The following is a 57,671-nucleotide window of genomic DNA, read 5'->3' as shown; positions in this document are numbered from 1 at the left end:
GGCGGCGCTAATGAATACGGCCAAACCGCTGGCAAAGGAACCAGGACAGCCAAGCGCCACAAGCCCAGCAGAAACAACCCGGAAACCAATCAAAATTGATCCCATCGGCGGCATCAACAAAGGTAAAACCCAACTTACCCCCGGACCCTACTACCGCACATACGAGCAGGGGGCCGGCCGCATCCAGGTCGATGATGCGATCCAGACGGAATCGCTGGTCATGCCGGGGAGTATTCGGTTCGGAAAGTTTAGCAGCCTGAAAAATGTTCATAAAGCCCAATTAAAAATTGAAAATATCAGCGACAGTCCAAAACGATACACGTTTGACATCCCGCAGCACATCGACGGCTTGGAGTGGCGTTTCCCGCTCGCGTTCACACTTGAGCCGAAAGAAACAAAAGAAATTACCGTGGAGCTCGCCGTCGACCCGCAGATTTTTAAAGGGAAAATTCACGATGGTTTTCTAACCTTGCATGCTGGGAGCCAGTCCATTCATATCCCATTTTTGTATGTTCTTGAGGAGCCGGGATACCCTCGGATTATGGGCTTTGATTTTGCAGAAGGGGATGAGCCAGGCACTTACCAGTATGAGGTCTACGTACCGGGGGGAGCGGAGGAATTTGGAATCGCCTTATTCAACCCTGACAGTTACCGCTTTGTCGGCTTTCTTGACACAAGCACCGATGTAAAGAAGGGACTGATCCGTAAAGCCTTCAAAGCTGAAGACCTTCCATACGAAGGGACTTACCGAGCCAAAGTCTTCGCCAGAAAGGCAGGCAAAGAGGATTTTATTGAAACGATGATTTCTATTTATAAAAATTAAGACACAAATTAGGGCGGCAAACGAAGTGAGTATGCCGCCCGCAAATCCGCCTAACCTTCGGGAAATTTTTTAAAAAGTCAGAAAGAAATGTTCACAAAATGGACACAAAATAGCCAAAAAAACTTCAAAAATTACAATACAATAAGAGTGTTGACTTTCACTTCCAAATCGCAAAAAAATTGGGAAATTGTTTGTGGAATAATTCACGTAAATTCATTGACAATGCATGGTGCCTATTGTATGCTAACAAAGGGTGTGCATGGTAGGGTTTTCATCAAAATTTAATTTGACAAAAGCCCGCGCATGATTTATCATAATCACCTTTTGTTTTTCATTCTCTACGCAGTGAGGATGATTTTATTATGCAAAAGAACCGCAATCCTTTTCAAGCCATGGCTTTAATGTCTGCTATTGTTTCCCAGTTGGTCGGCTCCATCCTGATTGGCATTTTTGCCGGAAGGTGGCTGGACGGAAAGTGGGGTACAGAACCAATATTCTTAATAATCGGACTGCTCCTGGGTCTTGCGGCAGGGGTTTATTCTATGCTTGTCTCAATCCGCCATTTCTATTCAGGAGATAAATAACCATGCCAGATTTCAGAGAAATGTACAACAGGCAGAGAAAATGGATGTTTTACTTGTTGTCCATCTATGTTCTTGGCTGGGGCTTCACTACATACAAAACGACTTTCCTTGGGTTGATCCTTGGGACATGCTTTAGCTTCATTATGCTTTGGATGTTAGTGAGAAAGACAGAGAAATTCGACAAAGCCGTTTCGGCAGGGAAAAAGGTCAAATCATTGGGCTCGCTGCAAAGAATGGCGATCTCGGCAATTGCGGTAATGATTGCGTTAGAGTACCCTGATTATTTTCAAATAGTTAGTGTTGTTTTGGGACTAATGACAGCCTATATTGTCATTATGATAGATTATTTTTATCATGCTCTGCATGCTCAAAAGTGAAGGGAAGCGAGGTGAGTTTATATGCATCATGGGGCTCCTGAGTTTGAATTGTTTGGTCTCTGGTTTAACGGGGCAAACGTTCTTATGATCACAATTGCAAGTGCAATTGTATTTCTTATTGCCGTATTAGCAACCCGCAAGCTGGCAATGAAACCTACGGGGATGCAAAACTTTATGGAATGGGTGATGGACTTTGTAAAAGGCATCATCAACAGCACAATGGATTGGAAAGAAGGCGGGCGATTCCACATCCTGGGGATTACATTAATCATGTATATTTTTGTATCAAATATGCTGGGTCTTCCTTTCGCAATCGTCGTTGACGATAAGCTTTGGTGGAAATCACCGACAGCTGACCCGATTATTACGTTAACCCTAGCGGTCATGATTTTGGGTCTTACCCATTATTACGGCGTCAAGCTAAAGGGCGCAAAAGGATATGGAGAAGGCTTCTTCACTCCAATGAAATTCTTATTCCCGTTAAAGATTATCGAGGAATTTGCGAACACATTGACGCTTGGTCTGCGTCTTTACGGTAACATTTACGCTGGTGAATTGCTTCTATCGCTCTTGGCAGCGGGATTAGCACACCAAGGAATCGCCGGCACAATCGCCGCCATTCCGCTTACACTTGTATGGCAAGGCTTCTCGATCTTCGTCGGATCCATCCAAGCGTACATCTTTACTATGTTAACGATGGTTTATATGGCACACAAAGTGAGTCATGACCATTAATATAATTTTTTATAAAAAATAAAACATATTTATACATTTTAAGGAGGAACAAAATAATGAATCTTATAGCAGCAGCAATTGCAATTGGTCTAGCAGCAGTAGGCGCAGGTATTGGTAACGGTCTTATCGTAGGACGTACAGTTGAAGGTATCGCTCGTCAGCCAGAAGCACGTGGTTTACTACAAACTACAATGTTCATCGGGGTTGCGTTAGTAGAAGCATTACCGATCATCGGCGTTGTTATCGCGTTCATGGTCTTAAACCGATAAAATTAAAAAACTCCAAATGGCGAAGCGGACTTTTAAGAGACAACCTTCGCCATTCTATTATGTCTGTTTTTGCATAGTGAGCAACTCTTGAAAGGAGTGAACCCAGGGTGTTAACAAGCAGTTTAGTATTAGGTGCAGCCGAGCATAGCGCCGGCCACGTTAATTATGGAGATATCTTCTTCCAACTGATCGTGTTTATTGTCCTCTTGGCATTGCTGAAAAAGTTTGCGTGGGGTCCATTAATGGGCATCATGAAACAGCGCGAAGAGCATATTGCAAGTGAAATCAACGCAGCTGAAGAAAGCCGCGGAGAAGCGAAGAAGCTTTTAGAAGAACAAAGAAATCTTTTAAAAGAAGCCCGTGCAGAAGCACAGAGCTTAATTGAAAGTGCGAAAAAGCAAGGCGATATCCAGCGTGAGGAAATCATCGCAGCGGCCCGACAAGAAGCGGAACGCCAAAAGGATTCTGCCAAACTTGAAATCGAACAACAGAAAGAAAAAGCTGTTGCCGCTATTCGCGAACAAGTGGCTTCATTGTCTGTGTTAATTGCTTCTAAAGTAATTGAAAGAGAATTATCTCAAGCGGACCAAGATGCGCTTATTAACGAATATATCAAAGAGGCAGGAGAAGGGCGATGAGCAACCAACTAGTAGCAAAACGCTACGCGTCGGCTCTTTTTCAAATTGCAAAGGAACAGCAGATTCTAAGTACAGTAGAAGAAGAACTTCGTGTAGTCAAGGAAGTTTTACAATACAATCCTGATTTAAAAGCTGTTCTCAAATCTTCGAAGCTTCCTATTGAAAAGAAAAAAGAGATTGTGAAAAACGCTTTTACATCTGTTAATCAATATGTCTTAAACACAGTATTGATCCTAATCGAACGTCATCGTGAAGGTGAAATCGTGGAAGTTGTGAATCAATTCACGGAGTTGACAAATGATGAACTCGGCATTGCCGAAGCGGAAGTGACCAGCATCCGCCCGCTTTCAGACGCGGAGCGTGAAGCTATTTCTGCCACATTTGCAGCTAAGATTGGGAAGAAATCATTACGAATTGAAAATATCGTGGATTCCGATTTGCTCGGAGGCGTTATGCTTCGCATCGGAAACCGTATATATGATGGATCATTACGCGGCAAGCTAAGCCGTTTAGAACGTAAATTGTTATCGTAGATAAGGGGTGAAACTCATGAGCATCAAAGCTGAAGAAATCAGTGCCCTGATAAAGAAGCAAATTGAAAACTATCAGGCAGAAATTCAAGTGACCGATGTTGGTACTGTTATCTCCGTTGGTGACGGTATCGCACGTGTCCATGGTCTTGACAATGTCATGGCCGGAGAACTTGTTGAATTCTCAAACGGCGTTATGGGTATGTCGCAAAACCTTGAAGAGAATAACGTCGGTATCATTATCTTAGGACCTTTCACTGACATCAAAGAAGGTGACGAGGTTCGCCGTACAGGACGCATCATGGAGGTTCCGGTTGGTGAGGAACTAATTGGACGTGTAGTTAACTCATTAGGACAACCAATCGATGGCATGGGTCCAATCAATGCAAAGAAAACCCGCCCAGTTGAGCAAGTAGCAACAGGCGTTATGGCTCGTAAATCCGTTCATGAGCCACTGCAAACTGGTATTAAAGCGATTGACGCACTAGTGCCAATCGGACGCGGACAGCGTGAGTTAATCATCGGTGACCGTCAAACAGGTAAAACATCCGTTGCAATCGATACGATCATCAACCAAAAAGGTCAAAACATGATCTGTATCTATGTTGCGATTGGACAAAAAGAATCAACAGTACGTAACGCCGTTGAATCACTTCGTAAAAATGGCGCATTAGAATACACTATCGTTGTTTCTGCATCTGCATCACAGCCTGCTCCAATGCTATTCTTAGCACCATATGCAGGGGTTGCAATGGGTGAAGAATTTATGTTCAACGGTAAGCACGTATTAATCGTATATGATGATTTAACAAAGCAGGCATCTGCATATCGTGAGCTTTCCTTGTTACTTCGCCGTCCTCCAGGCCGTGAAGCATATCCAGGGGATGTATTCTACTTACACTCACGCTTACTAGAGCGCGCTGCAAAATTAAATGATGAGCTTGGCGCTGGTTCCATCACAGCATTGCCATTTATTGAAACACAAGCAGGTGACGTTTCTGCTTATATTCCAACAAACGTTATCTCCATCACTGATGGACAGATTTTCTTACAATCCGACCTTTTCTTCTCTGGCGTACGTCCAGCGATCAACGCAGGTCTTTCCGTTTCCCGTGTAGGGGGTTCTGCGCAAATCAAGGCAATGAAGAAGGTTGCCGGTACATTGCGTCTTGACCTTGCATCCTATCGTGAATTAGAAGCATTTGCTCAGTTCGGTTCTGACCTTGATAAGGCAACTCAAGCAAAGCTTAACCGTGGTGCGCGTACAGTTGAGGTTCTAAAGCAGGATCTTAACAAGCCGCTATCTGTTGAAAAGCAAGTTATGATTCTTTATGCATTAACTCGCGGTTTCCTTGATGATATTCCAGTACAGGATATTCGCCGTTTTGAAGGAGAATTCCATAGCTGGTTAGACCACAACCGTAAAGATCTGTTAGACCACATCACGACTACGAAGGATCTTCCTAAAGACGATGATATGGCTGAAGCAATCAACGCCTTCAAAAAGACGTTTGCTTCTTCTGAACAATAAGGTCTAGCAATTTGAACGGCGGCGATGGTTTTGGACCCGGTGTCTGTAGCCATCGCCTGACATTCTTTGAATGAGGGTGGTGAGAACCTAATGGCTTCATTACGCGATATAAAAACGCGGATTAATTCGACGAAAAAGACAAGTCAAATTACAAAGGCAATGGAAATGACTTCCGCTGCGAAGTGGAATCGCGGTGTTATGAACGCGAAATCATTCGTGCCTTATATGGAAAAAATCCAGGAAGTGACTGCATCGATTGCCCTTGGTGCAGGCGGCGTGAGTCATCCGATGCTGACCCATCGTCCTGTGAAAAAGACAGGCTACATCGTGATAACATCCGACCGTGGTCTTGCTGGTGCGTTTAACAGTAACGTAATCCGCCGCGTCCATCAAACAATCAAAAGCCGTCATACATCCAATGACGAATTTGCGATTATTGCGATTGGCCGAGTGGGGCGTGACTTTTTTGTGAAGCGGGGTTACAACGTTGTCCTTGATATCGTCGGGGTTAACGATCAGCCAAGCTTCCAAGATATTAAAGACATTGCAAGCACAACTGTCGGCATGTTCTCTGATGGAACATTCGATGAATTATTTGTTTATTACAGCCACTATATCAGTGCGATTTCGCAGGAAGTAACTGAGAAGAAGCTGCTTCCGTTAACGGATATTTCTACTTCTCATAAGCTCACTTCCTATGAGTTCGAACCAAGTGCCGAAGAGATTTTAGAAGTCCTTCTTCCACAATACGCGGAAAGCTTGATTTATGGTGCACTGTTAGACAGTAAAGCAAGTGAACACGCTGCCCGGATGACCGCAATGCGTAACGCAACCGACAATGCGGGCGAACTGATCCGCGGCCTGACATTAAGCTACAACCGTGCCCGCCAAGCGGCGATCACGCAGGAAATCACGGAAATCGTCGGCGGTGCCGCAGCGTTAGAATAGTATGTATTTGGTGTTAAGCGCCAATTTGATAGTTTTTGCAAAGAGTAAGTTAGGAGGGAAAAATGATGAGCAAAGGACATGTTCTTCAGGTTATGGGTCCGGTTGTTGACGTTAAGTTCGAAAATGGTCATCTTCCTGAGATCTATAATGCGCTTAAAGTCGTGAGAAAAGCGCAAAACGCATCTGAAGTAGATATTAACCTAACCCTTGAAGTAGCCCTTCATTTAGGTGATGATACTGTTCGTACAATCGCGATGGCATCTACTGATGGTGTAACCCGCGGTTTAGAAGTAGAAGATACTGGTAAGCCAATTTCCGTACCAGTTGGGGAGCCAACACTTGGCCGCGTATTTAACGTACTAGGTGAGGCAATCGACTTAAAAGAGGAAATTCCAGCAAGTGCACGCCGTGATTCCATTCACCGCGAAGCACCAACATATGAAAATCTTTCAACTGAGGTTGAAATTCTTGAAACTGGTATTAAGGTAGTTGACCTTCTTGCTCCATATATTAAGGGTGGTAAGATCGGACTATTCGGTGGTGCCGGTGTAGGTAAAACCGTATTAATCCAGGAATTAATCAATAACATCGCGCAAGAGCACAGCGGTATTTCTGTATTCGCAGGTGTAGGTGAGCGTACTCGTGAGGGTAACGACCTTTACCACGAAATGACAGATTCCGGCGTTATCAAGCAAACAGCGATGGTATTCGGACAAATGAACGAGCCGCCAGGAGCACGTATGCGTGTTGCCTTGACTGGTTTGACAATGGCTGAATATTTCCGTGATGAGCAAGGACAAGACGTGTTATTGTTCATCGATAACATCTTCCGTTTCACACAAGCAGGTTCTGAGGTTTCCGCGCTACTTGGCCGTATGCCATCTGCCGTTGGTTACCAGCCGACACTTGCTACTGAAATGGGTAAATTGCAAGAACGTATTACTTCTACTAATAAAGGTTCTGTTACATCAATCCAAGCGATTTACGTACCAGCCGATGACTATACTGACCCGGCTCCGGCGACAACTTTCGCTCACTTAGATGCAACAACAAACCTTGAGCGTAAGCTTTCTGAAATGGGTATCTACCCTGCGGTGGACCCTCTTGCTTCTACTTCTCGTGCATTATCACCTGATATTGTTGGAGAAGAGCATTACAATGTTGCTCGTCAAGTACAGCAAACATTACAAAAATATCGTGAATTACAGGATATCATCGCGATCCTTGGTATGGACGAACTTTCTGATGATGATAAGCTAGTCGTTGCCCGTGCGCGTCGTATCCAGTTCTTCTTATCACAAAACTTCCACGTTGCTGAACAGTTCACTGGTCAGCCAGGTTCATATGTACCTGTTAAAGAAACAGTTAAAGGATTCAAAGAAATCCTTGAAGGTAAATATGACCATCTTCCAGAAGATGCATTCCGTCTTGTCGGCCGCATTGAAGAAGTGGTTGAGGCCGCAAAACGCATGGGCGTAGAGGTCTAACCTTTCAGGGAGGGGTAAAATATGAAGACGATTAAAGTCAGTGTTGTAACTCCCGATGGTCCGGTTTATGAATCAGATGTGGAAATGGTGAGTACAAAAGCAAAAAGCGGCGAGCTAGGCATTTTGCCAGGCCACATTCCATTGGTGGCACCACTAGAAATCGGTGCTGTCCGTTTGAAATTGGCTGGCGGTAAACAAGAGCAAATCGCGGTCAGCGGCGGCTTTTTAGAGGTCCGTCCTGAACAGGTAACCGTTCTTGCCCAAGCTGCTGAAAAAGCATCGGATATCGATGTGGAACGTGCACAGCGTGCAAAAGAGCGTGCTGAACAGCGTCTCCAGCAGGCGCAGCAGGAGCATGTCGACTTCAAACGTGCTGAATCGGCATTGCGCCGCGCGGTTAACCGTTTGAATGTAGCAGCTAAATAATGTTAATCCAACCCCTTTGGCCGGGCTTTGATCCCGGTTGGAGGGGTTTTTTATTTTTGTTGTGGGGTTTTGGTTGGTTTTATGGGGTTGGCGAGTAAATGTTCGATTTTGGCGAGTAATATGGGATATTTGGCGAGTAAATTTAATTTTAGGCGAGTAAATTTGAATACTCGGCGAGTAAAATCCCAATATAGACGAGTAAACCTTTTGAAGCGGCCAAATCGAGTTCCGAAATTCTTTAAAATGAATGAATTTTGATTTTTGGAATATGAATGTAGGGAGCGGGGAGTACAAACTGCGAAGCCTTGACTAATTTTTATGTGAAAAACCAATCAAACAGTAATTTTTCAAAAAGGTTTGGGCTAAAAATGACAAACCTCACTGACACGGGCAGGATTTTGGTTTTAAATAGGGGTAGTTGTCGAATTAGGAGGCATTGTGGGGCAATCGGGGGACTAAAGACCCGAAAAAATTTTGTAACAAAATACCTTTTTGAGTGGCAATTTTTCAACAGCCTTATTTTGGAAATTGAGTTTGTGAATAGATTTCCAAATTAAAGGATTGGCTTGTCGACATGGGTTTGTAACAATGCTATAATGAATTCGGTTACAATCATATTAATGAAAATTCACAACATTGGAGGGGATAGGCATGGAACTTTTGAATGTATATCAGAATAATTATCTGATAGTTTTCGTGTTCCTATGTCTCGGGGTGTTGCTGCCGGTGGTGGCATTATATTTAGGTAAGCTTTTGCGTCCGCACAAACCTAGCGAAGCAAAGTTGACCACATATGAGAGCGGTGTTGAGCCATTTCACGATTCCCGTGTACAGTTCAATGTCCGCTATTATATTTTTGCCCTAATGTTTGTTATTTTTGATGTGGAAACGGTGTTTTTATATCCATGGGCGGTTGCCTATGATAAGCTAGGCGTTTTCGCATTGATCGAAATGTTAATTTTCGTATTCTTACTATTATTAGGCCTAGTGTATGCTTGGAAAAAGAAGGTGCTACGATGGATCTAAAACTAGATGGCGTTACCGATTTGGAGATGCAGGAGTTAAAACAGAATGTGTTTATGACTTCGCTGGAGCAAGTGAAGGCCTGGGCGCGAAGCAGTTCGCTGTACCCGGTGACATTTGGTCTGGCTTGTTGTGCGATAGAAATGATGGGTGTGGGTGCGGCTCACTACGACTTGGACCGGTTTGGATCGTTTTTCCGTCCGTCGCCGCGTCAGTCTGACTGTATGATCGTTTCTGGGACAGTTACGAAAAAGATGGCGCCGATTTTACGCCGTTTGTATGACCAGATGCCGGAGCCAAAATGGGTAATCGCGATGGGTTCCTGTGCAACGGCAGGAGGACCGTACATAAAATCGTATTCCGTCGTTAAGGGTGTTGACCAGATTGTGCCGGTTGACGTGTATATCCCAGGCTGCCCGCCAAACCCAGCTGCCTTAATTTATGGAATCAATAAATTGAAGGAAAAAATTCGTTATGAAGCGAAGACTGGGAAGAAGGTGACCTGATAAATGAGCGGGGAAAAAGATCTCGAACAATTAAAGCGAGAGGCCGTGGCAAAGGCAAAGGCCGAAGCGGCAGCGAAACGAGCAGCCCGTGCAGCCGGGGAAGCTCCAGGTCAGAAGCCGGCTGAGTCAGCTGCTCCAAAGCAAGAAGCTGAGCCGAAGCCTGTTGAACCGGAAAAGGCACCTGCTGCATCAGGAGCAGGCGACGCTGACGATTTAGCGAAGAAAAAAGCTGCAGCCGCTGCGAAAGCGAAAGCAGCAGCGTTAGCGAAAAAGAAACGTGAAGGCATCGCGGATGTAGAGCCAGCAGCAGAGGCAGCAGCACCTGTAGAAGCACCAGAAGCACCGGTAGCCGCAGACGCAGGAGCAGGCGGAGACGCCGATGACCTAGCGAAGAAAAAAGCCGCAGCTGTAGCGAAAGCAAAAGCAGCCGCAGCAGCAAAACGGAAAGCGATGGAGCTAGCGGGTGGTGCAGACCAGGCAGCAGAACCTGCTGCAGCACCAGAAGCACCGGCAGCCGCAGACGCAGGAGCAGGCGGGGACGCCGATGACCTGGCGAAGAAAAAAGCCGCAGCTGTAGCGAAAGCAAAAGCGGCCGCAGCAGCGAAACGGAAAGCAATGGAGCTAGCGGGTGGCGCGGACGAAGGCGCAGAACCTGCCGCAGAAGCAGGCGGAGACGACGCCAAAGCGAAAGCAGCCGCAGCCGCCAAAGCCAAGGCCGCCGCAGCAGCGAAGGCCAAAGCAGCGGCCGCAGCCAAAGCAAAACGTGAAGGCGGTGCGGAAGACGCACCAGCAGGCGATGATGAAAAAGCAAAAGCTATCGCCGCCGCGAAAGCGAAGGCAGCCGCAGTAGCCGCAGCAAAGGCCAAAGCAGCCGCAGCAAAAGGCGGGGCAGGAGCTGCAGAACCAGCAGCTGAAGCAAAACCATCACCGAACCAGCCGTACCTAGACAAGTACGTGAAGGTAATCGAAGAAAACATGGGTTCAGATGTTTTAGAAGATTTTTATATTAATAAACTATCTAAGGATGTTCCTACCCTTGTGGTGAAGCGGGAAGCCTACTTTAAGCTTGCACAATTTTTAAAATATAATGAGCTGTTAGGCTTCGACTATTTATCAGAGCTACACGGAACTGACTTTGAAACACATATGGAAATTTATGTTCACTTATACTCATACAAAAACCGTCAATCCGTCGCCTTCAAGGTGAAGATTGACCGGAATGAGCCGATCATCGAATCGTTGCAGCCAGTATGGGCGGGCGCTGACTGGCCTGAGTGTGAAGCATACGACTTACTTGGCATCAAGTTTACCGGGCATCCAAACCTGCACCGGATTATGCTTGGCGAAGAATGGGTTGGCTATCCACTGAGAAAAGACTATGAGCCGTATGATGTGGAGGTGTAACCAGTGATCAAAACAGAAGAAATGATGCTTAACGTAGGTCCTCAGCATCCAAGTACGCACGGCGTATTCCGGCTTGTCGTTAAACTGGACGGGGAAATCATTACCGAAGCACAGCCTGTCATCGGTTACCTGCACCGCGGGACTGAGAAATTGGCTGAGAACCTGCAATATACACAAATTATTCCGTACACAGACCGGATGGACTACCTGTCTGCGATGACCAACAACTACGTGCTCTGTCACGCAGTAGAAACGATGATGGGAATCGAGATTCCGGAACGGGCGGATTTCCTGCGCGTGATTGCGATGGAATTGGGCCGGGTAGCGAGTCACCTGGTTTGGTGGGGTACATACCTGCTTGACCTTGGGGCAACATCCCCGTTCATCTATGCATTCCGAGAGCGGGAAATGATTATTAACATGCTGAACGAGCTTTCAGGCGGACGATTGACGTTTAACTACATGCGTGTCGGCGGCGTCAAGTGGGATGCGCCGGAGGGCTGGATTCAAAAAGTAAAAGAATTTGTTCCGTATATGCGCGAACAGCTTGCCGGCTACCACGACCTAGTAACCGGGAATGAGATTTTCTTAAACCGAGTAAAAGGAATTGGCAAGTATTCGAAGGAAGACGCGCTGCAATACAGCTTGAGCGGTGTTAACCTGCGCTGTACCGGCGTGAAATGGGATCTGCGCAAAGACGAGCCGTATTCCATCTACAACCGCTTCGACTTTGATGTTCCGGTTCAGGAAAGTGGAGATGCCTGGGCGCGTTACCAGTGCCGCCTGGCGGAAATCGAAGAATCGTTGAAAATTTTAGAGCAGGCTGCTGAGCAGTTCCCTGAGGAAGGCGAAATCCTCGCGAAGGTGCCGAAAATCATCAAGGCGCCAAAAGGGGAAGCTTTTGTCAGAATTGAATCGCCGCGCGGGGAAATTGGCTGCTATATTTACAGCGACGGGAAGAAAGAACCGTACCGCTTAAAATTTAGAAGACCATCTTTCTATAACTTGCAAATTCTTCCCAAGCTATTAAAGGGAGAAAACATTGCAAACATGATTGCCATTTTAGGGGCAATTGACATTGTCCTTGGAGAGGTGGATGGCTAATGATACAGGATCTGCTGCAATCAAGTCCTGGTTGGTTTAACTTTTTCTTCTTCTTTATCTTTGGAGCTGTCTTACTACTAGTTGTATTAGGGTTTGTTACGTACTCTATCCTGGCGGAACGGAAGGTTATGGGTTACATTCAGCTCCGTCACGGTCCGAACCAGCTCGGCGGACGCTTTGGACTATTGCAAACCGTTGCCGACGTTTTAAAGCTGTTATTAAAAGAAGATATCATCCCGAAACTGGCTGACCGCCCAATGTTTATTTTGGCGCCGGTCATCGCTTTCGCACCATCGTTCATGGTGCTGGCAACGATTCCGTTTACAGACCGTTTTCAGTTCGCTGACCTTGGCGTCGGGCTGCTCTACTATGTGGCCGTATCCGGATTGACGGTTTTCGGAATTCTGCTTGGGGGCTGGGCTTCCAACAACAAATACTCCCTGCTTGGGGGAGCGCGGGCAACAGCACAGATGATTTCGTATGAAATTCCCCTTGTTATGTCCGTTCTTGGCGTTATTTTATTATCGGGCAGCTTGAACTTAAATGATATCGTTCATGCCCAAAAGCATGGCTGGTTCATTTTACTGCAGCCAATCGGGTTTATCGTGTTTTTAATCGCATCGACTGCGGAGCTGTCCCGGACACCGTTTGACCTTCCGGAATCAGAGTCCGAGCTTGTTGCCGGTTATCATACCGAGTATACCGGTTTCCGCTGGGCATTCTTTATGCTGGCAGAATATGTGTATTTGTTCGCAATGACGGCCTTAATTACCGTATTATTCTTTGGCGGCTGGATGGCCCCATTCGGATTCCTTGACTTTATCCCGGGAGCCGTTTGGTTCGCGTTGAAGTTCTGCGTGATCTTGTTCCTCTATCTGTGGTTCCGAAGCACATTCCCACGGATGCGCGCCGATAAACTCATGGAATTCGCTTGGAAAATCTTAATGCCAGTGGCATTAGCAAACATTATGCTGACGGCAATCATCAAATCGTTATTTTTTTAAAAAAATAAATGGGTGTCAGGCACCGCTTATAGGCACCACAATTAATAGAAGTGAAAATTTTTAAAAGGGGTGAAAAACGTGCTTGGATTAGCTAAAGGCTTGAAGTATACCCTGAAGCAGTTGTCTCGTGAGAAGGTTACTTATGATTATCCGAATGAGCCGCTGCCGCTTCCGGACCGGTTCCGCGGGATTCAGAAGTTTTATCCTGAAAAATGTATCGTCTGTAACCAGTGTGCAAATATTTGCCCGACGGATTGCATTCAGTTAACGGGTAAGAAGCATCCGGACCCAACGAAAAAAGGGAAAATCATCGACACATATGATATTAACTTTGAAATCTGTATCCTGTGCGACCTTTGTACAGAGGTCTGCCCGACAGAGGCGATCGTTATGACGAATAACTTTGAGCTGGCAGAATATAGCCGGGACATGTTATTTAAGAACCTTGAATATTTGGATGAGAACGACGAAAACGTACGGCAGGTGAATAAAGCATGACATTAACAGGCGAGTTTTTCGCATTTATGGCCCTTGCGCTTGTGGCGATTATCGGCGGCGTGCTTTTACTGAACCTGAACAAAGTCGTACACATGGTCGTGGCCTTAATCTTCACATTCGTGGCCATTGCCGGAATCTACATTCTGCTCAATGCCGAATTCGTGGCAGCGGTGCAGATACTGATCTATTCCGGTGCGATTACGATCATCATGCTGTTCGGGATTATGTTAACGAAGCCGTACGATGATGAGGGTGATAGTGCCTCTCATGGCAGCAAGTGGAGAAAAATCTTGTTATTCCTAGGTGTTGTGGGCTTTGCCTTTGCCGTTTACGTCGGCATTTACAATTTCCCAATCGAGCAGGTTCCTTCTACACTAAATGAAAACAACACGCTGGAAGTTGGTAAAGCATTATACAGCAAATATATTATTCCATTTGAATTTGTATCTGTTTTACTATTAGCATCTCTGATCGGCGCGATTATTTTAGCTAAACGAGAGGATAAGGAGGGGGATAGCAAATGAGTTCAGTCCCCGCTTCAGCGTTCCTGGCGCTAGCACTCATTTTATTTTGCATCGGCTTGTACGGTGCGCTTACAAAAAGAAATACCGTGATCGTGTTGATTTCCATTGAATTGATGCTGAATGCTGTGAACATCAACCTCGTCACCTTCAGCAAATACGGCTTGAGCCCGTCCATCACCGGACAGGTTTTCGCGTTGTTCGCCATGGCCGTCGCTGCTGCCGAAGCAGCCGTAGGTCTGGCTATCCTAATGTCGCTTTACCGTAACAGGAAAACGGTCAATATTGACGAAATGGACCAAATGAAACACTAAAAGGTGGCAGATGGGCCCGTCAGGCGGCATTGCCACTGTAACAATAGTGCACAGCACACTAAGGGTGTCAGGCTCCGCGTGTGGACATTTGTCCGCCCACGGTAGACACGACGCCAATTTCGACTAATTCCGGGTGGGGCATTCAACCACCCAGACAAAGGATGATAATGATGGAAAATGCATGGCTTATACCGCTTTTCCCGCTATTATCGTTTTTGATCCTTCTTCTCATCGGTAAGCGGCTGAGGGAGGCGAGTGCGTATGTGGGGATTCTGCTTACGCTGGCATCGCTTGTTTTCTCAATTCTCGTGTTATTCGAGCGCTTTTCAGAGCCAACCTATATCAACAAGTTTGACTGGCTCACGATAGGAGATCTGCATCTAACAGCGGGCTTTGAAGTGAATCAATTAAATGCATTAATGCTGTTTATCGTATCGCTTGTCAGCTTTCTTGTACATACCTACTCCAAAGGGTACATGCATGGGGATGAGCGCTTTCCAGTGTTCTATGCATACTTAGGATTATTTACGTTTGCGATGCTCGGTCTCGTCATTTCGCCGAACCTGCTCCAAACTTATATCTTCTGGGAACTTGTCGGTGTCGGTTCGTTCCTATTAATCGGTTTTTATTTTTACAAAGAAGAAGCGAAGGCAGCCGCTAAGAAAGCCTTCATCATGACCCGGATCGGGGACGTTGGTCTGTTTATCGGGATGATTCTTCTTTTCTGGCAAACAAAAAGCTTTGAATACAGCGAAATTTTCCAGGCAGTGGAAGGCGGCGCTGTATCACAGACGATGATTACCTTGACAGCCATCTTAATCTTTATCGGAGCGGTTGGTAAATCTGGTCAGTTCCCGCTTCACACCTGGCTTCCGGACGCGATGGAAGGTCCGACACCAGTTTCGGCGTTAATCCACGCCGCCACAATGGTTGCCGCCGGTGTGTACTTGGTTGCTGCGCTTTTCCCGCTTTTCGAAGCGAGCCAAACAGCGCTGCTGACTGTAGCCACTATCGGTGCGTTTACGGCCATTTTTGCCGCAAGCATCGGCCTTGTGCAAACGGATATTAAACGTGTTCTCGCGTATTCAACTGTTTCACAGCTTGGCTACATGATGCTGGCGCTTGGTTCTGCCGGTTATGTGGCCGGTGTGTTCCACCTGATGACACACGCATTTTTCAAAGCATTGCTATTCTTGGCAGCCGGTTCCGTAATCCATGCGGTTCACACTCAGAACATCGAGGAAATGGGCGGCCTTTGGAAAAAGTTAAAATTTACCGGTCCGTTATTCTTAATCGGAACACTCGCAATCAGCGGGGTGCCGGGACTATCCGGTTTCTTCAGTAAAGATGAAATTCTAGTCGCAGCATGGGAAGGCGGCCATCCGGTGCTATTCCTATTAGCGTTAATCGCGGCGTTCTTTACCGCATTCTATATGTTCCGCTTGTTCTTCCTGGTGTTCACTGGCGAAGCACGCGGCGAACAAAAACATGTTCACGAGTCACCATCCGTAATGACTCTGCCAATGCTTGTCCTTGGCGTTTTGGCTATCATCGGCGGTTACGTGAACACACCATGGTTCGGTTCGTTCCTTGGCGACTGGCTTGTTGACGGCAACGAAGCACTCGGACACAGCCATATCGAAGGTCCAGCCTGGATCATGATTGCTGCCACCGTCGTTTCCTTGCTGGGAATCTTCTTGGCATGGTTAATGTACAGCAAGCGGAGTGTAGCCCGCGACTGGCTCAGCGGCGCAGGCGGCACACTGCATACCATTTTACTGAACAAATATTATGTGGACGAATTCTATCAATTAATCGTCGTTAATTTTGTTAAAGGCTTCAGCTACTTCCTGCGCTTCATTGACGTGTTCCTTGTTGAAGGCATCGTCAAAGGCGTGGCCGGGTTCGTGCAAGGGCTTGGCAGAACAGGTTCGAAAATGCAGAACGGACAGGTGCAAACCTACGGAGCAGTGGCCTTTATCGGACTCGCAGTATTAGCGGTCATCTTTGCATTAACAGGGGGGTACTTGAAATGAATTTATCTTGGGTTCTGACAACACTAGTATTCTCCCCTTTACTAGGTATTGTCGTGTTAGCTTTTATGCCTAAATCGCAGGAAAAAGCGATCAAATTCGTCGGCTTCCTGGCAACACTGCCGGCATTAGCCTTAGCGCTTGCTGCGTACGCTCATTATCTTGCCGGAAAAAAATTATCGGATTTCACATTTGGACATGAATGGATTCAATTCCGCGGTATGAGCGGCGATGCGCCAATTTTTTCAGTGTATTATGAGCTTGGCTTAAGCGGCTTTCAACTGCTGCTCGTCGTGTTAACTGCCGTTGTCGCAACACTTGCTGCCATTGCTGCAAGGTTTGTGAAAAAAGAATGGAAAGGCTACTTCATGCTGTTCCTTCTTTTAGAAGTCGGCATGCTCGGCGTGTTCACAGCGGAAAACTTAATCCTGTTCTTCATCTTTTTCGAGATTACGCTTATCCCAACTTTCTTCCTGATTGGAAAATGGGGTTATTTTGAAAAAGAAAAAGCAGCTTATAGCTTCTTAATCTATAACGGATTAGGCTCAGCGGTTTTATTAATCGTGATCATGATTCTTTTTGCCAAAACAGGCACGACCAACATCGACCTGTTGACAAAAATCATGGCCGATCCAAGTGCGCCGCTGTCAGATGACTTAAAACTAGGTTTATTGATTTCCTTATTAATTGCGTTCGGCGTGAAATTGCCGATTTTCCCGTTGCACAGCTGGATGTTGAAAGTTCACGTGCAGGCACCGCCATCCGTAGTTATGATTCACTCTGGGATTCTACTAAAAATCGGTGCATACGGTTTAATCCGCTTTGGGATGGGAATTTTTCCAAAGCAATTCGAAACGCTTGCGACTTTGATTGCGATTCTTGGCGTGATTAACCTGCTTTACGGAGCGTTCCTGGCGTTTATTCAATCTGACTTTAAAATGGTCTTAGCATATTCGTCGATTTCCCACATGGGCATTGTGCTTATTGGACTGGCGGCGATGAATGAGGCCGGCGTCCAAGGTGCGATTTTCCAAGTGGTATCGCATGGTTTGATTTCAGCTTTATTGTTCTTCTTAGTGGGAGTTTTATACGAGCGGACCGATACGTCGCTCATCGAAAACCTTGGCGGTGTGGCGAAAGGCATGCCACTTGCAGCTGGCTTCTTATTGGCTGGTGCAATGGCGTCACTTGGCTTGCCAGGCATGTCTGGGTTCGTCAGCGAATTCATGGCCTTCCTTGGCTTGTTTAAGGAACTTCCATGGGTTGCTGCTGTCGGAACAATCGGCATCATCATGACCGCAGCGTACCTGCTTCGTGCTGTACTTGGCATGACGTTTGGCAAGGCGCACCGCGAGTTCACCGGTGTGGTCGATTTGAAGGGCGTAGAATTCGTGCCGGTTGTAGTTTTACTAGCGTTAATCGTGTTAATTGGTGTTTACCCAAGTGTCCTAAGTTCACCGCTTCAAGCTACACTTGAGACTATCATGCTTGGGTTAGGAGGGTGATGAAGGATGAGTTTTGAGCAATTTCAATCGTTAAACTGGAGCATCATGACACCGGAATTCATCATCCTTGCTGTGATTGCAATTTTGGTGATTATGGATTTGTTTATGCCAAAACATATGGACCGGAAAATCCTCGGCTGGATTGGCATTGCGGCCATCCTTGCGGCGATGGTTTCGGTCTTCGGAATGGCCGGCGGTCACGTCGAGTCAATCCTGCATGACACGTTCCGCCTCGACAGCTTTGCGATCGCGTTTAAGCTGCTGATTCTGGGCGGCGGGGCGCTGGTATTGTTATTGGCTACTAGCTACAAAGCGACTGATGGCTTGGAAAGATATACGGGCGAGTTTTATTACCTATTATTATCAGCGTTATTAGGCGCCATGGTGATGACCTCAAGCGGCGATTTAATCACGCTTTATATCGGCCTTGAGCTGTTATCGATTCCTTCTTATATTTTAGCGGGGATTCAGAAGGACCGGTTAAGCTCCAACGAGTCCGCGATGAAATACGTCATCAACGGCGGTATTTCTTCCGCAATTGCGTTGTTCGGGATGAGCTATGTGTACGGATTAACTGGTTCGACGAACTTACTGGAAATTGCGGGCCAGCTGTCGATGCTAATGGACGGGCAGCAGGCGTACTTGCTTGGCTTATCGTTCTTGATGATATTGGTTGGTTTATCGTTTAAATTGGCGGCTGCTCCATACCACATGTGGGCACCAGACGTGTACCAAGGTGCGCCAACGCCGGTTACATCGTTCTTGAGCGTTGTTTCGAAGACAGCCGGTTTTGTGATTGTTGTTCGGATTTTGTTAACGGTATTTGGTTCTGCGGCCACAAACGGACCGGGTTCGATTCCAATCTTGTTGGATATGCAAAACTACCTTGCAGTGATTGCAGCGGCTACGATGATTATCGGTAACGTTGTGGCATTGCGGCAGTCTGATATTAAGCGGATGTTCGCGTATTCGAGTATCGCGCACGCTGGTTATTTATTAGTAGCCGTAACAACGTTAACATCGAATATGTTCTATTCCATCTGGTTCTATTTGCTGGCGTACTTGTTCATGAACATGGGCGCATTTGCAGTAATCCAGGTGGTGTCAGAAAAAACAGGTTCCACGAAGATTGCGGACTTTGCCGGCTTGTACCGCCGCTCACCGTGGCTGGCTGTGACAATGGGAATTTTGTTGATTTCCTTGGCTGGTTTCCCGGGTACTGCGGGCTTCATCGGTAAATTAAACATTTTTGTGGGCGCCTTTGCCGGTCAGCCGCATTACGTGCTGGCTTCGGTGATGATTGCGACCACGGTCGTATCGTACTTCTATTATTTCGGCGTCATGACGCAAATCTTCTTCCGTCCGGCTCCGGCCGCATCTGAAGGTGAGGGTGCGGGCAGCAAATTCAACATGCCGTTCGGAATTGTGGTTGTGTTGATTGTGGCAGTGGTTGGTTCAGTGTTGTTCGGTATTATGCCAAACATCGCGCTCGATTTTATGCATAATAACCTGGATATTGTTCAGGATTTCTTTAGTTAATTTTTGAGAAAGAGGCTTGGGGGTTTTTGCTCCTTGGCCTCTTTCTTTTTTTATAAGGCAAAAATAAAGGGTTGGCGAGTAAAATCAGGATTTGGGCGAGTAAAAGTCAAAAGTTGGCGAGTAAATCCTATCTTTTGACGAGTAAAATCTCATATTCAGCGAGTAAATTTTAAAAAGGTATTATTAAGATTTCATATGCTACCTGAGTCAGGCCTCGCCGCCTGGGGTGAATTCCCCCTGAAAAATAAGATTGGAAAGTAAATCAGGTATTCTGGTAAGTATTTAGCTTAAAAGTGTAAGTAAAATTATGTATGTGGAAAGTATTTCTCCTCAATTGGAAAGTAAGCTCACCAAATCGGAAAGTATATCCAAATAAATGGAAATATCCCCAAAAAGGTCAATTGAAAAGTTACCTGATTTGGATGGCTCAGTCGCTCTAGATGAGGGTTGGCCAGTAAAATCTAGATTTGGGCGAGTAAACCGCAAAAGTTGGCGAGTAAATTATAATTTTCGGCGAGTAAACCAGGTAAAGTGACGAGTAAATGGAAAAAGGTAATCTTAGAAGTAACTAATCTGAAGTAAAACAATCACTTTTTCACCATCACCACAATCCAAATCAAATTAAATCCCGTATCAAACCAAAGATACATAATACTAATCCAATCAAAGTTAAAAAAGAAAAGATAATGAGTTCTTTTATTTCTTTTTTTCTCAATAACCCTGATGTTTCCCAAATGAATATGACGAAAAAAACGAGGGCGATGATAAGGGTCCTTAGCATGTTCATGTCCCCTTTTGGAATTATTTAGTTACACCGATTCTTTTTATAATAGAATTCGTATGGATGGTGACCGCCAATCTCGGAAATTCTTGATCCCAGTTCTTTTGATAGCTGGTTTTCCATTGTTTCGGGTATTTCCGGTAGACCGCTTGCCCGAATCCTAAAATGTCCGACTGATACTCCTTTTGGACCTTATCAACCGTCATTTGAATACGTCCGTCAATTTCTTTATCCACTTTGTTTTGCAAATCCTTGATTACTTTTGTATCAAATAAATTCAACTGCGAATCATTTTCTATTAAATTCAATCTAGTGGAGACGGTTAGGTTCATTTGTAAATGACCATTTTTTAGTTTTGGTTCCAACTTTGTATCTGTTTTGAGGATTTCCATACTGATATTTCCTCCGCCTTGCTCCTTCGGTATTTTAATGGAAACAATCCCTGATTCTATTTCATTCTTGAGCCATAAAAGACCCCGGGTTTCCAATTGATCCATCCAGCCGATTAGCTTGTCCCCTTTAAACACGGCCGTTCCCTTGATGCTTTGGACGTGCACTGATTTATTTTTCGGTTTTACCTCCAATGCCTCTAATGTAAACAGTGGTGCGTATGGCTCCAATCCATCTGTAAGAAGCATATTGAGAAAATCTCGTATATAAACTTTCAGCCCAATGTTCAGCTTGTTCAGTTCTTTTATTTCTTCGGCGGAAATATTCTCAAACTTTGGCATGCTATTGATGACTTTAGATGCTTCGCCTTTTGTAAACATAATAAAACTGTTGATCCGCGTTTTATTGTATCTTGTATGGAAATTGATAACCGGGGTGACGCCCTTTTTGGCATAATCCTCGCCAATTAACAGAACCCGGCTTTGGGAAAAGAAAATCCGTCTTGGAAGCTTGCCTTGAATATTTCGGAATGCTTCAGAAATCGTGACACCGGTATCGGAAATGACCAGTGAACCTTTGCCGCTTTCTCCGCCGCTTCCTGTTGTCGATCCCAACTTCGATGGAATGGCTACTTGAAGGGAGAGATGGACCTTATCGTCTTCCACTAGGTCTATTCCAATTGCCGTCACGATGGCAATATCATTAATTTCAATACGGTTCCAGCAGCCTGTCAGAAATACGGTTATGACCAATAGGAAAAACAGCCTCATCACGTTCATTCGTATCCCTGCCTTTTTTTTAAAAAAACAAACTAGTATTTACGAGGTTTATAATTCATCCTCTTTAAATTGCTTTTTCCTGTTTCATGCGGCCGTTCATTCATTTTCCACCATGGAACGCGAATGATGATATCTTTCATATTATTAAAATGGAACGGTGCGAGCGGTGAAAGATAGGGGACACCGAACGAGCGAAGCTGCACAAGGTGAACCAAGATAAAGAAAACGCCGAGAAGAATTCCATAAAATCCAAGCGTCCCAGCCATAAAAATTAAAAAAAAGCGAAGAAGCCGGATGGCCCCTGTCAATGGATAACTAGGAAACATAAAAGATGCAATCCCGGTCGTGGCTACAACAATGACTAACGGAGCGGAAACAATTCCCGCTTCTACAGAAGCTTGGCCAATTACCAATGCACCGACAATACTGACCGTTGATCCAATGGGTCTTGGCAATCGCAGCCCGGCCTCACGCAGTGCCTCGAAGGTGATTTCCATCAATAATGCTTCTATAACCGCAGGAAATGGTACCTTATCCCTTGAGGCCGCGACACTAAACAAGAGATTGGTAGGCAGCAATTCTTGGTGAAACGTGGTCACCGCAATATAAATAGAGGGAAATAATAAGGCAATTAATAAAAATAAGTATCGTATTAGTCGAATAAACGTTGTCATGATAAACCTTCCATAATAATCCTCCGGAGAGTTCATCATTTGAAAAAAAGTGACCGGAACAATCAGCGCAAAAGGGCTATTGTCCGCAATAATGCCGATTCTTCCCTCCAACAGGTTGCCAGCAAGCCGGTCGGGCCGTTCCGTTTGCAAAACCTGGGGAAACACGGAGAACGGTTCATCCTCAATAAACTCAACAATATAACTGCTGTCCTCAATCGCATCAATCTCAATCCTGTTTAATCGGCTGCGAACCTCCTCCACAATGGAGGCATCTGCGATTCCTTCAAGATAGACGATGGCCACATTCGTTTGCGAGAGATTTCCTAACTTCATATATTCCAATTTCAATTTCGTTGTTTTTAAACGTCTGCGAATCATGCTGGTATTCGTTCGGATATTTTCAGTAAATCCTTCGCGCGGGCCCAACACAACCGCTTCAGAAACAGGTTCATCAACCGAGCGCTGCTCCCATTTCTGTTCGCTGATAACAAGCACTTTTTTAAACGTATTAATTAAGACAATGGTGCCGCCTGCCAAAAGTTGGTCCACGATTGTTTGGAACGTTTCTACCTGAAACACATGAGATGCATTCAGAACGCCCTTAAATTGGTCAAGGGCCGGCTTAGGATGCTGGAGCAGTTCTTCGTATCGGCTTATCAAAGGCTGGATGACATTCAGTTCCATTCTTTCCATATCAACCAATCCATTCAGGTATAAAACAACGGCTGAATAGTTAGAACCTATTTGCAGCTCTCGATAACTAAAATCAGCAGCCCCTTCAAAAAGCTGTTTAAACCGATGAAGGTCTTCATCGAGATTTCCTGATAATGGATTATTTTCACTTTGCTCCTGAAGAAGAGCTGGTAATTTTTTTTGTCGCTTGAAAAATCTCAAAGGCGGCACCACCTATTTGGACCCTAGTTTTTTACGAATGAAGGCAATACATAAAAACAGAATCGGCAAGATAATTTGCAAAACGGTATGGACATATGGGACATAAAACTTAAATCCAAATTCTAAATGTTCAACATAGCTTGACGCGGTTATCGACGATAAAGGGACAATGATGGTACCAAGTCCCAGCACGACAGAACGGGTTTGTTTTAATTTGAATAAATGAGAAGTGGCAATAGCAGCCGCTAATATGAAACCACCAACCTTAAAAAATACGCCAGATACCATCATTAAAATAACAAGTGCATCAAATCGCTCGAGGAAATCGGCGACGGAAACCATCTGCGTCGCAGCGAGTAGTGAAAAAAGGTCGATGTTGTAAATTTCCGGTCCCAAAATCGCAAGCAACATAATGGAATTGATCGTTAACAGGATGCCTCCTACAAGAAGGAAGGACATGCCAATCTTTCGAACCTGCCCCTTGTTGGTCAAAAGCGGGAAAAACAACAGGACGACAATGGTTTCGCCGAATGGAAAGTTGATTGCGGCAGGGACTGCTTTTTTCAAAACCGGTGTTACGCCATTTCCAAGTATGGGAGTGAGGTTTTTTAAACTAAATTGGTCGACACTAAACAAAAGAATCCAAATCAGAATGAGAGAAAATATATAAATTGGAAAGACGACTTCGGCCATTCGGCCAAACGTTTCCACTCCGCCCCGCAGACAATACACCATCAGGGCCATAAAGCTTCCGATAATCACAACCAACGGGGTTTCACTTAATATGGTGGAGTCAATCAAATCCCCTAATTCCCTGCTCCCTCTGGCAGCCGAATAGGTAAAATGGAAAATATATAACAGGATGATTGGATAGGAAAGAAACTTCCCGAGCAGCTTAGGAAGCATCTGAGCCAGTGAATCACCGGGATAATAGGCAGCCAATTGAGTATAGACGGCCATTAAAATCAGGCTGGAAGACATACCGATCAGAATAAAAATCCACGAATCCTGTTTTGCTTCATGACCAAGACCTAAAATCATCGCAGTCCCTAATACAAACCCAGTCATCAAGTAAAAAAGCTGGAGCTGACTGATTTTTTCAACTTTCATCCTTATCACCCTTAAAAGGAAAAGCCCATTTGGAAATTAATTCACGCATGTTTACTATTTTCCATTTTGTGGTTCCTTATGCATGGGGGAGATGGGCATGTGAATGGGACACGGGGACGGTTCTCGTGCATCAACAGTGAAAATGAGGCGCGGGATGGGGTACGGGGACGGTTCTCATGTCTCAACAGCGAAATGATGCACGAGAACCGTCCCTATGCTTCATGCACACAAAAAAGAGGCCTAAGCCTCTTTTTTAGGATGGTAGATGGTAGTGGGTGAATGAATCTTAAGCTTTTTTAGTTGATTGCAGCGGGTCTGGTTTAAGATGATCGTCACGGAGCTCTTCTTCTGTACGTTGTTGTTCCATTTCCTGGCCAAGCTTCTTCACTTCGGAATAGTCCTGGGCCATTGAGCTGTTGTTTGCGGTCTTAAGGGTGCTGGGGTCCTCTTTTAGTGACGTTCCACTGGGGCTCTTCCCCATGATTCCATCTTCCTTTATGCTTGAGCCGAATTCACGAGATTGATAGCTAGAATCTGGTAACGGCGGTACCTCTGAAGTAACCCCGTCTTCCTTGCGATTCCGCCCATCTACGCCCACTAATGGCGGGTGATCAAGCTCGGTATCCTCATGTAAATAGTTGCGGTCATTTCGATTATCACAGCGCTTTTCAACCAATACTATAATTTTTCCTTCTTTAACTGACTTTTCATAGGACTCCGCCTCTTCGTGGGGAATGCCCATTCCGACAAACGCTCCGGTTAAACCGCCAATACCAGCCCCGGTAATGGCTCCCATAAGCCCGGCCGCAATCGGTCCAGCCGCGACAAGCGGGCCAATTCCCGGTATAGCTAGTGCGCCAGCCCCTGCCAGTAATCCTGGTATTCCGCCAAGGACACCGCAGACAGCCGCTCCGGTCGCCGCCGTTTCTTCTATCGCAGTACCTGTGTCTACGGAAACCTGTTCAACGTTTTTTCCAATCATAGAGATTTCATTCTTGTGGTATCCTTGATCTAATAGTCGATCAATCGCATTAATCGCTTCCTGTTCCGTGTCATATACACCCACCACATTCTTCATATGCTTGTCCATTTCATTTCCTCCTCTATTTTTAATAGATTACTAGATGCCATGCTTACATTAGTCCGACAGCTTGTCCTTGACTTCTCCGTATCCTTCCTTTACTTTTCCTTTCGCCTTGTCGACCTTACCTTCTACGACCTTGGACTCGTCATCCGTTAAACGGCCCCATTGTTCTTTTAGTTCACCTTTCACCTGATCAACACTGCCTTTTATCTTTTCTTTATTCATTGTTTTTACCTCCTTTAATTTGTTTGTTACCCTATTGTGTTTACAGCGAAACCTTTTTTAGAAAAACTTTAATTTTGACTTTTTTCCTTCATTTCCTGCTCGACATCTTTCATGGCTTCTTTAATATTGTCCTTTGCCTCTTGCATGGTGCCTTTGGCGCTGGCTTTTGTATCGTTATCAATCTGATCCTTTTGTTTGCCATCGCTAAGGCCATTATCCTGGTCGACACCGTCGCCGCAGCCGGCTAACCCGCCAAATGTCAATAACGCAGCCATTCCGGCAACAGCTAAATTCTTGCGATTCAACATCATTCTATTCCCTCCCAAAAATTTTTAACGAACCAAATCAGCTTGACGCCTCCCGGTTCGTTTGCCGTGCACCATCTATATTCCCAGCGAAAAAAAGGATGAAACATTTTTTTGAAAAAACTTTTCTGCTAGAAAAAGAGGTTTCAATTTTTCCAAAAGGGGTTAAATACGTATCAGGCACGACAAACAAAAAGGAGAGATGAATATGAACGTAAACGACATGTTGGCCGAGTGGTACATATACACGGATCGGCTGCCAATCTTGATCCTCGCACTACTTCTATTAATAGTAGGCTGGCTGGTGGCCAAAAAAATGGGGAAAGTGACGGAAGCGGCCCTCAAGAAAACAAGCTTCGATGACAAGCTTTTTTCAGGCTACGGAAGTCGAAAGTATTCTTCAGAAAAAATCATTGGAAAAATTGTTTACTACCTATTACTGGTGTTTGTCTGGATTATCTTCTTTAATATGTTGAACTTAAGCTATATCGCGTCTCCGCTGGTTCATATGCTGTCGTCGATTACCGGCGCGATTCCGAACGTATTAAAAGCGGCGTTAATCCTATTGTTTGCCTGGATTGTCGCGACCGTCCTGCGCAAGGCATTTGAAAAAGGGGCGACGGCGCTGCATTTGCCAGATAGGTTAGCCAAATGGAAGCTGGCCAAAACCGAAATCGATGGCCGCGAAAAAGTGGCGAAAATCACCAAAGCGCTGTTCTATTTTGTCCTGCTGCTGTTCCTGCCAGGGGTGCTCGGCGCCCTGCAAATCGAGGGGGTATCAGAGCCGGTCGCCGGAATTCTGACAACCTTCCTATCATTTATTCCGAAGCTGTTTGCCGCGGCGTTGATTGTGTTCATCGGTTGGCTGCTGGGGAAATTGGTCCGTGATATTTTATCGAATTTTTTAAAAAGCATTGGCAGTGAAAAGCTTGGCGAGCGGTTCGGAATGAAGGGAAGCCTGGACCTTGCTGGGATCGTCGGAAATATTGCGTTAATCTTAATCTTAATTCCCACCATTATTACCGCCCTGGAAAAGTTGGACCTACAAGGAGTATCGGCTCCGGCGATTGCGATGCTGGAAAAAGTGGTGGCATTGATTCCAAATATCGCGGTCGCGGTGGTTTTGATATTGGCGGGAATCTGGCTTGGCAAGTGGGTCGAAAAGCTGGTTGCGCAAATGCTGTGGCGCTTGCGGTTTGATGGTTTGCTTCATCAATTGGGGATTGGTGGTGCTGTTGGTCCTGAGTCAGCGAAGTACAGCTTGTCCCAGCTTGTGGGTATGCTTGTGAAAATCGTGATTGTCCTGTTATTTACTGTGGAAGCACTGCAATTGGTTGGCTTGGACTTCCTAGTAACCCTTGCGTCGGCGGTGCTGGCTTACCTGCCTATGCTGTTCGCCGCTCTGGTGATTCTGGGGGTTGGCCTGTATGTTGGGAACCTGACTGAGCGCATTGTCAAAAATGTGGTTAAGAAAAGCTATGCCCGTACGCTAGCGGTCGTTGCTAAATATGCCATTTTCGCAGTTAGTGTGTTTATGGCGCTCGACCAGCTTGGCGTCGCTCATTCCATTGTCAATGCTGCGTTTATCCTCCTCTTAGGCGGCTTGGCCCTGGCGTTCGGCCTGTCATTTGGTCTTGGCGGTAAAGACTTTGCAGCGAAATATTTACGCAAGCTTGATAACAAACTGGACCAAGGAGGAAACAACCAATAATGGAAGATTACAATCCGGAATCGATACGCCAATTTCGGATTGTTATTTTTTAAAAAAAGGAGGGAAGTGTCAATGCTGATCTTTAAATTAGTGACAATCGCGGTTTTGATTATCCTGACAGGATTTTTTGTGGCGGTGGAGTTTGCAATTGTCAAGGTGCGGCTGTCGCGGCTTGACGAATTAGTGCTCGCCGGGAAGAAGGGGGCGGTGCCGGCAAAGCAGGTCGTTACTAAGCTCGATGAATACCTCTCGGCCTGTCAGCTCGGCATAACTGTTACCGCGCTCGGGCTCGGGTGGTTAGGGGAGCCGACCGTTGAAAAATTGCTGCATCCGTTGTTCGGCGTCTTGCATTTAAATGAATCTGTTTCGCATTTTCTGGCCTTTGTTCTAGCCTTCGTTTTGGTGACCTTTCTGCATGTTGTAGTCGGGGAACTGGCGCCAAAGACCGTGGCAATCCAAAAAGCGGAGGCGATTACACTGCTGTTCGCCCGGCCTATGATCTGGTTCAATAAAATCATGCATCCATTTATTGGGGCATTGAATAGCTCGGCACGTGCGCTGGTCGGTTTGTTTGGCTTTAAGCCGGCAACGGAGCAGGAACTGGCCCACTCGGAGGAAGAGTTGCGCCTGCTGCTGGCGGAAAGCTTGGAGCAGGGCGAGATTAACCAGAATGAGTACCAATATGTCAGCAATATTTTTGAATTTGATGAACGGACGGCCAAGGAAATTATGGTACCGCGGGTGGATATGAGCTGCATCTCCGTCGATGAGCCCGTTCAGGAGGTGCTCCAAAAGTTGAAGGAGGAGGGGTATACCCGCTATCCCGTTGTCGAAGGCGATAAGGACCATATAATCGGGGTGCTGAACGTAAAAAGGTTTTTAACAGCGAGATTGATGAATAAAGGTCTTTATGAAAATTGGAAAATTAAATCGTACATCCAGCCGGTGATTACGGTGATAGAGACGATCCCGATTCATGATCTGCTGGTAAAAATGCAGATGGAACGAATTCATATGGCGATTTTGCATGATGAATATGGCGGCACCTCGGGGCTGGTGACGGTAGAGGACATCATCGAGGAAATTGTCGGCGAGGTGCGGGATGAATTTGATGCCGATGAAGTCGCGGACATTCAGCAGGTAGCGGAAAACCACTATATAATAGATGCCAAAGTTCCAATCGATGTGGTCAATCACCTCCTCGACACAAGTTTAGCCGCCGAAGACGTCCACACCATTGGCGGCTGGTTCCTCACCCAACACAACGCACCCCAACTCGGAACCGGCGCCACCCTCGAAACCCAAGGCTGGCTCTTCAAAATTAATGAAGCAAACGGATCCCACATAATGTATCTGGATGTTCAAAAGTGAGGCATGGGGACGGTTCTCGTGCTTCACTTTTTAATGCTAGAGTGCTTCTAAAAGACAAATGGAGTGGAATAGAGGGAGAAATGTCTTTAAAAGGGCTTTTAAAAGACAAAACAGCCCGGATTTGAGCTGAATTGTCTTTAATCCGGGTTGCCTGCGATGGTTGCCTTTTTGGAGTAGCGGGGCACACAATGTCTAAGGTTCAGTAAACTCTAATGTTTCTCCATAATCTCCATATCAGGCTGGAATGTTTCGAACATCACCTGCTTATTGCCGTATAGCAGAATTTGATCGGCTTCATGGAGTGGACTATCATAGACCTTCTTTCGAAAGACAATGTCACCTCGCTTGATGAACACGACTTCAAGGTCGAGTGCATCGATGTCAGGAAGGACCTGCCGGATTGTACGGTTCGCAAACTGGGAATCTTGGTAAATGGTAAGAAAAAGCATCGTGTCTTGATGGTTTTTTAAAAATACTTCCCTTATCGGCAGATCAGCGAGCTCGATGTTTTGTTTCATTTTTCGATTAAAAAGATTGGATAAGTGCTTTTGAACTTGGCGTTGCCTTAGGATGCTAAAAACAATTAGGACTGACGCAGCACTAAGAAGAATCTCCTTTGTTCTCAGTCCGTTGGAAAGGAATTCGCTGATGGAAGAGATAATCACTGCAAGGGAAAAAGCGCCAAACAGAATGAGAAACGTAGCGAGCTTGCGGCGAATCGGATGCCCCGAGATTAACTCCGATTCTTTAGTGGTAAACCCCGTGCCGGTCATCATCGAAATCACCTGAAACCTCGATATCGCCACCTTTAAACCTGTCAAACGAAACAAAATCACAAATATTTCTATCACGGTTAAAATGATTACGAAATAAATGAATAGGAAAACAGCTATCATGCTCACCTCCAGTTAAGACAGAAGAATGAGACAAGGGGCGCTTCCCTTGTCTCATTTTTTAATAAGCCTCGAATTTGGTTTTAATCGGCTATTAATGAAAGTTCGATGATACTTGAGAACGATTCCGCTGTTCTTCCCCAAAAATGAGGCAGAAGAACCGTCCCCATGCATCATTGCATTTTTTCGTTGTAGAATTGGACGGCGTAGGTGGCGCCTTCGTCGACCATTTTGTTGTCTTCGATGTCATGCGGGTGGGGGTGGCCACCTTTATGGATTGGGAGTTGTTCTGCTTTTTCAAAGACTGTCGGCATCACTTTTCGCTTCATGTCTCTTAGATAGCTTTCCGCTTTGAGGCGGTTCGGTTTATTTGATAGCCACATCGCAGCCGCCGAGGCTCCAGCTCCTACTGCCACTAACGATCCTATACCTACAACCCGTTTCATATTAAAAACCTCCTTCTCGATTTTCTATATGCATACCCCAAGCTCCCTCAGATGAAACGTGTTTGGGGCGGCTAATTTTTGGGGAGAAAAAGAAAATAGGAGTTTTTGAGAAGGGAGCGAGTAGTTTGGAGACTTACTTTGGCAAACAGAATTGGAAATGGGTATCGCTGCACCAAATGGAGCTGGAGAATATCAACCCGCCGCTTCCTCAAGATCCTGCTTCGGATGCCTGGCTTGAACATGCCCGTAAAAATCAAACCAACTATGTCAAGGTCGGCAGCCTTGAAAATGGAGAAAAGGTATTGAAAGGATCATTGATTTATCAACAAAACTTTAGTGAGGAATGGGACTTTAAAATCTTTCATTTTTATTTAAAAAAGGACCTGCTGGTAACGGTTGGTCTGGAATTGCCGGGGGATGAGCAGGAAGAAATACAACAGCAGCTGGGCAGCGCGGAAAACGCCGTGGACGGCTTTTTATTTTTCCTCGGGGAAATTGTCAATGGATTGCTCGTGGAGATCGATAAATTTGAAGTGGCGCTGAAAACGTTGATTTGGGGCGTGCGAAAACGAAATGAAACGAAGATTCTCGAGCTGCTCTACACGCGCCGGCATGAATTATTAGTGGCGAAGAACGTATTAATTCCAATCAAAGAACTGCGGATGGCGATTGAAGAGATCAATCTTCATGGCAACAGCGAGGTATATAAGAGCACCTGCAGACGGATTGAGCGGGCGATGGCGCTGCTTGGCGAATATGAGCACGAGCTCGATGCGATGATCAACCTAGAGGAGGTCATTTCCTCACATCGCGGCAATGAAATTATGAAAACATTGACAGTGATGACAACAATTTTTACGCCAGTGATGGCCTTCGGGGCGTTATGGGGGATGAATTTCAAGCACATGCCGGAGCTCGAGTGGCGCTTTGGCTATATTCTATCGCTCGTGTTGATTATTGTATCGACTGCCTTATTATATGGCTATTTAAAGATGAAAGGCTGGACCGGTGACTTGTTGAAAGGGAAAAAGAGAGGATCATTTTTTAAATAAGACACGCCTTTTGAGCGTGTTTTTTTTGTGCGGATCTCCCACTATTTATCTAGGCCATCCGCTCGATTCGGGACTTTAGCATATTTTGGTATAATACTAGAAAAAATTTTTCAAAAAAATAGGTTTCAGATATAAACAACGTGGGTATATACCCTATAAATCATGTAGAGGTGAGGATGGATGAATTTAACGATAGACAAGCAGCAAAATGAGAATGAAGTGGTAGTTAAAGCGTCAGGGGAAATTGATGCGTTTACGGCACCAAAGCTTAGAGAGGAATTAGCGGCACTTGTGGATGGAAAAAATAAAGTGATTACCATCGATTTAAAGGACGTGTCGTATCTGGACAGTACCGGGCTTGGCGTGTTTGTCGGTTTGTTCAAGCAATTGAAAAATAATGGCGGCGAGCTCAGGCTGATTGAAATGTCGGAGCGACTGAAGCGGCTGTTTCAAATCACGGGATTGAGTCATGTAATGGAAATTAAAGGATAGGGGAAGAACGATATGATGGATTATATTGAAATGAAAATTCCGGCCAAGCCGGAGTATGTGGGTGTCATGCGTTTGACGTTATCGGGAATTGCCAGCCGGATGGGGTATACATACGAGGAAATTGAGGATTTAAAAATTGCCTTGAGCGAGGCGGTTACAAATGCGGTCCAGCATGCGTACACCAAGGATGAGGGCGGAGAAGTGATTGTCGGCTTTGGCATTTACGAGGACAAGCTGGAAATGGCGGTGGCCGACAGCGGCAAGAGCTTTGATTTTATTCAGGCAAAAAATGAATTGGGTCCTTACACCGAATCAAGTACTGTGGAGCAATTGACAGAGGGAGGGTTAGGACTATTTTTAATAGAAACGCTGATGGATGAAGTCCGAGTGTTGAACAATTCCGGAGTGACGGTCTTCATGGCGAAGTATCTGGGCGGGGAGCGTGAAAATCATGACACAGCCATCGCAAACCATGAAACGAACTAAGGAAGAAATTGAAGCATTAATTGCCGAATTCCAGAAAAATGAAAGTCCAAAAGCCCAGAACATCTTAGTCGAGCATTACACGGCTTTGGTCGCAAGTTTGGCACAGAAATACTCAAGGGGAAAAAGCTTTCACGAGGATATCATGCAGGTGGCGATGATTGGGCTGTTATCGGCAATCAGAAGATTCGACCCAAGCGTTGGCCGGCCATTTGAGTCGTTTTTGATTCCGACTGTAATCGGGGAAATAAAGCGATTTTTACGGGATAAAACCTGGAGTGTGCATGTGCCGCGGCGGGTCAAGGATGTTTGGCCGAAGCTCAAAACGGTGGTGGACGAGCTGACCAACCAGTATCAGCGGTCACCGAAGGTTCATGAAATTGCCGATTATCTGGAGATTTCCGAGGAGGAAGTGCTAGAGGCGATGGAAATGGGCAAGAGCTATCAGGCTACTTCAGTCGATCAATCAATTGAAGCAGGCTCAGACGGCAGCACGGTGACCGTATTGGATATTGTCGGTGCTCCCGATGAAGGCTTTGAAAAAGTTGACCAGAAGCTCCTGCTCGAAGACGCGCTCCAAGTACTGTCAGAGCGCGAAAAGCTGATCATCCAATGCACGTTTATCGAAAACAAAAGCCAACGGGAAACCGGAGAATTTCTGGGAATCTCACAAATGCACGTCTCCCGGCTGCAGAAGAAGGCGCTTGAAAAATTGCGGAGAGCACTGGGGAGTCAGGCACCTGATGAGGTGGCGCGGTGAAGAACAGGGCCTAGCCGCTTGAATAAGGTGGCGCGTGATCGGCCCCCAGGGGCAGCCTCTCCGAAAGAGTATGAGGGTAATCGCCGGGAGACAGGAAGGACCTCGATGCACTCTGATAAAAGCATCAATAGATTGGGGGGAGCAGCTATGAATATTGTAATTGTCGACGATAATCGCACAAACCTAATGATTATAGAAAAAATCCTGCAGAAGGCGGGTTACGATAAATTGGTGCTGCTGACATCAGCCCGGCAAGTATATGACTATTTGCAGCTGGAGGCGGATAGACCGCAAGACGTTCCGGTTGATTTAATTCTGATGGATTTGATGATGCCGGAAATCGACGGAATCGAGGCATGCCGGACGATTCTCGCCAACGAGCGTTTCCACGACCTGCCGATTATTTTTGTCTCGGCTATGGGCGATTCCTATAAAATGGCCGAAGCAATGGATGCCGGAGCGCTCGATTATGTCATGAAGCCCATCAATAAGGTTGAACTGCTGGCGCGAATTCGCTCCGTGCTGCGGCTAAAGCATGAGAAGAATTTGCGCAAGGAACGAGATAAGCGGATTCAATTCGAGCTGGATTTGGCCAAGCAGGTCCAGCGCAGCGTGCTTGGTAGTCCGCTTGAGAACGAAGATGTGACGATTTCCGCCGTTTATAGGCCTTCCTTTGAACTGGCCGGCGACCTGTACGCCTGGTACCAAATTAGCCCCCATCGCTATGGGGTTATTTTGCTTGATATGATGGGGCACGGAATTTCCTCGTCACTAGTCTGTATGTACATATATTCTGCATTAAAGGACGCGATTACAGGAATGGGCGACCCGGAGGCCGTGATGCAGGAGCTGAATCGACGGATGAATCAGCTGCATATGCCTGAAAGTCTGATAAACTATTATTTCACTGCGATTTATTTTGTGCTGGATACGGAAAAACAGACCATCGAGTATGTGAATGCGGGGCATCCGGCAGGGCTTGCGCTGATTGATGGGGAAGTGCAGCAGCTTGACCAAGGTTCTTCTGCAATTGGTTTTTTTGAAAAAATAGAGGTAACCAAGGGTGTGATTTCTTATAAGGAAAGTGCTCGGATCCTGCTGTTTACCGACGGGTTGTCGGAATGGCTGGAGGAGGAATACGAGGATGCATGGGAAAAGCTAATTAGCGGTTTGCAGCAGACCGATAATCCGGAGCGCTTGCTCGAGCAGCTGCTCCCGGGCGCGGAGCCGTTGAAGGAGCAGAAGGATGACTTGTGCCTGGTGATGATTGCTGCGAATTAAGATGGACGAAGGACAGGGTGCCGGCCATAAGCCGGCACCCTTGCCCAATGTGACAGTTAAAACTAGTTTTTAAGGCTGGTATTAAAGGTGGATTACCTATTTTCATTTACTCGCCAACTTTATCTTTTTACTCGCCAAAATTCTGGTTTTACTCGCCACTTTTCCCGATTTACTCGCCAAAATCTAGAATTTACTCGCCAGAATCCAGGATTTACTCGCCAACGTTGTCTATTTTTCGCCAGTCAAGGAATTGTGAGGGGATGTTCGCCCATCACGACGCCAAATACGCCCTCAGCATCCACCCATGTTTCTCCAACGAAGCTCGAATCTCCGTGAACAAGTCGGCGGTTGGTTCGTCTTCGTGCTCCTCGGCCATCGTGATGCCTTCGCTAAGCTCTCTGCAAATAGTGTTCACATCATCAACCAATGTCTGAACCATGTCGTTTGCGGATTCGTCGCCAAGTGCTTCCTCAAGCGACGAAAGCTTTAACGTTTCTTCGAGTGTGGATGCCGGTGCAGCGCCCAATGCCAGCATCCGCTCGGCGATGGTGTCGACATGCAGTGCAGCCTCGTTGTACAATTCCTCAAATTTTACATGCAGCGTGAAGAAATTCTCTCCCTTTACGTACCAGTGGTAATGATGCAATTTCATATACAGGACCGAGAAATTGGCCACCTGCTTGTTCATCGTATTGGCTAATCGTGTGCTTTTATCCTTTGCTTTCATTCTAGTATTTTCCATTCTGATAACCTCCAATTTCATGGTGATACTTAAGTATTTACCCGTCTATCAGGAGCATGAAACAATAAATGTTTAAAAGGGTCTATCGTCCCGTCTGACTCTCGGGACCTGCGACTCATTGGGCGAATGTAATAGAAACGATATGATAGTTTTAAGAAAAAAACACAGGGGGGTGACGCAATGAAAGGCGTCCATTACAGCATTCATGCAAAAATTATCACAGGCTATTTCGCAATCCTGATTTGCCTTGTGCTGTCCCTGCTCGTTGTAGTGAACCGGATGACCGCACTGCAAGATGAAATAAAATTCATTTCGCAGCACGACATTGAGGTCCATGACCTGGCAAATCAGATTCAAAAAAATGTCCTCGATATGGAGACTGGAATCCGCGGCTACGCGTTAACCGGACAGGAGGAGTATCTCGAGCCGTATCACGAAGGGAATCGCAGCTGGCTAGACAACTACAACAAGCTCCATTCCTTGCTCGACGATAACAGCAGTCAGCAGCAAACCCTCGAAGAGATCAAGCCGGTGATTGAAAAATGGATCATGAATACTGGCGAATATACCATTAATCAAAAAAAGGAAGGAAACGAAGCAGTACTGGCCAAGAATTTTAAAGAACAAACTGGGAAAAAGGTGACCGACCAAATCCGCACCCAGATGGATTCCTTTTTGGAAAAAGAAAAGGAGATGACGTCAAAACGTACAGATGAGCTCCTTCAGAACAATAACAATTTAAAAATCATCTTATATGGCATTATTATTTTTGTAACCTTCTTAACCATCCTAACGGCGCTTTTCTTGTCAAACTCGATTGTCAAAACGATAAAACAAGTCGTAAAAACAATCCAGAGCATCACCGATTCGAAGGTTGACTTGACGACACGGATCAGCGTGAAAGCGAAAGACGAGACGCGGGAGCTTGCCGAGGCCATGAACAGCCTGCTCGGCAGCCTCGAAAAACAGCAATGGGTGCAAAAAAGTCTCACAGATATTTCCACGCTGTATCAGGGAATTACCGATATTAATGAGCTGGCGCAGCGGGTCATTAACAAGCTGGCACCGCTATTTGAAGCCTGTTACGGCGTTGTCTATCTGCGCCGGGAACAGGGCGGCGAGGTCGACTTCGTTAAGGTCGCAGGCTATGCCATCGCCGATGAGGCCAGCGTTAAGGCCAGCTTCCGCTTTGGAGAAGGGCTCGTCGGCCAAGCGGCGCTGGACCAGCGAATTTTTCTAATTGATCGTTTGCCGGAAGATCACATGAAAGTGACCAGCGGCCTCGGGGCGTCGTCACCAAGAAATCTATTGGTGGCGCCGATTATATATGAGGGCCGGGTCGAAGCTGTTGTCGAGTTTGCGTCACTACAGCCGTTCCTATCGCAGCACCTGACCTTGCTCGATCTCCTGCAGGACAAGTTCGGCTCCTCGATTTCCAACGTACTCGGACGGATGGAGGTTGAACGGCTGCTTGCGGAGTCGCAGGTCATGACGGAGGAACTTCAGGCCCAATCCGAAGAGTTGCAGGCCCAGTCCGAGGAATTGCAAATGCAGCAGGAGCAGTTGAAGCACACGAACGAATATTTAGAGGAGCAGAATCGGTTAGCCGAAGAGCGTGCGCTTGAGCTGAAAAAAGCGAAGGATGAGCTCGAGGAGTATTCACTCCAGCTGCAGCAAAGCTCCCAGTACAAATCCGACTTTTTAGCGAATATGTCGCATGAACTAAGGACGCCGCTGAACAGTATTTTGATTCTGTCACAAATGCTGATGGAAAATGGCGGCATGGACCAGGACGAGATTGAGGAATACGCCCGCGTCGTCAACACGGCTGGCGGTGATTTATTACGGCTTATTGATGATATCCTCGATTTATCAAAAATTGAGGCGGGGAAAATTGAAATCCTGACAGACGAGGTCAACGTAACCGAGCTGCCGCAAACGTTAAAGAGCCTGTTTGACCCGGTTGCGGCGAAAAAGAATGTGACGTTTGAGGTGCAGACAGACGCAGACGTCCCACCGGTGATTTCGACAGATGGCCAGCGCCTGCAGCAAATTTTAAAAAATCTGCTATCAAATGCGTTTAAATTTACGGAGCAGGGTTCAGTCACCGTCCAGATTGCCGTATCGCCTCCGGAAAAAGCGGAGCAGCTGCGTTGCGGCGGTCCGGTTCTGGCCATATCGGTAGCCGATACAGGAATCGGCATCCCGGATGATAAACAGCAAATTATTTTTGAAGCGTTTCAGCAGGTGGACGGGACGACGAACCGTCAATATGGCGGCACCGGACTTGGCTTATCGATTTGCCGGGAATTTACCCGCCTGCTTGGCGGCGTCATCGAGGTCGAGAGCGAGGTCGGGAAGGGAAGTACGTTTACCCTGTATATTCCGAGCCAGCTGGAGCCGGAGCCGGTGTTGTTCACGGCACTGGAGGAAGTGGCGGCAACCCGTGAGGCCGAGATGCCGAGGGGGCTGCCTCCGGAAGAGCCCGTTCAGGACGCCGATATCATTGAGGCAGATCACTGCACCGATGACGAGCTGTTTCATGGAAAAAAAGTCCTTCTTGTTGAGGATGATGGCCGCAATATTTACGCACTGGTCACGGCGCTTGAGCGCAAGGGGATTACTGTACAAGTTGCGAAAAACGGAAAACAGGCCATCGAAATGTTGCGTGACCATAATGATTTTGACTTGATTTTTATGGATATTATGATGCCGGTGATGGGCGGCTACGAGGCGATGAAAGTGATACGCGGTGAACTCGGTCTGCACAGTCTGCCAATCATTGCGTTAACGGCCAAGGCGATGAAGGGTGAGCGCGACAAGTGCATGGAAGCGGGGGCGTCCGATTATATCATGAAGCCATTGAATATAGAGCAGCTATTCTCATTGATGCGGGTTTGGCTGACAGAGCAGGTGAATCCAGATGAGTAACAAAACGAGCATATCGCCGAGCGATACGTGTGATACACCATCACCAGAGACCGAACCATTTGCCTTAACGGAGGTACAGGAGGTTGAGCTGAATTTGCTGCTCGAGGGGCTCTATCAAATGTATGGTTACGATTTTCGCGGTTATGTCCGGGCCTCGTTGACGCGGAGGATTATAAACCGAATGAAGGCAGAGCGCCTGCCGACGATTACTGCCTTGTTGGAAAAAGTCCTCCACGAACCGGGCTTTTTGGAGCGGCTTTTGAATGATCTGTCAATCCGGATGACGGAAATGTACCGTGACCCCAGCTTCTTTGCTGCGTTTCGCGAGCAAGTGGTCCCGCTCTTGCGGGAGCTTCCTGAAATCCGGATTTGGCATGCCGGCTGTGCAACCGGGGAAGAGGTTTATTCGATGGCTATCCTCCTGCATGAAGAGGGGCTTGCGAAAAAAACGGAAATCTACGCAACTGATATGAACGAAAAAGCGCTTCAGGCTGCCCAGAAAGGGGCCTTCCCGCTTAAAAAAATGCAGCAATATACGAAAAATTACCTGAAAGCGGGCGGGCGCCAGGCATTTTCGGAATACTATACGACCGACCATCAGTATGCTTATTTTAAACCGCTGTTGGACGAAAACCTGATTTTTGCCCAGCATAATTTGGTGACGGATGGTTCCTTCAATGAGTTCCATGTGATTCTCTGCCGGAACGTGATGATTTATTTTGACAATAGCTTGCAGCAACAGGTCCACCGACTTTTTTACGGCAGTCTGGCGAGCGGAGGCTTTATCGGGCTTGGCAACAAGGAGTCGATGCTGTTTTTGCCAAAAGGCTTGGACTATGAAGAATTCAATGCCCAGGAACGAATTTATCGTAAAAGTAATGGGGCAGGGTGAAATGCAAAAAAGAGACTGTCCAGCGGTGACAGTCTCTTTTTTCTTACTATTTTAATGAGAATGTTTGGCGTTTCTTAGAATTAGACTGAGGATAAAGACCAGAGCAGCTGCGCCAATTAGGGCCGGAAAGACGTAGAAGCCGCCAATTACCGGTCCCCAGCTCCCTAACAGAAACGATCCAAGCCAAGCGCCGATAAAACCGGCAATAATATTACCAATAATGCCTCCCGGTACATCACGCCCAAGAATCAGTCCAGCCAGCCAGCCGATTACGCCTCCAATAATTAATGACCAAATAAAACCCATAAATAATCTCCCCTTTCAATTAGATATAGACTAAATACCCGTTTGTAATGAAAATAAAACCATTTAGTAAACATGGGGACGGTTCTCGTGCCTTACAAAGTGAGGCACGAGAACCGTCCCCATGCCTCTTTTACACTTTTTCGGAATGATTTCTTCCTATATGTAGGGCTCGCCAACAGGTCTTTAATTCTTCCGTCAGTTCTTGAAACCGCGACTCATCCCGGTTATCGAGGCAACTGTCTATTTCACGGGTTAACAGGCTGATTTTTGAGATGAGTTCGGCCTTGCGCTTTTGTTCCTTTCGAAAAAGCTGCTCCCACTTGGCGTCCCTTTCAGTGTGATAATCACTAAACTTCTTTAAACGCATCCCGCATTTGCACAGCGTCTCATTTACACTTAGAACGTAAAATTCCTTGTTCCCACAATACCTACATGATAATTTCTTCATCTAAACCACCTCCGCTTTCTATATACCCATGCTTTGAATCGGAGTAACCTGCTTCCAAAAAATTTTGATGCACGGGGACGGTTCTCTTGCCTCACTTTGTGATGCATTAGAACCGTCCCCATGCATCATTTCAAAAAAATCCGAAAAAAATAGGTTTCAATTTTCAACGGAGCGGTTATATAACCTGTACAACGTTAAGAGGAGGAATGGAACATGAATACAATTAAAGTAGTAGAAAATGGTGTGCAAGCGAAAAGGGAAATTGATGATTTAATCATGCAGGGTTATTCAAAGAATGAAATTTATTTATTGGCACATGACAAAAACCGGTCTGAGGATTTAAGTGATTCGTTAGATATAAAGGATATTGGCGTGGCGGAGCAAGGCGTATTGGAGTCAGTTGCCAACGTATTTCGGACAAGGGGAGACGCACTGCGCGCCAAGCTGGAGTCATTAGGGATGTCGCCGCTTGAGGCGGAGCGCTATGAAGAAGAATTGGACCGAGGAAAAGTCGTCGTCGTTGCGGGAAAATCGGCTTAAGAGGTTAAAGGAAAAGAGCTGCCGCCCTAATCAATAGGGCGACGGCTCACTAAAAAAATCGGGAAGGGAGAATCTTTTATGAAAACTTCATCAATAAAATTTGAAAAATTAATGGGAGAACGCACCAGAGCAAGACGCAAAAGTCGGGCAAGGCTTCACTTGGAGCAATTTTTCGAGGAGCCCATCCTTCATCGAGAAATTCATGGAGAAAGGGTGTATGTACCGCTAAGATTACAGCAGATATGGAATGAGGTGTAAATTGGCCATCCTTAAATTACCTGCCTAAACACGTTTAACCGGTTCAATCGTGCTTAGGCAGGTAATTTATTATGGGCAAAAGTCTCCTCTCTAAATAACCCCTAAATAAAGGAAATAAGTTGGAGGGTATGGTAGAATAGGGATTGTGTGAAAAGGAGGCGAAATAGATGGATGATTTTGGGCAAATTGCGTTAGTCAGCATTCTGTCTCATTTGGTGTGTATTGCGGTTTCCTGGTGGGCCCTGCAGGCGATTCGCCTGGAAAAACTGTTGAAGCCTAACCATGTATTTCAAGCACGTTTATTGTACATATTATTGGCAATCTTCATCGGATCATCTGTTAGTAACTTTTTCCTTGATTACCTGCAATGGTCGAGACAACTCCCGTTAATGTTTCAATAAAACAGTAATTGGAAAAAAATTAAAGGTTCCAAAATGGTGATAGATTGAGTACAATCAAATTTATGTGGAAAAATAACCTGAAACTTGTCAGACGTTTTACCACCTATAGATAAAAAACGGGATTTTGTCTAAAAGTGACGAGAATTCCCAAGTATGCTCTCTCCCTCCTTGGAAACAATGGTAGTAAGGGGGAGACGAGAGAATGAACAGAAATAGAGTCACTTATATATGCCTGATTATATGTTTTAGTATTATTCTGGTTGTGATGGGGAACCGAACCACTGAGGCAAACGGCGGTCTGGCATCATTTTTTAAGGGAGAAACGAGCGTCGGCAAACTGGCATCTAAGACACAAGGCGAGACGCGCGTTCAGGAGGTATTTTTCCAAGAAGAAAAGGATCTTGGAAAAATGGCAGCTGTTTTTCAGGCCCAAGATATTATGCTTCAGGATTGGTCTATTTATGCAAGGGAGCAGGCGGCTGGTATTGACGTGAAGGAATACGCGAATGTTTTACGGAAGAAGTTTCCCGACTGGCGTTGGACGGAGAGGACAACAAGCGAGACTTGGGAAATGACAGCAGTATCCACAGCATCTAACCACCACACGGAAAAGCTTCAATTCTTGGCAACCCGCACAAAACAACCTACGACTGCGTATATAGTATATAGTGTAAGGGGCAATGAGTGGAACGAGGCCTCTAAATCCTTTATCATGAGCGGTCAATTTGGAAATAGGCTAAATGACATATTTCGTGGTAAACCAACAGTTTTTTCTTGTATGAAAGGCGTTGTGAGTGATAAGATTGATAAGGCTTTAGAAAAAACGGCGAATGAACTGATGTCGGGCTTTCAAGCTAAAGAGATCGAGGCGTTAAAAGAGGAGAATTTCATGTCTGTTTCGGCCATGTCGCCGATGTTCTCAGACGATATTGACTTGAAAAATAATAACATGAATTTGCAAATTGGCTTACGCTCCGAAGGATTGGGCGGTCCGACTACGGTTGTAGTAGGAACCCCTATCATTACGATTGAATATTAATATAGAGAAAATGGACGCGGAGGGGAATACTCTTGGAAAAGATCATCGTCCGCGGCGGACAAAGGCTATACGGAACGGTTAAAGTTGAAGGAGCAAAGAATGCCGTTCTGCCTGTTATCGCTGCAACATTATTAGCAAGTGATGGAAAAAGTGTGATACGTGATGTACCGACACTCTCCGATGTATTTACAATTAATGAAGTGCTACGTAACCTAAACGCTGAAGTGGCTTTTGATCATAATACGGTTGTTGTTGATGCATCTAGAGTGTTAAAAGAGGAAGCGCCTTTTGAGTATGTTCGCAAAATGCGCGCGTCTGTGCTTGTCATGGGATCACTTCTTGCACGTAATGGCCGTGCCCGGGTGGCTTTGCCTGGCGGTTGTGCGATTGGGTCCCGGCCGATTGACCAGCATTTGAAGGGCTTTGAAGCCATGGGTGCGAAGGTCAAGGTGGGCAATGGCTTTATCGAGGCGGAGGTTGAAGGCCGTCTGCATGGAGCAAAGGTTTATTTAGATTTCCCAAGTGTTGGCGCTACTGAAAACATTATGATGGCAGCAACGCTTGCGGTAGGTACGACCACGATTGAAAATGCTGCAAAAGAACCAGAAATCGTTGATTTAGCGAACTTTTTAAATAAAATGGGTGCGCGCGTGAAGGGTGCCGGCACTGGTACGCTTCGCATCGAGGGTGTCGATGTGTTGTTTGGCGCGGACCACAATATTATTCCGGACCGGATCGAGGCAGGTACGTTCATGACGGCGGCTGCGATTACGGGTGGAAATGTGCTTGTAAAGGGTGCAGTTCCGGAACATCTTTCTTCATTGATTGCGAAAATGGAGGAGATGGGTGTGACGATTATCGAGGAAGAGGATGGCGTTCGTGTCATTGGGCCAGAGCGCTTGAAGGCGGTCGACATCAAGACGATGCCGCATCCAGGCTTCCCGACTGATATGCAGTCACAGATGATGGCTTTGCTGCTTTGTGCAGATGGCACATCAATGATTACGGAAACTGTGTTTGAAAATCGTTTTATGCATGTTGAGGAATTCCGCCGCATGAATGCCGATGTGAAAATTGAAGGCCGTTCTGTAATTCTAAATGGCCCTTCTAACTTACAAGGCGCCGAAGTGGCGGCAACAGACCTTCGTGCTGCAGCTGCATTGATTTTAACCGGGCTGGTTGCTGAAGGTGTAACACGCGTAACTGAATTGAAGCATTTGGACCGCGGCTACGTGAATTTCCACGAAAAGCTTGCTGGTTTAGGTGCTGACATCGAGCGTGTGAAGGAAGCAGATGAAACCTTTATCGAACTTGGAAAATATGTTACGGATCTAAATGCCTAAGGGGCGTGCAAAGTTCCATTCTAAAATTGGACTAAATGCCGCGGGTATTTAGTTCTATACTCAGCTTAAATCCTATTTTAAGGGTACAACTGAACACAACCAAAGCAACGGGGCCTGGAATAACGGGTCCTGTTTTTTTGTATTTGTTTAGAGGGTGTTGCGGGTTGTCCACAAGCGGTTCGGTTATCATTATAAATAACGTGGAATTATACCCAATTATGTCTGATAACTCTGTGGATAAGTCGAATAACTCTGTGATTTGTGGATAACTTTTTTGCCAGTTGATTTTTCGAAAAAGAAGTAATAAATGCTTGTCCGCTCCCATATGTTGTAATGTGACGCATCCCGGGCGCAAGTGGGCTGTGAATTTACAAACTGGAGGCACAATCATGAAAAATATCAAACCACTCATCGTACTAGCAGCATTTCTTATTGCCTTGACACTGATTATACCCGCTGTGTTGGTATTGCCTTTTTCGAGCGAAAAGGCGAGCGGCAAGCTGGGCGAGGATCTCGCCAAGAAGCAGCCGGCGGCGCAGGAAACTACTTCCCCATCCTCTGACGCGGCAATTGACGTGGCCGTGTTCCGCACCGCCAAATCCGCAATTGAAGAAACCCCGCTGGAAGATTACCTTGTCGGGGTAGTCGCTGCCGAGATGCCGGCGGATTTCAACGAGGAGGCGCTCAAGGCCCAGGCGCTGACGGCACGGACGTATATTGTTAATCGGTTGGTTAAAGGGGATACGATTGGTGCCCCAAAAGGTTCGCAGGTAACGGACACCCCACAGCTCCATCAAGCCTACATAGATGACGCGCAGCAAAGGAAGAACTGGGGAAAAGATTATGAATGGAAAAAGAAAAAGATACTAGAGGCTGTCCGGTCAACGAGCGGACAGATTTTGACTTATAATGGCGAGCCAATTGATGCGTTGTTTTTCTCCACCAGCAACGGTTTTACGGAAAATTCGGAGGACTACTGGTCTGGAAGTATCCCGTATTTACGGAGTGTTTCAAGTCCTTGGGATAAGGATTCCCCCAAATTTACCAATCAGAAGGTTGTAACCGTGAAAGAGTTTGAATCACGGTTAGGAGTGAAAATCGGATCAAGTAATGCGCTTGGAAAAATTGTCGCCCGGACCGAGGGCAAGCGCGTGGCCAAGGTTGACTTTAATGGCAAGGTATTGACCGGAAGAAACATCCGCGATAAGTTGGACTTGAAGTCGTCTGACTTTTCGTGGGAACGTAAGGGGAATAATATTGTGATCACAACACGCGGCAATGGCCACGGCGTGGGCATGAGCCAGTACGGCGCGAACGGAATGGCCGCGGAGGGCAAGAACTACAAGGACATCGTCCAGTACTACTACAAGGGCGTCGAGGTGACCTCAGCGGAGAACATGATGTCGACGATTACGGCGAAGAAATAGAGAGTGTGAGTGGAAGCCAGGCGGGTGGGGGTGCCTGGCTTTTTTGGTTTAGGCAGGGGTGGAAAGTAAGTGAGGAAATTTGGAAAGTATTTGATCAAAAAGTGTAAGTAAAATTGTCAAAGTGGAAAGTAAGTGCGCTAAATCGGTAAGTAACTACACTAAATCGGAAAGTATATCCAAATAAATGAAAATTATTTAAAAAAGGTCATTGAAAAGTTACCTGGGCCAGGCTTGCCGCCTGGCTTTTTAGCTGTTTTGGGTAGCGGTTGGAAGGCTGATGCTGCTCTAAAAAGGGTTTGGATAGTAAAAGAGGAAATTTGGAAAGTATTTGATCAAAAAGTATAAGTAAAATCGTAAAAGTGGAAAGTAAGTGCGCTAAACCGGTAAGTAACCACACTAAATCGGAAAGTATATCCAAATAAATGGTAATCTCTCAAAAAAGGTAATTGAAAAGATACCTGGTCCAGGCTCGCCGCCTGGCTTTTTAGCTGTTTTGGGTGGCGCTAGGAAGGGGAGTTCTGTTCTAAAAAGGGTTTGGAAAGTAAAAGAGGAAATTTGGAAAGTATTTGATCAATAAATGTAAGTAAAATCGTTAAAGTGGAAAGTAAGTGCGCTAAACCGGTAAGTAACCACACTAAATCGGAAAGTATATCCAAATAAATGGTAATCTCTCAAAAAAGGTCATTGAAAAGTTACCTGGGCCAGGCTCGCCGCCTGGCTTTTTAGCTGTTTTGGGTAGTGGTTGGAAGGGGAGTACTGTTCTAAAAAGGAGTCGGAAAGTAAATGAGGAAGTTTGGAAAGTATTTGATCAAAAAGTGTAAGTAAAATCGTTAAAGTGGAAAGTAAGTGCGCTAAATTGGTAAGTAACCACACCAAATCGGAAAGTATATCCAAATAAATGGTAATCTCTCAAAAAAGGTCAATGGAAAGTTACCTCGGGCCAGACCTAATTGGATAAAACGCCATAAAAAGTTCAAAAGTTCATGTCGATTTTTGCAGGAAATTGGCAAACAAAAGAGGAAATGTAGGAGCAAATTGAAAGGAGTGGTCCGATTGTTTGCAAAACCTTGTGAAATGTCATTAAGAATCAAGAAATTACAGGCACTTTTTGATGGAAGGATGGATCCCAATCACCCCGATTGGCCGGATTTGGTTCACGAATATAAAAATAGGATGGCAGGGTATCGTGGCGAGAAATCCGTGGACTTTTACTTGAGCATGCTTCCAGAGGCCGACTATCAAATTTACCACGATATCCGCCTGCTTTATGGAAAGTATTACTTTCAAATTGACATCCTGCTACTGTGTGCGATGTTTGGCCTAGCGTTGGAAGTGAAAAATAGGAGCGGGGAGATCCATTTTAAAAGAGAATTAAATCAGGCCTTTTTGCGAAAAAATGGTCAGGAGGAACGCATAAAGAATCCGGTGCTGCAGGCCAAGCTCCAGGCGCGAAAGCTAAACGGGTGGCTGCAAGAGCACCATTTTCCAAACGTTCCAATCCATTATCTTTTTGTAAACAGTAATGAAAAAACCTTAATTACAGCGGAGCACGGGAACGAAGAGATTCTTCGGAATGTATGTAATAGTGAATTTTTAATAGAAAAAATAGAACAAATTAAAGAATTTCAAAAGATAGAGAAGCTAGGCTCCAAGGATTTAAAAAAGGTAAATAAATTACTACTATCGAAGCACACTCCCGATAATCCCGATATATTAAAGCAATTCCACCTGTCTCCTAAAGATATCCCCACTGGTGTGAAGTGCCCCGATTGCCGCTTTCTGCCGATGACTTATCATTCCGGAACCTGGTGGTGCCCGAAGTGTAACGCCAAATCGAAAACTGCCCATATTCCAGCCATCAACGATTATTTTCTTTTAATAAAACCGACTATCACAAATTCTGAGCTAAGAGAGTTTCTCCATATAGATTCGATAAGAGTGGCCAGCCATTTTCTAACGACCGCAGACTTCCCCCATAGTGGTACATTTAAAGACCGTGTTTATCACCATCCCGTATTGCAATAAAAAAACCACCGCCAACCAGCAGTGGTTTTAAGAAACAGACCGAACACGGCCAAGCATCTTCGCCAGACCTGCAAACTTCCCCTTAAACAATGCACCACGAATAAAATAGTAGCAGACGCTGATGCCGAGGAAGTCCTTAAACAGGTCAAATAACGACGCGGAGCGGTATGGATAGAACGATTGGTGGATTTCGTCACTGATGCCGTAGAAGGCCGCAATCAGGGCACAGGCCAAGTTCCAGCCTGGTGTAAAACTGAAACCGGCGACAGCATTGCTGCGCAGGTCAGTGTTACCGCGTCTAAACGTCAAACATGCGAGGACTAGTAATACATATAAAATCGCAAACTCTATTAAATGCAATGATTCTTTAATAGTGTGGTCAATATTCGAATCGGGCAGGCGCACGAAGTGGTCCGACGGCAGGCTCGATTGGATAAAGATGGCTGCCATATAAAGCACGGGCAGGACCCGCAGCACCCATTTTAAAGCCTTCATGAAACAATTCCCCCTAAAAGTTTTTCAAAAAGATGCATAAAAACGCAGGCGATTACAAAAAATAAAATTTTTTTCAGACTAGTGTATATAATTCTAGTTATCTGTTCAGAATGATTGCTGAGGTGATGAAAATGAGAGAGGAAGAAAACAAACGATCTTCTCAAAGTTCCAGCGTAAAACGCTTTTTCAAGAAGCGTTGGGTATTTCCAGCCATCTATATCGCAAGTGCAGCAATCATTTTAACAGGTGTTCTTTGGTATCAGTCCAGTGCAGGAGACTCAGACAAATACGATTACAAGTCTACTGATATTACTGGCAAAAAGACCAACCCGCCTGCAGTTGAAGTTAACTCGGCTTTAGAAAACGTCAAAATGCCGGTGAAGGATGCAGCATCTGCGGTCATCAAGACAAAGTTCTATGATTTCAGCGGGAAAGCTGAAGACCAGGAAGCCGCATTAGTATTCTACGAGAACACATACAATCCGAATACTGGTGTCGACATCACCATGAAGGACGGCGAAACGTTTGATGTATTAGCATCACTCAGCGGAACTGTCACCCGTGTTGAAGAAGACGCGGTGCTTGGAAATGTCATCGAAATTGAACACGACAAAGGTATTGTAACACAATATCAGTCCGTGAAAGACATTAAAGTTGAAGTTGGCGACAAGGTGAAACAGGGAGATGTTCTTGCCAAGGCTGGGCAAAGCATGTTCAATGAAAAAGCTGGAACACACGTCCATTTTGAAATTCGTAAAGATGGCGTCGCGGTTAACCCTAGTAAGTATATCGACAAACCGGTAAGCACTTTACAAGAAGCGACTCCTTCAAACAGCAAGGAATCTATGCAAACAACTCCTAGCGAAAAAAAGCAGCAGGAGTTGGAGGATCCAGCTGGCTCCGACGACCAGTCTTCCGATAAGGAAACAGACGACGGCAAGACCAAAGAAGACGAGTCCACTAACTCAAAAGAAAAGACAAATTCTTAATATTGAAAGTATAAGGGGAAGGGGAGTACTTCCTCTTTTTTTTACGTTTTTTTTCAAAAAAAGAATCCGGCCGAGTGCCAGATTCCGCACATTAAGCAAAAAAATAGGACCCGGCCGATTGCCGGATCCAACACGATATATTAAAAGGGGGGGTTATGAAAAAGTGTGACTGAGATTGTCCTTTTCACACTTTTATCTTACCCTGCAGATATGAACAAACTATGAACAAAAGGTGAAAGTTTGAAAAACAGTTATGAGAATTATCTGTTCCGATAACCACAAAGTTTACCAAAAAGCTTTCCATTTCCAAAAATTTCTGATATATTTTGACTGTAAGATTATAACTTAATATTGTTTGAAATGCTCTACTGGGGGGGTCCGATGGCTCGGACTGAGAGAAGAATGCATAAATTCTTTGACCCTTTGAACCTGATCTGGATTATACCAGCGTAGGGAAGTAGTATCAAAGGTGTCCGTGTTTAATTTGGGTACCGCTACTTTTGGATGAAAAAATCAGGTTCTGTGCAAACAGAACCTTTTTGTATTGTCCTCCATTACTTTCCAGTAATGAACTGCGCTGTAACTCCCAGGGTGCAAAATCAAACCATTTTGAAGGAGGAAGTTACATGCAGAAGCAAGTGGAAGGGAACATCGAGTTAAAATCACAATTCACTGGAAGTAAAAAGGTATATGTCGAAGGGGCAAGACCTGATATTAAGGTTCCGATGAGAGAAATTCAACTTAGTCGAACCGTTGCTGCTTTTGGAGAAGAAGAAAATGAGCCTGTTCGGGTCTATGATACGAGCGGCCCCTACACAGATTCGAATTATCAGGTCGATATTCAAAGCGGACTTCCAGCATTGCGTAAGAATTGGATTCTCGAGCGGAATGATGTGGAGGCTTATGTTGGAAGAGAAATAAAGGCCAAGGATAACGGATACCATGAAGGGGACCAACGTGCAAACCTTGAATGGTATCCCAATGTAAATAAAACACCCCTAAAAGCTAAAACAGGAAAAAATGTTACCCAGATGCATTATGCCAAAAAAGGCATTATTACCCCTGAAATGGAGTACATAGCCATTCGTGAACATAGGGACCCGGAATTTGTTCGTGCGGAAGTTGCCAGCGGGAGAGCGATTATCCCAGCCAATATCAATCACCCGGAAAGCGAACCGATGATTATAGGACGAAACTTTCATGTGAAAATTAATGCAAATATCGGGAATTCGGCTGTTACCTCCTCTATAGAGCAAGAGGTTGAAAAAATGACGTGGGCAACTCGCTGGGGCGCCGATACCATCATGGATTTATCGACCGGAAAAAATATCCACACAACGAGAGAATGGATCATTCGCAATTCTCCCGTACCAGTCGGAACGGTCCCAATCTATCAGGCACTTGAGAAGGTAAATGGGATTGCCGAGAATTTAACATGGGAAATTTACCGCGATACGTTAATTGAACAGGCGGAACAAGGCGTCGACTATTTTACGATCCATGCCGGCGTTTTGCTGCGATATATTCCTTTAACGGCAAAACGGACAACAGGCATTGTATCCCGCGGCGGCTCGATTTTGGCGCAATGGTGCTTGGCTCATCATAAGGAAAATTTCCTCTATACTCATTTTGAAGAAATATGTGAAATCCTGAACCAATATGATATCTCTGTTTCTCTGGGAGACGGGCTCCGTCCAGGCAGTATTGCCGATGCAAATGATGAAGCACAATTCGCAGAGCTTGAAACGCTCGGAGAATTAACAGACATTGCCTGGAAACATGATGTGCAGGTGATGATTGAAGGGCCTGGTCATGTACCGATGCATATGATCAAAGAGAACGTCGATAAGCAAGTGGAAATTTGTAAAGAAGCGCCATTTTATACGTTAGGACCTTTAACCACCGATATCGCACCAGGATATGATCATATTACTTCAGCTATCGGAGCGGCGATGATCGGCTGGTTTGGAACGGCGATGCTCTGTTATGTGACACCCAAAGAGCATCTAGGCTTACCGAACAAAGATGATGTTCGGGAAGGAGTCATTGCTTATAAAATTGCCGCTCATGCCGCTGATTTGGCCAAAGGGCACCCCGGTGCACAAAAAAGAGACAACGCTTTATCGAAAGCCCGTTTCGAATTTAGATGGGAAGACCAGTTTAATCTTTCTTTGGATCCGGAGCGTGCAAGGGAATACCATGACGAAACATTGCCATCGGAGGGGGCAAAAACAGCCCATTTTTGCTCCATGTGCGGGCCAAAGTTCTGTTCGATGAGAATATCACATGACATTCGGGAAAAGGCAGCGAGTAAAGAAGTGGACATCGAAGAAGGCATGAGAAAAAAAGCGGAGGAATTTATTCATGATGGATCAAGAATTTATCGATGAGACGAATTCCATTAAGGTAATAGAAATAACTGAAGAAATCACATCCTAAAACAAAAAATTCATATCTTGGAAAAGGAAATTGAAAACATCCAGCAACATTGCAGGCATCTATTTTCCGAATCCTATGGTATGAGGAAATGCCGAAAGTGCGGTTTCGCAGAAAGCACCTATTATTGATTTCCATTAACCTAGTCACAAAGGAAATCCCGGTTTAATAGCCGGGATTTTTTAATGACGCTATTTTCCTTAGGAGTTTTGTCCTGAAATTGGCGGTGGGGTGTTTTTGTTGCGGTAGATTGTAGGGCTTGGGCATATGTTAAAGAGTCAGCTGATTATACCTAGAATACACGAGGACCTACGTTGCTTTAAAGAGAAATCTGTCTATGGTTGTGTTAAAATGGAAAATAAAGGAGGGGTTTGTCTTGAAAAAAGTTGCTGGGCTTTTGCTTGCGGTCGTGCTGGGGGTTTTGCTAGCCAGCTGCAGCAAGGAGCCAACGCCACAGGATCGATTCTCGGAATACATAGCCTTATGGAATAAGCAAAAGTTTGCAGACATGTATAATTACCTTTCGAATGATGCCAAAAAGAAAATCTCTAAAGATGATTTTACGAACCGCTATAAGAAAATCTACGACGATTTACAGATTACGGACCTCAAGATTGACTTCAAAAAACCGAAAGACGATAAACAGGCGGATAAAGAGCAAGCCAAGTATTCTTTTAGCGCCAAAATGAATAGTGTCGCGGGGCCAATTAATTTTACCGAAGAAGCCCTGTTGAAAAAGGAAAAAAAGGACGATAAGGAAAACTGGTTTGTGGACTGGAACCCGGGGTTCATTTTTCCAAAAATGCAGGAGGGCGACAAGTTGAGCTTGAGCACGGTACCGGCGAAGCGGGGCGAAATCGTTGACCGGAACGGCACGGGGATGGCTGTGAACGGCCAGGTGTACGAGGTCGGAGTGACGGCCGGGGACATTGCGGCGCCGGTGATGGAGCAGCTGGCTTCTTTGTTGAAGATGACGCCGGATCAGGTCGACAAGGCGTTGAAGGCGAGCTGGGTACAGCCGGGGATGTTTGTTCCTTTGAAGAAGGTGTCGATGGACGATTCTGAGCGGATTGCTCAGCTCGTGGCGCTCGAGCCAGTGAAGACGCGCAAGGTGGACGCGCGGATTTATCCGTACAAGGAGGCCGCTGCGCAGCTGATTGGCTATGTCGGTCAGATTACCGCGGATGAGCTCGAGAAGCGGAAGGACAAGGGCTACACGAGCCGCGATGTGATTGGGAAGCGCGGACTGGAGCAGGTGCTGGATGAGCAGCTGAAGGGCCAGAGCGGCGTGAAGATTGTGATTAAGAAGAAGGCCGGCGGCGAGGAAGTGCTCGCCGAAAAGCCGGTTGCTGATGGAAAAAATGTCAAGCTGACCATTGATGCGGATTTGCAGGCGGTGGTGTATGCGGAGATGAGTGGTGGAGCAGGTGCCGCTGGGACCGTGGCTGGAGGAACTGCTGGGGCTGGTGCTCCGGCTGGCGAGGTCGGAACGGCGGCTGCGATGAACCCGGTGACAGGGGAAACACTGGCGCTCGTCAGCAGCCCGTCATTTGACCCGAATCAGGCTGCGCTTGGCTTCTCTGCGGACGAATGGAAGGCGCTGCAGGATGATGCCCGCCAGCCGCTGTTAACGCGCTTTAAACAGGCATTTGCACCTGGGTCTGTGATGAAACCAATTACGGCAGCTGTAGGGCTCGCAAGTGGCGCGATTAAGCCGGACGAGGGTGTGCAGATCCTCGGGCCGAAATGGCAGAAGGATGCATCCTGGGGCGGCTATTTCGTGACCCGGGTGCACGAGGGCAGTCCAATCAATCTCGAAAAAGCGTTGGTGTACTCGGATAATATTTATTTTGCACAGGCCGCGTTGAAAATGGGGAAAGATGGCTTTTCTGATGGCTTGAAAAAGTTTGGCTTTGAAGAGCAGTTACCGTTCGCCTATCCGCTTGAGACTTCAAAGATTGGATCATTGGGAAGCGATATTGCGCTAGCCGACTCAGGTTATGGCCAGGGACAGGTGCAGATGAGCATTGTTCATTTGATGAGCACCTATACGCCATTTGTCAATAATGGCAATATGATTAAGCCGATACTGTTGGATGAAGAGAAGCGCGGGCAGGTGTGGAAGGAAGGCGTTGTTTCTGCAGACAATGCTGGTTTGATTGCAGGGGACTTACGCAAGGTCGTTGGTGATGCCGGAGGAACTGCCCATGCTGCAGAAATGGCCGACAAGCCGCTTGCTGGAAAAACCGGAACAGCGGAATTCAAGCAGAAACAGGGCGAAACCGGGCTCGAGAATGGCTGGTTTATTGGCTGGAACGTCAATTCGCCGAATCTGATGGTGGCCATGATGGTCGAGAACGTAAAAGACAGGGGCGGATCGGGCATTCCGGTAAAAATGGTGAAGAATATTTATATGAAATGGAAATAAGTTAGTGGTTGAAGCACCTGGCCTAGGGGCCAGGTGCCTTTTTTGTGGGGAAAGTACCCGGTTTTGGAGCGCTGAGGCCATTGGAAATTACCTTTTTTTAATTTACTCGCTTTGTTTTTGGGTTTACTCGCTGGATTTGTGAGTTTACTCGCCGACTTTTGATATTTACTCGTCTATTTTTATATTTTACTCGCCTGAATCTAGAATTTACTCGTCAACCCCTATCTCGAGCGACTGAACTTCCCAAAAAAGGTAACTTTTCAATTACCTTTTTGGAGTGATTACCATTAATTTGGATATACTTTCCGATTTGGTGCGTTTACTTTCCAAATGGGGACAAATATTTTCCAGATTCATGATTTTACTTACACTTTTTGGCCGAATACTTACCAGAATACCTGACTTACTTTCCAAACTTATTTTTCAGGGGGAATTCACTCCAAAAAGCCAGGCGGCGAGCCAGGCTTAGGTAACATATGAGATCCTTTTAAAATTTACTCGCTGGATTTTAGGTTTTACTCGTCTAAAGATAGGAATTACTCGTCAACTTTTGACATTTACTCGTCTATTTTTATAATTTACTCGCCTGAATCTAGAATTTACTCGCCAACCCCTATCTCGAGCGACTAAACCACACAAAAAAGGTAACTTTTCAATTACCTTTTTGGAGTGATTACCATTAATTTGGATATACTTTCCGATTTGGTGCGTTTACTTTCCAAATGGGGACAAATACTTTCCACAATCATGTTTTTACTTACACTTTCTAGCCAAATATTTTCCAAAATACCTGATTTACTTTCCTAACCCATTTTTCACGGGGAATCCGAGTGCTCAAGAGCCGGCCGCCACTGATATTTTTCCAGATCAATTACCCCATTCAAACCCACTGCCACGCCCTCGGCCTCGAGCGACAGCCATTGTTCGTTGTAGCCCTCGTCATCCTGCAGGGCGATTTTTCCTTGGGCGTTGACGACCCTGTGCCAAGGCAGGCGGTGTTTCCTGCTCATGGAGTGGAGGACGCGGACGACTTGGCGGGCGGCGCGGGGACTTCCGGCGAGCCCCGCAATTTGTCCGTACGTCATGACTCTCCCCGGGGGGATATTTTTTATAATCGAAATAACTTTTTCCGTAAAAGGTGTCACTGTCATTAAATCCTTTCTTAAATAACTTAACCACATTATATAATATTAAAAACGATTCAATATCACAGGCACTACAGAAAACTCTTTTTCAATGTTACTTACCACATTTCAATGTTTTTTTACCAAAACCCCAAATTTTCACAATACAAACACATCAAACACATATATTTTTCATCCGACAAATTTCTTGGGAAATAAAGAGCGGCCCGCGATTATTTCTGCATAAACCATAGACGTGGCGCGGGTTTGGGGCTTTTTTCCTAAATGTCGAAAAATCACTCGATATTTGAATTTTCTAAAAATAGTCCAATACCTTGTCCCGTTTGTGTATTTTGTGCATAAACCCGTATCCAAGCTAATACAATGTTACAAACCTTTATACAAAGAGAGTGTTTGAGGTGAGGAGTCGTTTGAAGTTAGCGGGTATCCAGCCGGGGACATGATTATTCATCGTATGATCAGAAAGTGAAAACTTTCTGCCGTGTGACATGCAGGGCGAAATTTGGTGCCTGACACCATTCGTGGATACTGTCCACGTGGGGTGGACAATTCCAAATTCGCGTAAGCGCAAACATGAGCCAGTCAGCAGCTCGCACGGAAGCAGTATTCAGTCGAAGTGATAAGCGGGTCTCATTTCACACGTCTCACATCCAATTTAGGGAGGGCGAGAGTGTGCACGATTACATCAAAGAGAGGACTATCAAGATTGGGAAGTATATCGTGGAGACGAGGAAAACAGTTCGCGTCATTGCGAAGGAGTTTGGCGTATCCAAGTCTACAGTCCATAAGGATCTAACAGAGAGACTACCTGAGATTAATCCTGAGCTTGCAAACGAAGTGAAAGAAATTCTAGATTATCATAAATCCATTCGTCACTTAAGGGGCGGCGAGGCGACTAAAATGAAGTACCAGAAAGAAGAGAAAGAAGGAGAGGCTGTAAAATAGGCCGAGATTTTTTTAAAAATAAATGCCAATTAAAGAACTGGTGCCTTACACCATTTCTTTTTTTTACAAAAAAATGTCCCACCTTCTCAAAGAATTTCCGATTCCGACAACATTCAGCAAAAAATTACATTGATTGTTTTAAAATGTTATGGATATTTTAATGAATGTGATAGAATAGACAATTAGGTAGAAGGAATCCGTCTTGAGGAGGAAAGGAAAGAGAATGTTTGCAAGGGATATTGGGATTGATTTAGGAACAGCCAACGTGTTAATCCACGTGAAGGGCCGCGGCATCGTATTAAACGAGCCTTCCGTAGTTGCAATCGACAGAAACACAAACCGGGTTTTGGCGGTCGGCGAAGAAGCGCGCCGCATGGTTGGACGTACACCAGGAAACATCGTCGCAATTCGCCCGTTAAAGGACGGCGTTATTGCTGACTTTGATGTAACAGAAGCAATGCTGAAGCATTTTATTAATAAACTTAATGTTAAAGGCTTTTTATCAAAGCCGCGCATCTTAATCTGCTGCCCAACCAACATCACAAGCGTTGAGCAAAAGGCAATCAAGGAAGCTGCTGAAAAAAGCGGCGGGAAAAAGATTTATTTAGAAGAAGAGCCAAAAGTAGCGGCGATTGGCGCGGGCATGGACATCTTCCAGCCAAGCGGCAACATGGTAGTGGATATCGGGGGAGGAACGACGGATGTGGCCGTTCTGTCAATGGGCGATATCGTGACTTCTTCCTCCATCAAAATGGCGGGCGACAAGTTCGACATGGAAATCTTGAACCACATCAAGCGCGAATACAAACTGTTGATTGGTGAGCGCACAGCTGAGAACATCAAAATCAACATTGCTACTGTCTTCCCAGGCTCTCGATCCGAGGAAATGGAAATTCGCGGCCGTGATATGGTCAGCGGTCTGCCACGCACAATCACCGTTCGTTCGGAAGAAATCGAGCAATCATTGCGGGAATCTGTGTCCGTTATCGTTCAGGCTGCAAAAAGCGTTCTTGAGCGCACACCACCTGAGCTATCTGCCGACATCATCGACCGCGGCGTCATTTTAACAGGCGGCGGTGCACTTCTTCACGGCATCGACATGCTGCTTGCGGAAGAGCTGAAGGTACCTGTTTTAGTAGCGGAAAATCCAATGGACTGCGTCGCCATCGGAACAGGCATCATGCTAGATAACATCGACCGAATTCCAGGCCGTAAGCTAGGATAATAAAACTGAATGTGGTAAGACCTCTTACCAATTTCCAAAAGTCTAATGATAACGGCTGGACAAGCCTGGGTCATTGGGCTTTTTTTGATGCATGGGGACGGTTCTTGTGCCTCACTTTTAGGTGAAGCACGGGGACGGTTCTCGGCCTCAAAAAGGACTCAGGATAGTAAATGGACCCAAGATGGAAGTAAACCTCAAAAATAGGTAAGTAAAACACCCGAAATGGAAAGTAAATTTCAAAATCGGAAAGTAAATCCTCAAACTCGGAAAGTATTGGAAATCAACTTCCAGAAAACACCCCCTGAACCTCAGCTTGACCCCATTTTCTGCGCTTATTTTACATCAATTTACTTTTTCTTGTAAAAAGTTAATGTATAATCATGAATAATTTTTTATAATAGAATAAAATGTGCATCGTGTGTGGCTTCAAAATGGTTATAATATGTATTAACTCTAATCCCGTGTTGGTTGATGGGCAAAATCCTTTAAAAAGGAATGGCGGGATTCAAAGGGGAAATTAAAATGTCATTAAATAATGTAGAACAACAGCAATTTCAATCGCGAGAGGAATATAAAAAGGCAAAGACAGATTCCGTGCAAAAGGTGGACACAGCCGCTGTTAAAGAAAGAAACACAGCGGAAGCAGAGCCGCAGAACCATGTCCGCATCAGAGTGCGGCTAATTCCAATCTGGCTTCGCCTCGTACTCTTGGTGGTGTTTTTCTTTGTCAGTCTTGTGGCTGGGGCGGCGGTCGGTTACGGTATCCTTGGCGGCGGCAATGCAGCCGATGTTTTTAAGGGATCAACTTGGACACATATTCAAGATTTAGTTGATAAAAAATAAACCGGGAAGGGCTTAGCCCTTCCCTTTTACATATCACAAATAGTACAATAAGAAATAAATATCTGTTCCTAGTAGGAGGTACTAAACTAAATGCTTGATATTAATGAAATCAAAGAAATTATCCCGCACCGCTACCCATTTTTGCTAGTGGATCGAATTTTAGAGGTGGAAGAGGGAAAAAGAGCGGTCGGCATTAAAAATGTTTCCGCCAATGAAGAATTTTTCAACGGCCATTTTCCGGATTATCCAGTCATGCCTGGGGTGTTAATCGTTGAAGCACTCG

58 protein-coding genes and 1 riboswitch (2 of these 59 only partly in view) are annotated in these 57,671 nt (G+C 45.6%); of the genes, 45 read left to right on the top strand and 13 right to left on the bottom strand.

Annotated features, from left to right (window positions below):
• The 22 genes from V5M37_RS27950 to nuoN all read left to right on the top strand — a co-directional run.
• A protein-coding gene (locus tag V5M37_RS27950; protein WP_423800112.1) for a S8 family serine peptidase crosses the window boundary here: on the top strand, positions 1–823 show its 3' portion. It extends 1,508 nt beyond the left edge of the window; 823 of the gene's 2,331 nt are visible here — the last part of the coding sequence; its start codon lies beyond the left edge, outside the window; it ends in the stop codon at positions 821–823.
• A gap of 359 nt (positions 824–1,182) precedes the next feature.
• Entirely contained in the window at positions 1,183–1,407 is a 225-nt protein-coding gene (locus V5M37_RS27945) for an AtpZ/AtpI family protein (protein ID WP_378586938.1), read from the top strand.
• Between the two features lie 2 nt (positions 1,408–1,409).
• Positions 1,410–1,784 (top strand): ATP synthase subunit I, encoded by a 375-nt coding sequence (locus tag V5M37_RS27940; protein ID WP_213147975.1) that lies wholly within the window; start codon positions 1,410–1,412, stop codon positions 1,782–1,784.
• A gap of 21 nt (positions 1,785–1,805) precedes the next feature.
• Positions 1,806–2,519: a F0F1 ATP synthase subunit A gene (gene atpB / locus V5M37_RS27935; RefSeq protein ID WP_213117134.1), complete on the top strand. Its 714-nt coding sequence runs from the start codon at positions 1,806–1,808 to the stop codon at positions 2,517–2,519.
• Positions 2,520–2,575: 56 nt separating this feature from the next.
• On the top strand, positions 2,576–2,788 hold the full coding sequence (atpE, locus tag V5M37_RS27930; protein WP_027323467.1) for a F0F1 ATP synthase subunit C: 213 nt from the start codon (positions 2,576–2,578) through the stop codon (positions 2,786–2,788).
• A gap of 107 nt (positions 2,789–2,895) precedes the next feature.
• Positions 2,896–3,426 carry a F0F1 ATP synthase subunit B gene (locus V5M37_RS27925; protein WP_423800111.1) on the top strand — a complete coding sequence of 177 codons (531 nt, stop codon included), beginning with the start codon at positions 2,896–2,898 and terminating at the stop codon, positions 3,424–3,426.
• Positions 3,423–3,959, top strand: a complete 537-nt coding sequence (locus V5M37_RS27920) for a F0F1 ATP synthase subunit delta (RefSeq protein ID WP_213117136.1) — start codon at positions 3,423–3,425, stop codon at positions 3,957–3,959. Before V5M37_RS27925 ends, V5M37_RS27920 begins: the two co-directional genes overlap by 4 nt.
• A gap of 16 nt (positions 3,960–3,975) precedes the next feature.
• Entirely contained in the window at positions 3,976–5,487 is a 1,512-nt protein-coding gene (atpA, locus tag V5M37_RS27915; protein ID WP_378586606.1) for a F0F1 ATP synthase subunit alpha, read from the top strand.
• 90 nt (positions 5,488–5,577) lie between these two features.
• Positions 5,578–6,435, top strand: a complete 858-nt coding sequence (gene atpG / locus V5M37_RS27910) for an ATP synthase F1 subunit gamma (RefSeq protein WP_423800110.1) — start codon at positions 5,578–5,580, stop codon at positions 6,433–6,435.
• A 65-nt stretch (positions 6,436–6,500) separates the two neighbouring features.
• Entirely contained in the window at positions 6,501–7,922 is a 1,422-nt protein-coding gene (gene atpD, locus V5M37_RS27905; protein ID WP_213148114.1) for a F0F1 ATP synthase subunit beta, read from the top strand.
• A 21-nt stretch (positions 7,923–7,943) separates the two neighbouring features.
• On the top strand, positions 7,944–8,348 hold the full coding sequence (locus V5M37_RS27900; protein WP_423800109.1) for a F0F1 ATP synthase subunit epsilon: 405 nt from the start codon (positions 7,944–7,946) through the stop codon (positions 8,346–8,348).
• A 651-nt stretch (positions 8,349–8,999) separates the two neighbouring features.
• Positions 9,000–9,374 carry an NADH-quinone oxidoreductase subunit A gene (locus tag V5M37_RS27895; RefSeq protein WP_213117141.1) on the top strand — a complete coding sequence of 125 codons (375 nt, stop codon included), beginning with the start codon at positions 9,000–9,002 and terminating at the stop codon, positions 9,372–9,374.
• The gene (locus V5M37_RS27890) at positions 9,365–9,877 is read left to right on the top strand and encodes a NuoB/complex I 20 kDa subunit family protein (protein ID WP_213117142.1); all 513 of its coding nucleotides are present in this window, start codon (positions 9,365–9,367) and stop codon (positions 9,875–9,877) included. The genes V5M37_RS27895 and V5M37_RS27890 overlap by 10 nt, the downstream gene beginning before the upstream one ends.
• A 3-nt stretch (positions 9,878–9,880) precedes the next feature.
• Entirely contained in the window at positions 9,881–11,281 is a 1,401-nt protein-coding gene (locus V5M37_RS27885) for an NADH-quinone oxidoreductase subunit C (protein ID WP_423800108.1), read from the top strand.
• 3 nt (positions 11,282–11,284) lie between these two features.
• The gene (locus V5M37_RS27880) at positions 11,285–12,385 is read left to right on the top strand and encodes an NADH-quinone oxidoreductase subunit D (RefSeq protein ID WP_213147981.1); all 1,101 of its coding nucleotides are present in this window, start codon (positions 11,285–11,287) and stop codon (positions 12,383–12,385) included.
• On the top strand, positions 12,385–13,389 hold the full coding sequence (nuoH, locus tag V5M37_RS27875) for an NADH-quinone oxidoreductase subunit NuoH (RefSeq protein ID WP_423800107.1): 1,005 nt from the start codon (positions 12,385–12,387) through the stop codon (positions 13,387–13,389). The genes V5M37_RS27880 and nuoH overlap by 1 nt, the downstream gene beginning before the upstream one ends.
• Positions 13,390–13,467: 78 nt before the next feature.
• Positions 13,468–13,887 (top strand): NADH-quinone oxidoreductase subunit NuoI, encoded by a 420-nt coding sequence (gene nuoI, locus V5M37_RS27870; protein ID WP_213147983.1) that lies wholly within the window; start codon positions 13,468–13,470, stop codon positions 13,885–13,887.
• Positions 13,884–14,411: an NADH-quinone oxidoreductase subunit J gene (locus tag V5M37_RS27865; protein WP_423800106.1), complete on the top strand. Its 528-nt coding sequence runs from the start codon at positions 13,884–13,886 to the stop codon at positions 14,409–14,411. The genes nuoI and V5M37_RS27865 overlap by 4 nt, the downstream gene beginning before the upstream one ends.
• Positions 14,408–14,722 (top strand): NADH-quinone oxidoreductase subunit NuoK, encoded by a 315-nt coding sequence (gene nuoK, locus V5M37_RS27860; protein ID WP_213147985.1) that lies wholly within the window; start codon positions 14,408–14,410, stop codon positions 14,720–14,722. Before V5M37_RS27865 ends, nuoK begins: the two co-directional genes overlap by 4 nt.
• A 167-nt stretch (positions 14,723–14,889) precedes the next feature.
• Positions 14,890–16,758, top strand: a complete 1,869-nt coding sequence (gene nuoL, locus V5M37_RS27855) for an NADH-quinone oxidoreductase subunit L (RefSeq protein ID WP_378586624.1) — start codon at positions 14,890–14,892, stop codon at positions 16,756–16,758.
• A complete protein-coding gene (locus V5M37_RS27850) occupies positions 16,755–18,260 on the top strand; it encodes an NADH-quinone oxidoreductase subunit M (RefSeq protein ID WP_378586627.1) in 1,506 nt (501 codons plus the stop codon). The genes nuoL and V5M37_RS27850 overlap by 4 nt, the downstream gene beginning before the upstream one ends.
• A 6-nt stretch (positions 18,261–18,266) precedes the next feature.
• A complete protein-coding gene (gene nuoN / locus V5M37_RS27845) occupies positions 18,267–19,799 on the top strand; it encodes an NADH-quinone oxidoreductase subunit NuoN (RefSeq protein WP_423800105.1) in 1,533 nt (510 codons plus the stop codon).
• A gap of 801 nt (positions 19,800–20,600) precedes the next feature.
• On the opposite strand, the gene V5M37_RS27840 is transcribed toward nuoN, so the two are convergent.
• The 6 genes from V5M37_RS27840 to V5M37_RS27815 all read right to left on the bottom strand — a co-directional run bounded on the left by V5M37_RS27840 (position 20,601) and on the right by V5M37_RS27815 (position 26,047).
• The gene (locus V5M37_RS27840) at positions 20,601–21,749 is read right to left on the bottom strand and encodes a Ger(x)C family spore germination protein (RefSeq protein WP_423800104.1); all 1,149 of its coding nucleotides are present in this window, start codon (positions 21,747–21,749) and stop codon (positions 20,601–20,603) included.
• 32 nt (positions 21,750–21,781) lie between these two features.
• The gene (locus tag V5M37_RS27835; protein ID WP_423800103.1) at positions 21,782–23,317 is read right to left on the bottom strand and encodes a spore germination protein; all 1,536 of its coding nucleotides are present in this window, start codon (positions 23,315–23,317) and stop codon (positions 21,782–21,784) included.
• 12 nt (positions 23,318–23,329) lie between these two features.
• Positions 23,330–24,427 (bottom strand): GerAB/ArcD/ProY family transporter, encoded by a 1,098-nt coding sequence (locus V5M37_RS27830; protein WP_423800102.1) that lies wholly within the window; start codon positions 24,425–24,427, stop codon positions 23,330–23,332.
• 286 nt (positions 24,428–24,713) lie between these two features.
• Positions 24,714–25,517: a general stress protein gene (locus V5M37_RS27825; protein ID WP_423800101.1), complete on the bottom strand. Its 804-nt coding sequence runs from the start codon at positions 25,515–25,517 to the stop codon at positions 24,714–24,716.
• Positions 25,518–25,565: 48 nt separating this feature from the next.
• Complete coding sequence (locus tag V5M37_RS27820) at positions 25,566–25,736, bottom strand: CsbD family protein (RefSeq protein WP_423800100.1); 171 nt, start codon at positions 25,734–25,736, stop codon at positions 25,566–25,568.
• 68 nt (positions 25,737–25,804) lie between these two features.
• Entirely contained in the window at positions 25,805–26,047 is a 243-nt protein-coding gene (locus V5M37_RS27815) for a hypothetical protein (RefSeq protein WP_423800099.1), read from the bottom strand.
• Positions 26,048–26,249: 202 nt separating this feature from the next.
• Here V5M37_RS27815 and V5M37_RS27810 point away from each other — a divergent pair, with 202 nt between their 5' ends.
• Entirely contained in the window at positions 26,250–27,752 is a 1,503-nt protein-coding gene (locus V5M37_RS27810) for a mechanosensitive ion channel (protein ID WP_423800098.1), read from the top strand.
• Between the two features lie 72 nt (positions 27,753–27,824).
• Complete coding sequence (locus V5M37_RS27805; RefSeq protein WP_423800097.1) at positions 27,825–29,123, top strand: hemolysin family protein; 1,299 nt, start codon at positions 27,825–27,827, stop codon at positions 29,121–29,123.
• A 209-nt stretch (positions 29,124–29,332) separates the two neighbouring features.
• Here V5M37_RS27805 and V5M37_RS27800 read toward each other — a convergent pair whose 3' ends face one another.
• Both V5M37_RS27800 and V5M37_RS27795 read right to left on the bottom strand, forming a co-directional pair.
• The gene (locus V5M37_RS27800) at positions 29,333–30,019 is read right to left on the bottom strand and encodes a hypothetical protein (protein WP_423800096.1); all 687 of its coding nucleotides are present in this window, start codon (positions 30,017–30,019) and stop codon (positions 29,333–29,335) included.
• 170 nt (positions 30,020–30,189) lie between these two features.
• Positions 30,190–30,462: a hypothetical protein gene (locus V5M37_RS27795; protein ID WP_423800095.1), complete on the bottom strand. Its 273-nt coding sequence runs from the start codon at positions 30,460–30,462 to the stop codon at positions 30,190–30,192.
• Positions 30,463–30,587: 125 nt separating this feature from the next.
• Here V5M37_RS27795 and V5M37_RS27790 point away from each other — a divergent pair, with 125 nt between their 5' ends.
• The 5 genes from V5M37_RS27790 to V5M37_RS27770 all read left to right on the top strand — a co-directional run bounded on the left by V5M37_RS27790 (position 30,588) and on the right by V5M37_RS27770 (position 34,530).
• Complete coding sequence (locus V5M37_RS27790) at positions 30,588–31,514, top strand: magnesium transporter CorA family protein (RefSeq protein ID WP_423800094.1); 927 nt, start codon at positions 30,588–30,590, stop codon at positions 31,512–31,514.
• A 180-nt stretch (positions 31,515–31,694) separates the two neighbouring features.
• Positions 31,695–32,006: an anti-sigma factor antagonist gene (locus tag V5M37_RS27785; protein WP_213147997.1), complete on the top strand. Its 312-nt coding sequence runs from the start codon at positions 31,695–31,697 to the stop codon at positions 32,004–32,006.
• A gap of 12 nt (positions 32,007–32,018) precedes the next feature.
• Complete coding sequence (gene rsbW / locus V5M37_RS27780) at positions 32,019–32,492, top strand: anti-sigma B factor RsbW (RefSeq protein ID WP_213147998.1); 474 nt, start codon at positions 32,019–32,021, stop codon at positions 32,490–32,492.
• Positions 32,458–33,249, top strand: coding sequence for an RNA polymerase sigma factor SigB (sigB, locus tag V5M37_RS27775; RefSeq protein ID WP_423800093.1), 792 nt, complete (start codon positions 32,458–32,460; stop codon positions 33,247–33,249). Before rsbW ends, sigB begins: the two co-directional genes overlap by 35 nt.
• Before the next feature lie 147 nt (positions 33,250–33,396).
• Positions 33,397–34,530 (top strand): PP2C family protein-serine/threonine phosphatase, encoded by a 1,134-nt coding sequence (locus V5M37_RS27770; protein WP_423800092.1) that lies wholly within the window; start codon positions 33,397–33,399, stop codon positions 34,528–34,530.
• Positions 34,531–34,801: 271 nt separating this feature from the next.
• On the opposite strand, the gene V5M37_RS27765 is transcribed toward V5M37_RS27770, so the two are convergent.
• Complete coding sequence (locus V5M37_RS27765; protein WP_423800091.1) at positions 34,802–35,272, bottom strand: Dps family protein; 471 nt, start codon at positions 35,270–35,272, stop codon at positions 34,802–34,804.
• 180 nt (positions 35,273–35,452) lie between these two features.
• Here V5M37_RS27765 and V5M37_RS27760 point away from each other — a divergent pair, with 180 nt between their 5' ends.
• Both V5M37_RS27760 and V5M37_RS27755 read left to right on the top strand, forming a co-directional pair.
• Complete coding sequence (locus V5M37_RS27760) at positions 35,453–38,203, top strand: CHASE3 domain-containing protein (protein ID WP_423800090.1); 2,751 nt, start codon at positions 35,453–35,455, stop codon at positions 38,201–38,203.
• The gene (locus tag V5M37_RS27755) at positions 38,196–39,095 is read left to right on the top strand and encodes a CheR family methyltransferase (protein WP_423800089.1); all 900 of its coding nucleotides are present in this window, start codon (positions 38,196–38,198) and stop codon (positions 39,093–39,095) included. The genes V5M37_RS27760 and V5M37_RS27755 overlap by 8 nt, the downstream gene beginning before the upstream one ends.
• Positions 39,096–39,146: 51 nt before the next feature.
• On the opposite strand, the gene V5M37_RS27750 is transcribed toward V5M37_RS27755, so the two are convergent.
• On the bottom strand, positions 39,147–39,401 hold the full coding sequence (locus V5M37_RS27750; protein ID WP_213148002.1) for a GlsB/YeaQ/YmgE family stress response membrane protein: 255 nt from the start codon (positions 39,399–39,401) through the stop codon (positions 39,147–39,149).
• A 130-nt stretch (positions 39,402–39,531) separates the two neighbouring features.
• Positions 39,532–39,849, bottom strand: a complete 318-nt coding sequence (locus tag V5M37_RS27745) for an IDEAL domain-containing protein (RefSeq protein ID WP_423800088.1) — start codon at positions 39,847–39,849, stop codon at positions 39,532–39,534.
• Positions 39,850–40,062: 213 nt separating this feature from the next.
• On the opposite strand from V5M37_RS27745, the gene V5M37_RS27740 reads away from it, so the two are divergent.
• The 7 genes from V5M37_RS27740 to V5M37_RS27710 all read left to right on the top strand — a co-directional run bounded on the left by V5M37_RS27740 (position 40,063) and on the right by V5M37_RS27710 (position 46,882).
• Complete coding sequence (locus V5M37_RS27740) at positions 40,063–40,389, top strand: general stress protein (protein ID WP_423800087.1); 327 nt, start codon at positions 40,063–40,065, stop codon at positions 40,387–40,389.
• A 78-nt stretch (positions 40,390–40,467) separates the two neighbouring features.
• Complete coding sequence (locus V5M37_RS27735; RefSeq protein WP_241113944.1) at positions 40,468–40,647, top strand: hypothetical protein; 180 nt, start codon at positions 40,468–40,470, stop codon at positions 40,645–40,647.
• A gap of 167 nt (positions 40,648–40,814) precedes the next feature.
• Positions 40,815–41,048 carry a DUF1146 family protein gene (locus V5M37_RS27730; RefSeq protein ID WP_423800086.1) on the top strand — a complete coding sequence of 78 codons (234 nt, stop codon included), beginning with the start codon at positions 40,815–40,817 and terminating at the stop codon, positions 41,046–41,048.
• A 202-nt stretch (positions 41,049–41,250) separates the two neighbouring features.
• Positions 41,251–42,087, top strand: a complete 837-nt coding sequence (locus V5M37_RS27725) for a YwmB family TATA-box binding protein (protein WP_423800085.1) — start codon at positions 41,251–41,253, stop codon at positions 42,085–42,087.
• A 32-nt stretch (positions 42,088–42,119) separates the two neighbouring features.
• A complete protein-coding gene (murA, locus tag V5M37_RS27720) occupies positions 42,120–43,430 on the top strand; it encodes a UDP-N-acetylglucosamine 1-carboxyvinyltransferase (RefSeq protein WP_423800084.1) in 1,311 nt (436 codons plus the stop codon).
• Between the two features lie 389 nt (positions 43,431–43,819).
• A complete protein-coding gene (gene spoIID, locus V5M37_RS27715; RefSeq protein ID WP_423800083.1) occupies positions 43,820–44,857 on the top strand; it encodes a stage II sporulation protein D in 1,038 nt (345 codons plus the stop codon).
• Positions 44,858–45,910: 1,053 nt separating this feature from the next.
• Entirely contained in the window at positions 45,911–46,882 is a 972-nt protein-coding gene (locus V5M37_RS27710) for a nuclease-related domain-containing protein (protein ID WP_423800082.1), read from the top strand.
• Between the two features lie 27 nt (positions 46,883–46,909).
• Here the strand turns inward: V5M37_RS27710 and V5M37_RS27705 are convergent, their stop codons facing one another.
• Positions 46,910–47,377, bottom strand: a complete 468-nt coding sequence (locus tag V5M37_RS27705; protein WP_423800081.1) for a VanZ family protein — start codon at positions 47,375–47,377, stop codon at positions 46,910–46,912.
• Between the two features lie 131 nt (positions 47,378–47,508).
• Between V5M37_RS27705 and V5M37_RS27700 the strand changes: the two genes are divergently transcribed.
• The 3 genes from V5M37_RS27700 (at position 47,509) to V5M37_RS27690 (ending at position 53,230) form a co-directional block, all read left to right on the top strand.
• Positions 47,509–48,366, top strand: coding sequence for a peptidoglycan DD-metalloendopeptidase family protein (locus V5M37_RS27700; protein WP_423800080.1), 858 nt, complete (start codon positions 47,509–47,511; stop codon positions 48,364–48,366).
• Between the two features lie 360 nt (positions 48,367–48,726).
• Positions 48,727–48,839: riboswitch (TPP riboswitch) on the top strand.
• Between the two features lie 153 nt (positions 48,840–48,992).
• Positions 48,993–50,756, top strand: a complete 1,764-nt coding sequence (thiC, locus tag V5M37_RS27695; protein ID WP_423800079.1) for a phosphomethylpyrimidine synthase ThiC — start codon at positions 48,993–48,995, stop codon at positions 50,754–50,756.
• Positions 50,757–51,178: 422 nt separating this feature from the next.
• A complete protein-coding gene (locus tag V5M37_RS27690; RefSeq protein ID WP_423800078.1) occupies positions 51,179–53,230 on the top strand; it encodes a penicillin-binding transpeptidase domain-containing protein in 2,052 nt (683 codons plus the stop codon).
• An 815-nt stretch (positions 53,231–54,045) separates the two neighbouring features.
• Here V5M37_RS27690 and V5M37_RS27685 read toward each other — a convergent pair.
• A complete protein-coding gene (locus V5M37_RS27685) occupies positions 54,046–54,375 on the bottom strand; it encodes an MGMT family protein (protein ID WP_423802693.1) in 330 nt (109 codons plus the stop codon).
• A 672-nt stretch (positions 54,376–55,047) separates the two neighbouring features.
• Here V5M37_RS27685 and spoIIID point away from each other — a divergent pair.
• The 4 genes from spoIIID to fabZ form a co-directional block, all read left to right on the top strand.
• Entirely contained in the window at positions 55,048–55,320 is a 273-nt protein-coding gene (gene spoIIID / locus V5M37_RS27680) for a sporulation transcriptional regulator SpoIIID (protein WP_007086083.1), read from the top strand.
• Positions 55,321–55,543: 223 nt separating this feature from the next.
• Positions 55,544–56,545 carry a rod shape-determining protein gene (locus V5M37_RS27675; protein ID WP_213117187.1) on the top strand — a complete coding sequence of 334 codons (1,002 nt, stop codon included), beginning with the start codon at positions 55,544–55,546 and terminating at the stop codon, positions 56,543–56,545.
• Positions 56,546–57,067: 522 nt separating this feature from the next.
• Positions 57,068–57,388, top strand: a complete 321-nt coding sequence (locus tag V5M37_RS27670) for a DNA-directed RNA polymerase subunit beta (RefSeq protein ID WP_423800077.1) — start codon at positions 57,068–57,070, stop codon at positions 57,386–57,388.
• 90 nt (positions 57,389–57,478) lie between these two features.
• On the top strand, positions 57,479–57,671 hold the start of the coding sequence (gene fabZ, locus V5M37_RS27665; protein WP_378586710.1) for a 3-hydroxyacyl-ACP dehydratase FabZ. 242 nt of this gene lie beyond the right edge of the window; 193 of the gene's 435 nt are visible here — the first part of the coding sequence; the start codon lies at positions 57,479–57,481; its stop codon lies off the right edge, out of view.

The sequence above is a fragment of the Neobacillus sp. SAB-20_R2A genome, assembly GCF_049568635.1.
In the GTDB taxonomy this organism is placed as follows: domain Bacteria; phylum Bacillota; class Bacilli; order Bacillales; family Cytobacillaceae; genus Neobacillus; species Neobacillus citreus.
This window is presented reverse-complemented; position numbering and strand designations above follow the sequence as displayed.

Coding starts and splice junctions, on each gene's coding strand:
- V5M37_RS27725 (WP_423800085.1), top strand. CDS start 41,251: ATGAACAGAAATAGAGTCACTTATATATGCCTGATTATATGTTTTAGT.
- V5M37_RS27670 (WP_423800077.1), top strand. CDS start 57,068: ATGTCATTAAATAATGTAGAACAACAGCAATTTCAATCGCGAGAGGAA.
- atpG (WP_423800110.1), top strand. CDS start 5,578: ATGGCTTCATTACGCGATATAAAAACGCGGATTAATTCGACGAAAAAG.
- V5M37_RS27815 (WP_423800099.1), bottom strand. CDS start 26,047: ATGATGTTGAATCGCAAGAATTTAGCTGTTGCCGGAATGGCTGCGTTA.
- V5M37_RS27795 (WP_423800095.1), bottom strand. CDS start 30,462: ATGAAACGGGTTGTAGGTATAGGATCGTTAGTGGCAGTAGGAGCTGGA.
- atpE (WP_027323467.1), top strand. CDS start 2,576: ATGAATCTTATAGCAGCAGCAATTGCAATTGGTCTAGCAGCAGTAGGC.
- V5M37_RS27785 (WP_213147997.1), top strand. CDS start 31,695: ATGAATTTAACGATAGACAAGCAGCAAAATGAGAATGAAGTGGTAGTT.
- V5M37_RS27730 (WP_423800086.1), top strand. CDS start 40,815: ATGGATGATTTTGGGCAAATTGCGTTAGTCAGCATTCTGTCTCATTTG.
- V5M37_RS27825 (WP_423800101.1), bottom strand. CDS start 25,517: ATGGACAAGCATATGAAGAATGTGGTGGGTGTATATGACACGGAACAG.
- V5M37_RS27820 (WP_423800100.1), bottom strand. CDS start 25,736: ATGAATAAAGAAAAGATAAAAGGCAGTGTTGATCAGGTGAAAGGTGAA.
- V5M37_RS27885 (WP_423800108.1), top strand. CDS start 9,881: ATGAGCGGGGAAAAAGATCTCGAACAATTAAAGCGAGAGGCCGTGGCA.
- V5M37_RS27675 (WP_213117187.1), top strand. CDS start 55,544: ATGTTTGCAAGGGATATTGGGATTGATTTAGGAACAGCCAACGTGTTA.
- sigB (WP_423800093.1), top strand. CDS start 32,458: ATGACACAGCCATCGCAAACCATGAAACGAACTAAGGAAGAAATTGAA.
- V5M37_RS27755 (WP_423800089.1), top strand. CDS start 38,196: ATGAGTAACAAAACGAGCATATCGCCGAGCGATACGTGTGATACACCA.
- atpB (WP_213117134.1), top strand. CDS start 1,806: ATGCATCATGGGGCTCCTGAGTTTGAATTGTTTGGTCTCTGGTTTAAC.
- V5M37_RS27895 (WP_213117141.1), top strand. CDS start 9,000: ATGGAACTTTTGAATGTATATCAGAATAATTATCTGATAGTTTTCGTG.
- nuoN (WP_423800105.1), top strand. CDS start 18,267: ATGAGTTTTGAGCAATTTCAATCGTTAAACTGGAGCATCATGACACCG.
- V5M37_RS27900 (WP_423800109.1), top strand. CDS start 7,944: ATGAAGACGATTAAAGTCAGTGTTGTAACTCCCGATGGTCCGGTTTAT.
- V5M37_RS27810 (WP_423800098.1), top strand. CDS start 26,250: ATGAACGTAAACGACATGTTGGCCGAGTGGTACATATACACGGATCGG.
- V5M37_RS27940 (WP_213147975.1), top strand. CDS start 1,410: ATGCCAGATTTCAGAGAAATGTACAACAGGCAGAGAAAATGGATGTTT.
- V5M37_RS27805 (WP_423800097.1), top strand. CDS start 27,825: ATGCTGATCTTTAAATTAGTGACAATCGCGGTTTTGATTATCCTGACA.
- V5M37_RS27800 (WP_423800096.1), bottom strand. CDS start 30,019: ATGATAGCTGTTTTCCTATTCATTTATTTCGTAATCATTTTAACCGTG.
- thiC (WP_423800079.1), top strand. CDS start 48,993: ATGCAGAAGCAAGTGGAAGGGAACATCGAGTTAAAATCACAATTCACT.
- V5M37_RS27830 (WP_423800102.1), bottom strand. CDS start 24,427: ATGAAAGTTGAAAAAATCAGTCAGCTCCAGCTTTTTTACTTGATGACT.
- V5M37_RS27770 (WP_423800092.1), top strand. CDS start 33,397: ATGAATATTGTAATTGTCGACGATAATCGCACAAACCTAATGATTATA.
- V5M37_RS27700 (WP_423800080.1), top strand. CDS start 47,509: ATGAGAGAGGAAGAAAACAAACGATCTTCTCAAAGTTCCAGCGTAAAA.
- nuoK (WP_213147985.1), top strand. CDS start 14,408: ATGAGTTCAGTCCCCGCTTCAGCGTTCCTGGCGCTAGCACTCATTTTA.
- spoIID (WP_423800083.1), top strand. CDS start 43,820: ATGAAAAATATCAAACCACTCATCGTACTAGCAGCATTTCTTATTGCC.
- V5M37_RS27750 (WP_213148002.1), bottom strand. CDS start 39,401: ATGGGTTTTATTTGGTCATTAATTATTGGAGGCGTAATCGGCTGGCTG.
- V5M37_RS27890 (WP_213117142.1), top strand. CDS start 9,365: ATGGATCTAAAACTAGATGGCGTTACCGATTTGGAGATGCAGGAGTTA.
- rsbW (WP_213147998.1), top strand. CDS start 32,019: ATGATGGATTATATTGAAATGAAAATTCCGGCCAAGCCGGAGTATGTG.
- V5M37_RS27735 (WP_241113944.1), top strand. CDS start 40,468: ATGAAAACTTCATCAATAAAATTTGAAAAATTAATGGGAGAACGCACC.
- V5M37_RS27760 (WP_423800090.1), top strand. CDS start 35,453: ATGAAAGGCGTCCATTACAGCATTCATGCAAAAATTATCACAGGCTAT.
- nuoL (WP_378586624.1), top strand. CDS start 14,890: ATGATGGAAAATGCATGGCTTATACCGCTTTTCCCGCTATTATCGTTT.
- V5M37_RS27740 (WP_423800087.1), top strand. CDS start 40,063: ATGAATACAATTAAAGTAGTAGAAAATGGTGTGCAAGCGAAAAGGGAA.
- nuoH (WP_423800107.1), top strand. CDS start 12,385: ATGATACAGGATCTGCTGCAATCAAGTCCTGGTTGGTTTAACTTTTTC.
- atpA (WP_378586606.1), top strand. CDS start 3,976: ATGAGCATCAAAGCTGAAGAAATCAGTGCCCTGATAAAGAAGCAAATT.
- V5M37_RS27745 (WP_423800088.1), bottom strand. CDS start 39,849: ATGAAGAAATTATCATGTAGGTATTGTGGGAACAAGGAATTTTACGTT.
- V5M37_RS27865 (WP_423800106.1), top strand. CDS start 13,884: ATGACATTAACAGGCGAGTTTTTCGCATTTATGGCCCTTGCGCTTGTG.
- V5M37_RS27840 (WP_423800104.1), bottom strand. CDS start 21,749: ATGAACGTGATGAGGCTGTTTTTCCTATTGGTCATAACCGTATTTCTG.
- V5M37_RS27705 (WP_423800081.1), bottom strand. CDS start 47,377: ATGAAGGCTTTAAAATGGGTGCTGCGGGTCCTGCCCGTGCTTTATATG.
- V5M37_RS27765 (WP_423800091.1), bottom strand. CDS start 35,272: ATGGAAAATACTAGAATGAAAGCAAAGGATAAAAGCACACGATTAGCC.
- V5M37_RS27920 (WP_213117136.1), top strand. CDS start 3,423: ATGAGCAACCAACTAGTAGCAAAACGCTACGCGTCGGCTCTTTTTCAA.
- atpD (WP_213148114.1), top strand. CDS start 6,501: ATGAGCAAAGGACATGTTCTTCAGGTTATGGGTCCGGTTGTTGACGTT.
- V5M37_RS27850 (WP_378586627.1), top strand. CDS start 16,755: ATGAATTTATCTTGGGTTCTGACAACACTAGTATTCTCCCCTTTACTA.